Annotated in this window: 37 protein-coding genes and 1 pseudogene (1 of these 38 running past the window's edge); 22 read left to right on the forward strand and 16 right to left on the reverse strand. The window is 62.2% G+C overall.

The window, feature by feature from the left end:
• The 3 genes from HX818_RS27340 to ercA form a co-directional block, all read right to left on the reverse strand.
• On the reverse strand, window positions 1-396 hold the 5' end (the start) of the coding sequence (locus tag HX818_RS27340) for a DASS family sodium-coupled anion symporter (RefSeq protein ID WP_134327016.1). It extends 1,083 nt beyond the left edge of the window; the window shows 396 of its 1,479 coding nt (coding positions 1-396); it begins with the start codon at window positions 394-396; its stop codon lies beyond the left edge, outside the window.
• A gap of 79 nt (window positions 397-475) precedes the next feature.
• Window positions 476-1,846 carry a hybrid sensor histidine kinase/response regulator gene (locus tag HX818_RS27345; RefSeq protein ID WP_003207799.1) on the reverse strand — a complete coding sequence of 457 codons (1,371 nt, stop codon included), beginning with the start codon at window positions 1,844-1,846 and terminating at the stop codon, window positions 476-478.
• Window positions 1,830-2,993 carry an alcohol dehydrogenase-like regulatory protein ErcA gene (ercA, locus tag HX818_RS27350; protein WP_003207798.1) on the reverse strand — a complete coding sequence of 388 codons (1,164 nt, stop codon included), beginning with the start codon at window positions 2,991-2,993 and terminating at the stop codon, window positions 1,830-1,832. Before ercA ends, HX818_RS27345 begins: the two co-directional genes overlap by 17 nt.
• A gap of 237 nt (window positions 2,994-3,230) precedes the next feature.
• Between ercA and HX818_RS27355 the strand changes: the two genes are divergently transcribed.
• The gene (locus HX818_RS27355; RefSeq protein WP_063028558.1) at window positions 3,231-3,896 is read left to right on the forward strand and encodes a response regulator transcription factor; all 666 of its coding nucleotides are present in this window, start codon (window positions 3,231-3,233) and stop codon (window positions 3,894-3,896) included.
• Window positions 3,897-3,926: 30 nt separating this feature from the next.
• On the opposite strand, the gene HX818_RS27360 is transcribed toward HX818_RS27355, so the two are convergent.
• Both HX818_RS27360 and HX818_RS27365 read right to left on the reverse strand, forming a co-directional pair.
• Entirely contained in the window at window positions 3,927-4,742 is an 816-nt protein-coding gene (locus tag HX818_RS27360) for a sulfite exporter TauE/SafE family protein (RefSeq protein WP_003207794.1), read from the reverse strand.
• 9 nt (window positions 4,743-4,751) lie between these two features.
• Complete coding sequence (locus tag HX818_RS27365; protein WP_102606166.1) at window positions 4,752-5,996, reverse strand: FAD/NAD(P)-binding oxidoreductase; 1,245 nt, start codon at window positions 5,994-5,996, stop codon at window positions 4,752-4,754.
• Window positions 5,997-6,175: 179 nt separating this feature from the next.
• On the opposite strand from HX818_RS27365, the gene HX818_RS27370 reads away from it, so the two are divergent.
• Window positions 6,176-7,039 (forward strand): MBL fold metallo-hydrolase, encoded by an 864-nt coding sequence (locus HX818_RS27370; protein ID WP_003207791.1) that lies wholly within the window; start codon window positions 6,176-6,178, stop codon window positions 7,037-7,039.
• A gap of 122 nt (window positions 7,040-7,161) precedes the next feature.
• Here HX818_RS27370 and bkdR read toward each other — a convergent pair whose 3' ends face one another.
• A complete protein-coding gene (gene bkdR, locus HX818_RS27375) occupies window positions 7,162-7,647 on the reverse strand; it encodes a Bkd operon transcriptional regulator BkdR (protein WP_003212855.1) in 486 nt (161 codons plus the stop codon).
• A gap of 195 nt (window positions 7,648-7,842) precedes the next feature.
• On the opposite strand from bkdR, the gene HX818_RS27380 reads away from it, so the two are divergent.
• The 5 genes from HX818_RS27380 (at window position 7,843) to HX818_RS27400 (ending at window position 14,020) form a co-directional block, all read left to right on the forward strand.
• Window positions 7,843-9,078 carry a 3-methyl-2-oxobutanoate dehydrogenase (2-methylpropanoyl-transferring) subunit alpha gene (locus tag HX818_RS27380; protein WP_003212857.1) on the forward strand — a complete coding sequence of 412 codons (1,236 nt, stop codon included), beginning with the start codon at window positions 7,843-7,845 and terminating at the stop codon, window positions 9,076-9,078.
• 1 nt (window position 9,079) lies between these two features.
• The gene (locus HX818_RS27385; protein WP_003212859.1) at window positions 9,080-10,138 is read left to right on the forward strand and encodes an alpha-ketoacid dehydrogenase subunit beta; all 1,059 of its coding nucleotides are present in this window, start codon (window positions 9,080-9,082) and stop codon (window positions 10,136-10,138) included.
• Entirely contained in the window at window positions 10,139-11,422 is a 1,284-nt protein-coding gene (locus HX818_RS27390; RefSeq protein WP_177021067.1) for a dihydrolipoamide acetyltransferase family protein, read from the forward strand.
• Window positions 11,423-11,425: 3 nt separating this feature from the next.
• On the forward strand, window positions 11,426-12,805 hold the full coding sequence (lpdA, locus tag HX818_RS27395) for a dihydrolipoyl dehydrogenase (protein ID WP_177021068.1): 1,380 nt from the start codon (window positions 11,426-11,428) through the stop codon (window positions 12,803-12,805).
• A 195-nt stretch (window positions 12,806-13,000) separates the two neighbouring features.
• Entirely contained in the window at window positions 13,001-14,020 is a 1,020-nt protein-coding gene (locus HX818_RS27400; RefSeq protein ID WP_003212864.1) for a branched-chain amino acid aminotransferase, read from the forward strand.
• A gap of 152 nt (window positions 14,021-14,172) precedes the next feature.
• Here HX818_RS27400 and HX818_RS27405 read toward each other — a convergent pair whose 3' ends face one another.
• Entirely contained in the window at window positions 14,173-15,069 is an 897-nt protein-coding gene (locus HX818_RS27405; protein ID WP_177021069.1) for a GNAT family acetyltransferase, read from the reverse strand.
• Between the two features lie 284 nt (window positions 15,070-15,353).
• On the opposite strand from HX818_RS27405, the gene ctlX reads away from it, so the two are divergent.
• The 7 genes from ctlX to HX818_RS27440 all read left to right on the forward strand — a co-directional run bounded on the left by ctlX (window position 15,354) and on the right by HX818_RS27440 (window position 21,405).
• Complete coding sequence (gene ctlX, locus HX818_RS27410) at window positions 15,354-16,280, forward strand: citrulline utilization hydrolase CtlX (RefSeq protein WP_063028542.1); 927 nt, start codon at window positions 15,354-15,356, stop codon at window positions 16,278-16,280.
• Window positions 16,281-16,291: 11 nt separating this feature from the next.
• The gene (locus tag HX818_RS27415) at window positions 16,292-17,338 is read left to right on the forward strand and encodes an ornithine cyclodeaminase (RefSeq protein ID WP_003212869.1); all 1,047 of its coding nucleotides are present in this window, start codon (window positions 16,292-16,294) and stop codon (window positions 17,336-17,338) included.
• 356 nt (window positions 17,339-17,694) lie between these two features.
• Complete coding sequence (locus tag HX818_RS27420; RefSeq protein ID WP_003212870.1) at window positions 17,695-18,474, forward strand: ABC transporter substrate-binding protein; 780 nt, start codon at window positions 17,695-17,697, stop codon at window positions 18,472-18,474.
• Between the two features lie 160 nt (window positions 18,475-18,634).
• Window positions 18,635-19,336, forward strand: a complete 702-nt coding sequence (locus tag HX818_RS27425; RefSeq protein WP_063028536.1) for an ABC transporter permease — start codon at window positions 18,635-18,637, stop codon at window positions 19,334-19,336.
• Entirely contained in the window at window positions 19,333-20,046 is a 714-nt protein-coding gene (locus HX818_RS27430) for an ABC transporter permease (RefSeq protein WP_003208574.1), read from the forward strand. The genes HX818_RS27425 and HX818_RS27430 overlap by 4 nt, the downstream gene beginning before the upstream one ends.
• 3 nt (window positions 20,047-20,049) lie before the next feature.
• Window positions 20,050-20,895 carry an ABC transporter ATP-binding protein gene (locus tag HX818_RS27435; RefSeq protein WP_256344069.1) on the forward strand — a complete coding sequence of 282 codons (846 nt, stop codon included), beginning with the start codon at window positions 20,050-20,052 and terminating at the stop codon, window positions 20,893-20,895.
• A 12-nt stretch (window positions 20,896-20,907) separates the two neighbouring features.
• On the forward strand, window positions 20,908-21,405 hold the full coding sequence (locus tag HX818_RS27440) for an Lrp/AsnC family transcriptional regulator (protein ID WP_003208571.1): 498 nt from the start codon (window positions 20,908-20,910) through the stop codon (window positions 21,403-21,405).
• A gap of 119 nt (window positions 21,406-21,524) precedes the next feature.
• On the opposite strand, the gene HX818_RS27445 is transcribed toward HX818_RS27440, so the two are convergent.
• The 4 genes from HX818_RS27445 to HX818_RS27460 all read right to left on the reverse strand — a co-directional run bounded on the left by HX818_RS27445 (window position 21,525) and on the right by HX818_RS27460 (window position 25,639).
• A complete protein-coding gene (locus HX818_RS27445) occupies window positions 21,525-22,358 on the reverse strand; it encodes a TIGR03915 family putative DNA repair protein (protein ID WP_003208569.1) in 834 nt (277 codons plus the stop codon).
• On the reverse strand, window positions 22,355-23,575 hold the full coding sequence (locus HX818_RS27450; RefSeq protein WP_177021070.1) for a putative DNA modification/repair radical SAM protein: 1,221 nt from the start codon (window positions 23,573-23,575) through the stop codon (window positions 22,355-22,357). The genes HX818_RS27445 and HX818_RS27450 overlap by 4 nt, the downstream gene beginning before the upstream one ends.
• A 68-nt stretch (window positions 23,576-23,643) precedes the next feature.
• The gene (locus HX818_RS27455; RefSeq protein WP_003208565.1) at window positions 23,644-24,981 is read right to left on the reverse strand and encodes a lysine N(6)-hydroxylase/L-ornithine N(5)-oxygenase family protein; all 1,338 of its coding nucleotides are present in this window, start codon (window positions 24,979-24,981) and stop codon (window positions 23,644-23,646) included.
• Window positions 24,982-25,108: 127 nt separating this feature from the next.
• Complete coding sequence (locus HX818_RS27460) at window positions 25,109-25,639, reverse strand: sigma-70 family RNA polymerase sigma factor (RefSeq protein ID WP_371315631.1); 531 nt, start codon at window positions 25,637-25,639, stop codon at window positions 25,109-25,111.
• A 221-nt stretch (window positions 25,640-25,860) separates the two neighbouring features.
• On the opposite strand from HX818_RS27460, the gene HX818_RS27465 reads away from it, so the two are divergent.
• Genes HX818_RS27465 through HX818_RS27475 form a run of 3 tightly spaced genes read left to right on the forward strand, consistent with a single transcriptional unit; the run spans window position 25,861 to window position 30,421 of the window.
• Window positions 25,861-27,033 (forward strand): efflux RND transporter periplasmic adaptor subunit, encoded by a 1,173-nt coding sequence (locus HX818_RS27465; RefSeq protein WP_177021071.1) that lies wholly within the window; start codon window positions 25,861-25,863, stop codon window positions 27,031-27,033.
• Window positions 27,034-29,004, forward strand: coding sequence for a MacB family efflux pump subunit (locus tag HX818_RS27470; RefSeq protein ID WP_177021072.1), 1,971 nt, complete (start codon window positions 27,034-27,036; stop codon window positions 29,002-29,004).
• Window positions 29,005-29,011: 7 nt separating this feature from the next.
• Entirely contained in the window at window positions 29,012-30,421 is a 1,410-nt protein-coding gene (locus HX818_RS27475; RefSeq protein WP_177021073.1) for an efflux transporter outer membrane subunit, read from the forward strand.
• A gap of 44 nt (window positions 30,422-30,465) precedes the next feature.
• Here the strand turns inward: HX818_RS27475 and HX818_RS27480 are convergent, their stop codons facing one another.
• Window positions 30,466-32,097 carry a PvdJ/PvdD/PvdP-like protein gene (locus HX818_RS27480; RefSeq protein WP_177009568.1) on the reverse strand — a complete coding sequence of 544 codons (1,632 nt, stop codon included), beginning with the start codon at window positions 32,095-32,097 and terminating at the stop codon, window positions 30,466-30,468.
• Window positions 32,098-32,248: 151 nt separating this feature from the next.
• Between HX818_RS27480 and pvdM the strand changes: the two genes are divergently transcribed.
• The 5 genes from pvdM to HX818_RS27505 all read left to right on the forward strand — a co-directional run bounded on the left by pvdM (window position 32,249) and on the right by HX818_RS27505 (window position 40,114).
• Window positions 32,249-33,598, forward strand: a complete 1,350-nt coding sequence (pvdM, locus tag HX818_RS27485) for a pyoverdine-tailoring dipeptidase-like protein PvdM (RefSeq protein ID WP_177021074.1) — start codon at window positions 32,249-32,251, stop codon at window positions 33,596-33,598.
• Between the two features lie 27 nt (window positions 33,599-33,625).
• Complete coding sequence (locus tag HX818_RS27490; protein WP_177021075.1) at window positions 33,626-34,903, forward strand: aminotransferase class V-fold PLP-dependent enzyme; 1,278 nt, start codon at window positions 33,626-33,628, stop codon at window positions 34,901-34,903.
• A 31-nt stretch (window positions 34,904-34,934) separates the two neighbouring features.
• Window positions 34,935-35,825, forward strand: coding sequence for a formylglycine-generating enzyme family protein (locus HX818_RS27495; protein WP_177021076.1), 891 nt, complete (start codon window positions 34,935-34,937; stop codon window positions 35,823-35,825).
• A 119-nt stretch (window positions 35,826-35,944) separates the two neighbouring features.
• Window positions 35,945-37,594 (forward strand): cyclic peptide export ABC transporter, encoded by a 1,650-nt coding sequence (locus HX818_RS27500; protein ID WP_177009572.1) that lies wholly within the window; start codon window positions 35,945-35,947, stop codon window positions 37,592-37,594.
• Window positions 37,595-37,702: 108 nt separating this feature from the next.
• Window positions 37,703-40,114 (forward strand): TonB-dependent siderophore receptor, encoded by a 2,412-nt coding sequence (locus HX818_RS27505; protein ID WP_177021077.1) that lies wholly within the window; start codon window positions 37,703-37,705, stop codon window positions 40,112-40,114.
• Between the two features lie 80 nt (window positions 40,115-40,194).
• Here HX818_RS27505 and HX818_RS27510 read toward each other — a convergent pair whose 3' ends face one another.
• The 4 genes and pseudogenes from HX818_RS27510 to HX818_RS27520 all read right to left on the reverse strand — a co-directional run.
• A complete protein-coding gene (locus tag HX818_RS27510) occupies window positions 40,195-41,151 on the reverse strand; it encodes an alpha/beta hydrolase (protein WP_177021078.1) in 957 nt (318 codons plus the stop codon).
• A gap of 63 nt (window positions 41,152-41,214) precedes the next feature.
• Window positions 41,215-48,363: an amino acid adenylation domain-containing protein gene (locus tag HX818_RS27515; protein WP_371315745.1), complete on the reverse strand. Its 7,149-nt coding sequence runs from the start codon at window positions 48,361-48,363 to the stop codon at window positions 41,215-41,217.
• A 30-nt stretch (window positions 48,364-48,393) separates the two neighbouring features.
• Window positions 48,394-49,683: pseudogene (locus HX818_RS31565) on the reverse strand (condensation domain-containing protein); the annotation flags it as partial.
• A gap of 140 nt (window positions 49,684-49,823) precedes the next feature.
• On the reverse strand, window positions 49,824-53,938 hold a 4,115-nt coding region (locus HX818_RS27520; protein ID WP_177021079.1), incomplete at its 5' end, for a non-ribosomal peptide synthetase.

Below are 53,938 nucleotides of genomic sequence, written 5' to 3' on the forward strand. Positions count from 1 at the left end.
GACCAACGCGATGCGCCGGTCCAGCCCGGTATGGGTCATGGCTGCGGCGATAAACAACGCGCCGGCCACCAGCGCCAGCGCCGGGTTGGAAAACCCCGTCAACGCCATGCTGATGGCCGGGCTGGAACCGATCAGGTGCGTCGGGTCTTGCAGCGACGGCGCAGTGCCGAGCAAAAACGCCATCAACGAGGTGATCATGATCGCGCTGGCCTCGTAGGAGACCGCTTCGGTGATCCATACCACCACCGCAAACGCGAGGATCGCCAGCATCCGGTGCCCGGCCACCGGCAAGTCGGCCGGCAGCGGCAACAGCAGCACGCCGACCATCACCAGTACGCCGACCACCAGGCCCAGGGGCAACTTGAATGAAGCAGCTGTTGTTGCGGGGGCACTCATGGGGTTCTCCGTCGGCCGTGAAATCTGGCCCACAGCATGAGGCAAAGCGTCACGCCCGGTGTTGACGGGTATCAAGTGGCTAGGCCAATAACTGGGTCAACACCGCTCGCAACTTGCCGGGCTTGACCGGCTTGTTCAGCAATGGCACGTCCAGGCGCTGCAATGCACGGCGGCATTGGTCGGTGCGGTCGGCGGTGATAATCACTGCCGGAATCCTGCAGCCAAAATGCTCGCGCAACTGGTGCACGACCTCACAGCCCACCACGCCATGGTCCAGGTGATAGTCCGCGAGAATCAGCTCCGGTGCCCGGCCCTGCAACGCAACCAGTGCGCCGGCCTGATCGGTCGCAGTGACCACTTCGCAGCCCCACTGCCCAAGCAGCGCGCTCATGCTGTCGAGGATGCCGACTTCGTTGTCCAGCACCAGCAGCCGCCTCCCCGGCAACGGGTTGCCGGTGCTCGGTTGCGCGGCCACCACACTGATGGGCAGCGGCATGTCCTCGCTGATGGGGACTTCGATGCTGAACATCGAACCGCGCCCCGGCCACGAACGCACCGCCACCGGATAACCGAGGACCTCGGCGATACGCTCGACAATCGCCAACCCCAGTCCCACGCCCTTGCGGTCGGCGGCGCGGCCCACGTCCAGTTGATTGAACTCCAGGAAGATGGCGTCCAGGCGGTCCGCCGCAATTCCGCGCCCGGTGTCCCACACCTCCAGGCGCAACCGCTCACCCCGGCGGCGGGCGCCCAGCAGGATGGAGCCCGCGCTCGTGTAGCGGCAGGCGTTGCTGAGGAAATTGCGCAGGATCCGCGTCACCAGCCGCAGGTCGGTGTTGATTGCGTAATGGCCTGTACGCGCCCGCAGGTTCAGCCCGGACGCCGCGGCCACCGACTGGAATTCCGAGACCAGCGGTGCGAACAGTTCGTCGAGACGGTACAGGGCGATGTCCGGCTTGACCGCCGCTTGATCGAGTCGGGAAATGTCCAGCAAGTCGGTGAGCAAATCCTCGGCGCCTTCCAGGGCCTGATGGGTGCGCTCCACCAACACGTGTTCGACGCTGGGCAAGTTGCGCTCGCGCAGGGTGGAAATCAGCAAGCGTGCGGCGTTGAGGGGTTGCAGCAGGTCATGACTGGCGGCGGCAAGGTATTTGTCCTTGCTGCGGTTGGCGGCCTGGGCGGCATCCCGGGCATCGCGCAGGTCCTGCTCGATCTTCTCGCGCTGGGCGATTTGCTGTTGCAGGTTGCGGTTGGCTTCCAGCAACTCGTCGGTACGCGCCGCGACCCGCTGTTCCAATTCGTCGTTGAGGCGGATGTAGCGATTGCGCTCGGCTTCCAGCTCGTCGAGGCGCGCGGTCAGTTCGGGGTAATGACTCTTGCGCGCCGAGTGGTTGCCCAGCCCCAGGAGCCCCGCGAGTGCCCGTTGCTGATCGTCAGAGAGCTTCGCCATAGACGACCTCGACGTCACGCTGGCTGGACTCACGCGGGTTGGTAAGGATGCACGGGTCGTGCATGGCGTGCTGCGACAGAAAGGGAATGTCCGCCACTCGAATCCCATGCAGGCCGAGGGTTTCATGGAAGCCGATCGCATGCTTCAACGCGATCAAATGGTCCACCAGCCGGCCGCAGATTTGCCGGTGGTTGAGGCCCCGGCAATCAATGCCGAAGGTCTCGGCAATCACCTTGAAACGCTCCGGTGCCGCACTGTAGTTGAACGCCACCACATGTTCCACCAGCACCGCGTTGCACAAGCCATGGGGCAGGTCGAGAAAGCCGCCAAGGCTGTGGGACATGGCATGCACCGCGCCGAGGATCGCGTTGGAAAACGCCAGCCCGGCCTGCATGCTGCCCAGCATGATTTTCTCCCGAAGGGCGATGTCGCCGGGGTTGGCGATCATCTGCACCAGGTTGCCATTGATCAGGCGCATGGCTTCCAGCGCGTGGGGATCGGTCAGCGGGCCGTGGCCGGTGGACACGAAGGCTTCGATGGCATGCACCAGCGCATCGATGCCGGTACAGGCCGAGAGAAACGGGTCCATGCTCGCCGTGGTTTCCGGGTCGATCAGTGAAACATCGGGCACCACCGCCTTGCTGACGATGGAGAACTTCATGCGCTCCTGCTGGTTGGAAATGATCACGAACTGCGAGACATCCGCCGAGGAGCCCGCGGTAGTCGGGATCAGGATCAGCGGCGGGCTCGGCACGCGGATGGTGTCGACACCTTCGAAGTCGAGGATGCTGCAGCCATGGGCGACCACGATGCCGATGGCCTTGCCGCAGTCCATCGGGCTGCCGCCACCGACGGCGACGATCACGTCGCAATGGTTTTCACGGTAGACCTCGGCGCCGAGCATCACCTCTTCAACCCGGGGGTTGGGCGAAACGGCGGTGTACAGGCAGTAGTCGATGCCGATCGCTTGCAGGCTGGCCTCGACATCGGCCACCCAGCCGACAGCAACCACGCCGGGATCACTCACCACCAACACCTTGCGCGCGCCAAAGGTCTTGGCGTAGTTGCCTACGTTGTGCCGGCAGCCGGCGCCAAAGATGATTTCAGGGGAAACGAATTTACGCAGGAGACTCAGGTTCGGGCTCATTGGTAAGCCTGTTTTTATTATTCTGGAAGATGCGCTCCACACTAACCCATCCGACACTGATTGCAATCAGACCAATGGGGGGCGCTGAAACCGCGACGTACGGCACGATCTACTACTTTGGTACTGATTCCCCTCTCTATCGTCGCATTCCCAAGGCATCGAGACTGGCATGTAATGGGCGCATGACCCTATGGATCGGACCTGCTTGAATAAGCAAAAATAATAAGGCGAACGTCCATGTACAAAATTCTGATAGCCGACGATCACCCACTGTTTCGCGAGGCGATCCACAACGTCATCAGCGACGGGTTCCCGGGCAGCGAAGTGATGGAAACCGGCGACCTGGACAGCGCCCTGGCCCTGAGCCAGGAGCACGACGACCTGGATCTGATCCTGCTGGACCTGAACATGCCGGGCATGCACGGCCTCAATGGCCTGATCAACCTGCGCAACGAGTCGCCGACGATTCCGGTGGTGATCGTGTCTGCCGAGCAGGACAAGCAGGTCGTGCTGCAAGCCATCACCTATGGCGCGGTGGGGTTTATCACCAAGTCCTCGCCCAGGCTGCAGATGACCGAGGCAATCCAACAGATTCTCAACGGCAATGTGTATTTGCCGCCGGAGATTATTCGCAGCCAGAAAATCGGCGGGCAACGGCGCATGAATGATTGCCTGGGGCTTGCGCCGGAGCTGCTGCAGGCCCTGACCCGCAAGCAATTGCTGGTGCTGGAGCGGATGACCAAGGGTGACTCGAACAAGCAAATCGCCTATAGCCTGGAGATTGCCGAGACCACGGTGAAGGCCCATGTCTCGGCGATCCTGCGCAAGTTGAACGTGCACAATCGGGTGCAGGCGATTCTCAGCGCCGGGGACATCGACTTTGGTGCCTACCTGCGGCGCTGATACCCGTAGGGGCGGGATGCTGACCGCATTTCAAGGCACCTGAATGAGGGCCCGAAACAGCATGCCCGCCGCCACCAGCACACACAGGGTGGCAAAACCCACCTGCAAGGTGCGCGCCTTGATCACCGAGCACAGACGCCGCCCCGCCAACATGCCGACAATGCTCGAACCGATAAACACCCAGCCCATCGGCTCGATACTGACCCCGGCATGAAACGCGCCGATCACACCGATCAACGAGATCAGGCTGATCACCATCAGCGAGGTGGCGACGATGCCGCGCATCTGCACATCGGTCAGTTGCTTGAAGGCCGGTACGATCAGGAAGCCGCCGCCCACGCCGAGCAAGCCCGACACCGCACCGGTCACTGCGCCGAGGGCGGCCAGGGTGGCGGTGCATTTGGCGGTCCAGGAAAAGCGCCCGGTCTGCTGGTCGAGCATGCAGTTCTTCTGGCCCCACGACGCGGTGCCGTGGTCGCTCGGCCCGGCCTCAAGCTTCTCCCGTTGCAGCATGCGCCAGGCCACCAGCACCATCAGCGCACTGAACAGACCCATCAGGACTTTCTCCGACATCTGGTGGGCGAAGAACACTCCCAGCGGCGAAAACAGCGCGCCGAGCAGCGCAATCAGCAGCGCCGCACGGTAGCGCACCAGGCCATGGCGCAAACCGTCGACAGCCCCCACGGCAGCGGCCGCGCCCACCGCGAACAACGACACGGGCGCGGCCTGGGTCATGGTCAACCCCAGCCCCAATACCAGGGCCGGGACACCAAGAATGCCGCCTCCGGCACCGGTCAAGCCCATGACCAACCCCATCAACACGCCCAGAAAACTTGCCAGCAGCATAGGGTTGCCTCAATCCACCTTGGCCAGACGGGTCAGCCACTCGCGGCCCTTGAGCATGCCGTTCCAGTAGAACCACGGCAGGAAACTCGCCTTGAGGAACCACGCCGAACGCCGCGCCACAGTCGGGTCGAGGGGAAAGGTCGGCAGCAACTTGCCGCCATAGCCGAACTCGGCCAGCACCACCTTGCCCTTCTCCACGGTCAGCGGGCAGGAGCCATAGCCGTCGTACTTGAGGGGCAACGGTGCCTGTCTGCGCAGGGCCAGCAGGTTTTCCGCCACCACCACGATTTGCTTGCGCACCGCCGCGGCGGTCTTGGCGTTGGTGGTGGAACACACATCGCCCAGGCCGAAGATGTGCGGGTAGCGCAGGTGTTGCAGGCTCTGGGGATTCACTTCGCACCAGCCGGCGGCATCGGCCAGGGGGCTGTGGCGAATGAAGTCCGGCGAGACCTGTGGCGGGACGACGTGCAGCAGGTCGAAGGTTTTCTCTTCGACGCGCACATTGCCTTCGGCGTCCTTGATTTCGAACCAGGCCTTGCGCGCGGGGCCGTCGACCTTGACCAGGTTGGAGTTGAATGCCAGTTGCGCCGAGTACTTTTCAACGTACTTCATCAGCGGCGGCACGAAGGTCGGCACGCCGAACAAGGCGGCACCAGCCAGGTTGAATTCGACCTTGATGTTTTTCAGGTCACCCTGGCGGAGCCAGTGATCGCACGACAGGTACATGGCTTTTTGCGGAGCGCCGGCACATTTGATCGGCATGGCCGGCTGGGTGAACAGCGCCTTGCCATTTTTGAGTTGCCGCACCAGCTGCCAGGTGTAGGCGGCGTGCTCATAGCTGTAGTTGGACGTTACGCCATGCCGGCCGAGGGTCTCTTGCAGGCCTTCGATCTTCTCCCAGGCCAGGCGCAGGCCCGGGCACACGATGAGGTTCTTCCAGCTGACGCGCTGGCCGCTGTCGAGCACCAGGGTTTGCTCGTCGGGCAGTAATTCGCTGACCGCGGCCTGGATCCAGGTGACGCCGTTGGGCAGCACGTCGGCCATGGGGCGCACGGTCCTGGTAACGTCATAAGCCCCACCGCCCACCAGGGTCCAGGCCGGCTGGTAGTAGTGGTGGTCGCTGGGCTCGATCAGGATGATGTTCAGGTGCGGGTCGCGCTTGAGCAGGCTGGCCAGCAGGCCGATGCCTGCCGAGCCGCCACCGATGACAACGATATCGCCACTGATGGTAGGTCCCCAGTGTTGGTCGTTCATGGTCTATGGCCTTTTTCAGTTAATGCACGCAAGGGTCGTTGCCGTATGGCACCACGCCCTAGCTGTTTGCCACCACGATGCCATCCTTTGCCTCGGGTCCTTTAATTCACTTAAGCTCACAAGGTTATGTGGAAACCTAACTGAATGTAAGTCGCCATTAGCTATCTGGGAAACCCGTCATGTCAGCGTTGATTCAATCCTTTCTGGACGAGGCGTCGTCGACCTACACCTACGTCGTCTATGAAACGGACGGTGGCCCATGCGCCATCGTTGATTCGGTGCTCAACTACGACCCGGCCTCCGGACGCACCGGCACCGGCCAGGCGGACAAGGTGATCGCGTTTGTGCGCGAGCATGGCTTGCAGGTGCAGTGGTTGCTGGAAACCCACGCCCATGCGGATCATCTGTCGGCTGCGCCTTATTTGCGTCGCCAGCTGGGGGGCAAGATCGCGATTGGCCAGTCCATCAGCAAGGTGCAGGGAGTGTTCAAGAACCTGTTCAACCTGGAGCCGGAGTTTCGGGTGGATGGGTCGCAGTTCGACCATCTGTTTGCGCCGGATGAGGTGTTTCACATCGGCAACCTGAAGGCCCAGGCGCTGCATGTGCCGGGGCATACGCCGGCGGATATGGCTTACCTGATTGATGACCAGTTGATTCTGGTGGGCGACACGCTGTTCATGCCGGACGTGGGCACGGCGCGCTGCGATTTCCCTGGTGGGGATGCGCGCCAGCTGTATGGGTCGATGCGCAAGTTGTTGGCCTTCGCGCCTGAAACCCGCCTTTATGTGTGCCATGACTATCCGCCCGAAGGACGCGCAGCCAAGTGCCTGACCACGGTGGCTGAACAGCGGGCGGGGAATATTCATGTGCATGACGGGGTGGATGAGGCGGCGTTTGTCGAGATGCGCACCACGCGGGATGCCGGGTTGGGCATGCCGACGCTGTTGTTGCCGGCGATTCAGGTGAATGTGCGGGCCGGGGTGATGCCGCCGGCGGAAGGAAATGGGGTGGTTTATTTGAAGATTCCCCTCAACCAGCTTTGAAATGCACTACAAAATGTGGGAGCGGGCTTGCTCGCGAATGCGGTGTATCAGTCTATATTTTCGGTGACTGACACTCCCCATTCGCGAGCAAGCCCGCTCCCACATTTGTTTTGTGTCGTTCGTTAGCCGAGGTTGATGCCGTTAGCCGGTAGCGGCAGTGCGGTCTTGTAGCGCACTTGCTTGAGGGCAAAGCTGGAGCGGATGTTGGCGACACCCGGGACTTTGGTCAGGAAGTCCATCATGAAACGCTCCAGGGACTGGATGGTGGGCACCAGCACCCGAATCAGATAATCGGGGTCGCCGGCCATCAGGTAGCACTCCATCACTTCGGGGCGATCCGAAATCGCCCCTTCGAATTGCTGCAATGCCAATTCGTTCTGCTTTTCCAGGCTGACGTGGATGAACACATTGACGTGCAGCCCCAGCAGGTCGGCGTCCAGCAGCGTCACCTGGTCGCGAATCAGCCCCAGTTCTTCCATGGCCTTGACCCGGTTGAAACACGGCGTGGGCGACAGGTTGACCGAGCGGGCCAGGTCGGCGTTGGTGATGCGGGCGTTCTCCTGAAGGGCGTTCAGAATGCCGATATCGATACGGTCCAGTTTGCGCATGAGACAAAACCACCTGTTTATTATGTTTATGCAGTTTTTTTATCCCCAAATGATCTCCAACGCAACGAAACAGAGATAAATATTCTCCTGAGCCGAGCCTATGATTGTTGTAGGACAAGATTTCTTCTACCCGAAGAAGGACTGTCAGCTACCGCGCCCACTACAAGAAATTCACAAGATAGAGCGTAGAAAGCCATGACTCAGCAGTACGAACCACTGCGCCTGCACGTTCCCGAACCCTCGGGCCGCCCAGGCTGCAAGACCGACTTTACCTACCTGCGCCTGACTGACGCTGGCCTGGTGCGCAAACCCCCAATCGACGTAGAACCCGCCGACACCGCCGACCTGGCCAAGGGCCTGATTCGCGTGCTCGACGATCAGGGCCAGGCCCTCGGCCCATGGGCTGAAGGCGTGCCAGTCGAGATTCTGCGCAAGGGCATGCGCGCCATGCTAAAGACGCGGATCTTCGACAACCGCATGGTGGTCGCCCAGCGTCAGAAGAAGATGTCGTTCTACATGCAGAGCCTCGGCGAAGAAGCCATCGGCAGCGCCCAGGCCCTGGCCTTGAACATCGACGACATGTGCTTCCCCACCTACCGCCAGCAAAGCATCCTGATGGCCCGGGAAGTGCCGCTGGTAGACCTGATCTGCCAACTGCTGTCCAACGAGCGCGACCCGCTCAAGGGCCGCCAGTTGCCGATCATGTACTCGGTAAAAGATGCCGGCTTCTTCACGATTTCCGGCAACCTCGCCACCCAGTTCGTACAAGGCGTGGGCTGGGGCATGGCCTCGGCCATCAAGGGGGATACCAAGATTGCCTCGGCCTGGATCGGCGACGGCGCCACCGCTGAGTCCGACTTCCACACCGCCCTCACCTTCGCCCACGTGTACCGGGCACCCGTGATTCTTAACGTAGTGAACAACCAGTGGGCGATCTCCACCTTCCAGGCCATTGCCGGCGGTGAAGCCACGACCTTTGCCGGACGCGGCGTGGGTTGCGGCATCGCCTCCCTGCGGGTGGACGGCAACGACTTTGTCGCGGTGTACGCCGCCTCCGCCTGGGCCGCCGAACGTGCCCGCCGCAACCTGGGGCCGACCCTGATCGAATGGGTGACCTACCGTGCCGGCCCGCACTCCACTTCCGATGACCCGTCCAAATACCGTCCCGCCGACGACTGGAGCCACTTCCCGCTGGGCGACCCGATCGCCCGCCTCAAGCAGCACCTGATCAAGATTGGTCAGTGGTCCGAAGAGGAACACGCGGCGGTCAGTGCCGAACTTGAAGCCGAAGTGCTCAAGGCCCAGAAAGAAGCCGAACAGTACGGCACCCTGGCCGGTGGCCAGATTCCAAGCGCCGCGACCATGTTCGAAGACGTTTATAAAGAGATGCCGGAGCACTTGAAGCGCCAGCGTCAAGAGTTGGGGATCTGACATGAACGATCACAACAACAATATCGAGCTGGAAACCGCCATGACCACCACGACCATGACCATGATCCAGGCCTTGCGCTCGGCCATGGATGTGATGCTTGAGCGAGACGACAATGTGGTGGTGTTCGGCCAGGACGTCGGTTACTTTGGCGGTGTGTTCCGCTGCACCGAAGGCCTGCAGAACAAGTACGGCACCTCGCGGGTGTTCGACGCACCGATCTCCGAAAGCGGGATCGTCGGCGTGGCGGTCGGCATGGGCGCCTATGGCCTGCGGCCGGTGGCCGAGATTCAGTTCGCCGACTACGTGTACCCCGCCACCGACCAGATCATTTCCGAAGCCGCCCGCCTGCGTTATCGCTCGGCCGGCCAGTTCACTGCACCGCTGACCATGCGCATGCCCTGCGGCGGCGGCATCTACGGCGGCCAGACCCACAGCCAGAGTATTGAAGCGGTGTTCACCCAGGTCTGCGGCCTGCGCACGGTGATGCCGTCCAATCCGTACGACGCCAAGGGCCTGCTGATCGCCTCCATCGAAAACGATGACCCGGTGATCTTCCTCGAACCCAAGCGCCTGTATAACGGCCCGTTCGACGGCCACCACGACCGCCCGGTAACCCCGTGGTCGAAACACCCGCAAGCGCAGGTGCCGGACGGTTACTACACCGTGCCGCTGGATGTGGCCGCCATCGCCCGCCCGGGCAAGGACGTGACGATCCTCACCTACGGCACCACGGTGTATGTGTCGCAAGTCGCCGCCGAAGAAACCGGCATCGACGCCGAAGTCATCGACCTGCGCAGCCTGTGGCCGCTGGACCTGGAAACCATCGTCAATTCCGTGAAGAAAACCCGTCGCTGCGTGATCGTTCACGAAGCCACCCGTACCTGCGGGTTCGGCGCCGAGCTGGTGGCGCTGGTGCAGGAGCATTGCTTCCACTACCTGGAAGCGCCGATCGAGCGCGTCACCGGTTGGGATACCCCGTATCCCCATGCGCAAGAGTGGGCGTATTTCCCTGGCCCGACCCGTGTGGGCGCGGCTTTGCATCGGGTTATGGAGGTCTGAATGGGCACGCACGTTATCAAGATGCCGGACATTGGTGAAGGCATCGCAGAAGTTGAATTGTCGGTATGGCACGTCAAGGTCGGCGACTTGGTGGTAGAAGACCAGGTGCTGGCGGACGTGATGACCGACAAGGCCATGGTGGACATTCCGTCGCCGGTGCACGGCAAGGTGATTTCCCTCGGCGGCGAGCCGGGGGAAGTCATGGCGGTGGGCAGTGTTTTGATCAGTATCGAAGTGGAAGGCGCGGGCAATACCAGGGAGTCGGCGTTGTCGGCGGTGGTTGAAGAGGTCGCGCTTGCACCGGCTCCTGCACCAAAAGTCGAAGCCAGGGCCGCGCCGGTGGTTGAACCCAAGCCGGCAGCCAAACCTGCGGTGGCGGCTGCGCAAGCGCCCGTGGCCCGCGAGGCCGATGACCGCCCGCTGGCCTCCCCGGCCGTGCGCAAACATGCGCTGGATGCTGGCATCCAGCTACGACTGGTCCAGGGCTCCGGCCCGGCCGGCCGGATTCTGCATGAAGATCTGGACGCTTACTTGCTCCAGGGTCCGGCGAAAAATTCCGGGGCCTCCAACCCGTACGCCGAACGCAACGACGAGCAGCAAATCCCGGTGATCGGCATGCGCCGCAAGATCGCCCAGCGCATGCAGGACGCCACCCGGCGCGCCGCGCATTTCAGCTATGTGGAAGAGATCGACGTCACGGCCCTCGATGAGTTGCGCGTGCACCTCAACGAGAAACACGGCGCTACCCGCGGCAAGCTGACCCTGCTGCCGTTCCTGGTGCGGGCCATGGTCGTCGCATTGCGCGACTATCCGCAGATCAACGCGCGTTATGACGACGAAGCCCAGGTCATCACCCGCCTCGGCGCGGTGCATGTGGGTGTCGCCACCCAGAGCGATGTCGGCCTGATGGTGCCGGTGGTGCGTCACGCCGAAGCCCGCGACCTGTGGGGCACGGCGCAAGAAATCAATCGCTTGGCGAATGCGGCGCGCAATGGCAAGGCCAGTCGCGATGAGCTGTCGGGCTCGAGCATCACCCTGACCAGCCTCGGTGCGTTGGGCGGGATTGTCAGCACCCCGGTGCTGAACCTGCCGGAAGTGGCCATCGTCGGGGTCAACCGCATTGTCGAGCGGCCGATGGTGATCAAGGGCCAGATTGTGATCCGCAAGATGATGAACCTCTCCAGCTCCTTCGATCACCGGGTGGTCGATGGCATGGACGCGGCGCAATTCATCCAGGCCATCCGTGGCCTGCTCGAACAACCCGCCAGCCTGTTCCTGGAGTAACCCATGTCTCAAACATTGCACACCACGCTGCTGATCATCGGCGGTGGGCCTGGCGGTTACGTGGCAGCGATTCGCGCCGGCCAGCTGGGCATCCCGACCATCCTGGTGGAAGGCCAATCGCTGGGCGGCACCTGCCTGAACATCGGCTGCATTCCGTCCAAGGCGCTGATCCATGTCGCCGAACAGTTCCAGCAAACCGTGCACCACAGCCAGGGTTCGCCGTTGGGTATCGAAGTCGATGTGCCGACCCTGGACATCGGCAAAAGCGTTGAATGGAAAGACGGCATCGTCGACCGCCTGACCACCGGCGTAGCCGCGCTGCTGAAAAAACACAAGGTCCAGGTCATCCAGGGCTGGGCCAAGGTCGTGGACGGCAAGACCGTCGATGTCGGCGACCAGCGCATCCAGTGTGAACACCTGTTGCTGGCCACCGGCTCGAAAAGTGTCAACCTGCCGATGCTGCCGATTGGCGGGCCGATCATCTCCTCCACCGAAGCCCTGGCGCCGAAACGCATCCCGAAACGCTTGATCGTGGTGGGCGGCGGCTACATTGGCCTGGAATTGGGGATTGCCTATCGCAAGCTCGGTGCCGAGGTCAGCGTGGTTGAGGCCCAGGACCGGATTTTGCCGGCCTACGACGCCGAACTGACCCAACCGGTGGCCGAATCCCTGAAGCAACTGGGGGTGAAGGTGTTCCTGAAACACAGCGTCAGCGGTTTTGAGCACAACACCCTGCAAGTGCGTGACCCCAGCGGCGAGACGCTGTCGCTGGAAACCGACCAGGTGCTGGTTGCCGTTGGTCGCAAACCCAACACCCAGGGCTGGAACCTCGAAGCCTTGAACCTGGACATGAACGGCTCGGCGATCAAGATCGACAGCCGCTGCCAGACCAGCATGCGCAATGTGTGGGCCATCGGTGACCTCAGCGGTGAACCGATGCTCGCCCACCGGGCCATGGCCCAGGGCGAAATGGTCGCCGAACTGATCAGCGGTAAATCCCGCGAATTCAACCCGGCCGCGATCCCGGCGGTGTGCTTCACCGACCCGGAACTGGTAGTGGTCGGCAAGACCCCGGACGAAGCCAGGGCGGCCGGGCTGGACTGCATCGTGTCGAGCTTCCCGTTCGCCGCCAATGGCCGGGCCATGACCCTGGAGTCGAAAACCGGCTTCGTGCGGGTAGTGGCGCGCCGCGACAATCACCTGATCGTCGGCTGGCAGGCGGTAGGCGTTGGCGTCTCGGAACTGTCCACGGCCTTCGGCCTGAGCCTGGAAATGGGTTCACGCCTGGAAGACGTGGCGGGCACCATCCACGCCCACCCGACCCTCGGCGAAGCGGTACAGGAAGCAGCCCTGCGGGCCCTGGGGCATGCATTGCACCTATAAAATGGCGAAGTTCAAATGTGGGAGCGGGCTTGCTCGCGAAAGCGGTGGATCAGCACCGAATGCATCGAATGACACGCCGCATTCGCGAGCAAGCCCGCTCCCACACAAGCCAAGAATGAAGTATTGTTGCGCCCATCCAGAAATAAACCATAAGCCTGCCTTCGACCAGGCGGTTGACAAAAGATAGAGGGTGTCATGGGTAACGAAAGCATCAATTGGGACAAGCTGGGTTTTGACTACATCAAGACCGACAAGCGTTTCCTCCAGACCTGGAAAGACGGCGAGTGGCAAAAAGGCACCCTGACCGACGACAACGTGCTGCACATCAGCGAGGGCTCCACCGCCCTGCACTACGGCCAGCAATGCTTTGAAGGCCTCAAGGCCTACCGCTGCAAGGACGGTTCGATCAACCTGTTCCGCCCCGACCAGAACGCTGCGCGCATGCAGCGCAGCTGTGGCCGCCTGCTGATGCCACAAGTGCCGACCGACGCCTTCATCGAAGCCTGCAAGGAAGTGGTCCGCGCCAACGAGCGGTTCATCCCGCCGTACGGCACCGGCGGCGCGCTGTACCTGCGCCCGTTCGTGATCGGCACCGGTGACAACATCGGCGTGCGCACCGCGCCGGAATTCATCTTCTCGATCTTCTGCATCCCGGTCGGCGCCTACTTCAAGGGCGGCCTGACCCCGCACAACTTCCTGATCTCCGGCTACGACCGTGCGGCTCCCAACGGCACCGGCGCCGCCAAGGTCGGTGGCAACTACGCCGCCAGCCTGATGCCCGGTTCCCTGGCGAAAAAAGCCAACTTCGCCGACTGCATCTACCTCGACCCGGCCACCCACTCGAAGATCGAAGAAGTCGGCTCGGCCAACTTCTTCGGGATCACCCACGACAACAAGTTCGTCACCCCGAACTCGCCGTCGGTGTTGCCAGGCATCACCCGCCTGTCGCTGATCGAGCTGGCAAAATCCCGCCTGGGCCTGGAAGTGGTTGAAGGCGACGTGCTGATCGACAAGCTGTCGGACTTCAAGGAAGCCGGCGCCTGCGGCACCGCCGCCGTGATCACCCCGATCGGCGGCATCGAGTACAAAGACAAGCTGCACGTGTTCTACAGCGAAAAAGAAGTCGGCCCGGTCACCCAGAAGCTCTACAAAGAGCTGACTGGCGTACAGTCCGGCGACGTCGAAGCGCCTGAGGGCTGGATCGTCAAGGTCTAAGCAACCGGCTGCCAGCAACACCACAAAACCAATGTGGGAGCTGGCTTGCCTGCGATAGCGGAGTATCAGTCGACACGTTTATTGACTGACCCACCGCCATCGCAGGCAAGCCAGCTCCCACATTTGGTTTCCAGCGTTTGGAAAACCGGGCTTCAGGCTTTATCCGTCGGGATGTTTTCCAGGATCTTCTTGCCCATGCTGATCCGCGGCTCCGCGCCATAACCCAGCGCCTCATAAAACCCCATCACCGCGTCATTGCCACTGGTGATCTGCAGGTTGATCTTCATGCAACCCAGCGCCGTCAACGCCTGCTCCGCATGCCGCACCAACGAGGCGCCCAGGCCCTGGCGGCGATAGTCGTTGTGCACCGCCACTGAATACAACCAGCCACGATGCCCGTCGTAGCCGGCTAGGATAGTGCCGATCACCGCCTTCTTGTCGGTGGCCACGAAGAACAACCCATCGTTGACCGCCAGCTTCTTGTCGATCGCCAGGCTCGGCAGGTTATGCGCCGCGTCATAACCAAACGCCGCCTGCCACAACGCCACCACCTGCGCCCGATGGGCCCGATCGCGATAGACGCCGATGGGATGGCGGGATGACAACGCCTTCTCCATCACCAGCGTGCGTTCATTGCCATGGTAGACATCGCGCACCGTGTGGAAACCCAGCTTGGTGTAGAACGGCTCGGCCGTCAGCGAAGACGGCACATGCAACAAGGTCACCCCGGCTTCCCGGGCGCGCAGCTCGATTTCAATCATCAGCAAGCGCCCGATGCCCTGCCCTTGCAGCGCCGGATTGACGAAGACCGAGCGCACCACATTGGCGTCAAGTGCCGCCGTGGCAACGATCACCTCATCCTGAACAGCCACCAGCACCGTTCGACGCGCGAGCAACGCCACGACAGCCTCGGGAGTAAAGTTGCTCGCCACCCGCGCAATCACATCCGCCGGATAATCCCGGGCGTTGCTGTCATGCAGGGCCGCCAGGATGACCTGGCTGATGCCCTCGGCATCGGTAGTTTGGGCGAGACGAACTTCAGTGGGCATGGTTTCTCCATCCAGACAAAAAACCTCAGGCAACACAATACCAATGTGGGAGCGGGCTTGCTCGCGAAGGCGGTGTATCAGCCACCGAATTTATTAACTGACCCACCGCTTTCGCGAGCAAGCCCGCTCCCACATTTTGATCTCCACTCACCTCCACAGCCGATTCGGCTGCCCCACCCCACTTTTCAGCTTTCCCGGCTGAGCCACCCCCTCACTTCAGCCGGGATTCTTCCTTCACACCGCACAAAATAGCCTCACTGCCCAACCCATGGACCCGTGCCCCCATGCAAACCACCAACACTGTCCTGATGATCCGCCCGGCGCACTTCGCCTTCAACCCGGACACCGCGATCAACAACCGCTTCCAGCGCGCGCCGCTCGACCCATTGGCCGCACAACAGAAAGCGCTGGAAGAGTTCGACGGCTACGTCGACACCCTGCGCCACCACGGCGTGGAAGTGCTGGTGGTACAAGACACCCCCGCTCCCCATACCCCGGACTCGATCTTCCCCAACAACTGGTGGAGCAGCCACGCCGATGGCAGCCTGGTGCTGTACCCGATGGAAGGCCAGAACCGACGACTGGAACGCGACAAAGGCGTGCTGCAAGTGCTGGAGCAACGCTTCGCGATCCACAACACCATCGACTTCAGCCACCTCGAACAACAGAACATGTTCCTCGAAGGCACCGGCAGCATGGTCCTCGACCGCCAGCACCGCATCAGCTACGCCTGCCATTCCGGGCGTACCCATCAGGACGCCCTGCGCCAGTTCGCCGAACGCCTCGACTACCAGCTCTGCGTATTCCACGCCGTCGACCGCCACCACGCGCCGATCTACCACAGCAACGTAATGATGAGTGTCGGCCGCGACCTCTCCGTGGTGTGCCTGCAAGCCCTGCCCGATGACCACGAGCGCCAGGCCCTTGAACGCTCCCTGCGCGATACCGGCAAAGACATCGTCGCCCTGGACTTCGACCAGTTGGAAGCCTTCGCCGGCAACATGCTCGAAGTCCATGACCGCGACGGCCAGCCGCTGCTGGTGATGTCGGCCAGCGCCTGGGGCTCCCTCAAGCCCGCCCAGCGCCAGCATGTGGAGCGCCACACCCGGCCGGTGGTGGTGAACATCGACAACATCGAACGCATCGGCGGCGGCAGTGCCCGCTGCATGTTGGCGGAAGTACATCTGCCCGCCCGCCCCTCATTTCAATAAGGAGTCTTCCCATGACCCGCTATATCGACGTCAACGACTTGAGCTACCTGGTTTCGCAAAAAGGCCTGCAAACCTGCATTACCGAGATGGCCGAGTACATCCGCGCCGACTACCTGCGCTGGCAGGACTTTGAAAAATGCGCGCGCCTGGCCAACCACTCGCCCGAGGGCGTGATCGAGCTGATGCCGGTGTCCGACGCCTCGCTGTACGCCTTCAAATACGTGAACGGCCACCCGAAAAACACCCAGAGCGGCATGCTCACCGTCATGGCCTTCGGCGCCCTGGGTGATGTGGACACCGGCAAACCGGTGCTGCTGGCGGAAATGACCCTGACCACTGCGATCCGCACGGCCGCCACCTCGGCCCTGGTGGCGCGCTACCTGGCCCGGGACAACAGCCGCAGCATGGCGCTGATCGGCAACGGCTCCCAGAGCGAGTTCCAGGCCCTGGCCTTCCACGCGATGCTGGGCATCACTGAAATCCGCCTGTTCGACATCGACGCCAAGGCCACCGCCAAACTGGCCGCCAACCTCAAAGCCTTCCCGGCGATCAAGGTGATCCTGGCAGGCAGCGTGGCCGAAGCCGTGAAAGGCGCCGACATCGTCACCACCGTCACCGCCGACAAGGCCTACGCCACCATCCTCACGGACGAGATGATCGAACCGGGCATGCACCTGAATGCCGTCGGTGGCGACTGCCCCGGCAAGACCGAACTGGACCGACGAATCGTCGAACGGGCCCGCGTGATTGTCGAGTACGAGCCACAAAGCCGCATCGAAGGCGAAATCCAGCACATGCCGGAAGATTCGCCGGTCACCGAGCTGTGGCAAGTGATCAACGGCCAGGCGCCAGGCCGCGAAAACGCGCGCCAGGTCACCCTGTTCGACTCGGTAGGTTTTGCCATCGAAGACTACTCCGCCCTGCGTTACGTACTGGACGTGGCCAAGGCGCTGGACGTGGGCAGCGAACTGGAACTGGTGCCGGACCTTGCCGACCCCAAGGACCTGTTTGCCCGCCTGGCCCAAGCACCGGTGGCACAGCAGAAAAAGCGCGCCTGAGACCGCTCTGGCCTGCCGCTTTGCGTGAAAGGCAGGCCGGAAAAACCCGGTCAACAAGCCGATTCAGCGGGTGCCGCAGCCGTTTCCGCTGTGATCCGCGTTTTAACAGCACATTCCGCCCGCCGCGGCAGGGGTAAACGACACAAAAAACGCACCATCTTGAAGCATTCTCTCTGACAACAAACAGCCCAATGTGGCGAGGGAGCTTGCTCCCGCTGGAGTGCGTAGCGCTCCCGGGATTTTGGGGCCGCTGCGCAGCCCAGCGGGAGCAAGCTCCCTCGCCACAAAAAGCCTCTTCACCTTAGCGTCCCGTTTTCTACTGCCCTGACATCAATTACAAAATATAGGGAATACACATGACTCCGCTCCGATCACTTTTCGCTGCGCTGCTCCTGCCATTGGCCGCAACCGCTGCCCAGGCTCAGGAATGGAAAGAAATCCGCTTTGGGGTTTTCCCCGAATACCCACCGTTTGAATCCGTCGCCGCCGACGGCAGCCTGCAAGGTTTCGACATCGACCTGGGCAACGCCATCTGCGCCAAGCTGGAAGTCAAATGCGTGTGGGTCCACAACGAATTCGACGGCATGATCCCGGCCCTGCGCGCCCGCAAGTTCGACGCCATCATGTCCTCCATGGCCGTGACCCCGGCCCGCCAGAAAGTCATCGACTTCAGCGACCGGCTGTTCCTCAGCCCGACCTCGGTGATCACCCGCAAAAGCGCCGACTTCGGCGACACCCCCGAATCCCTGAAAGGCAAACAGGTCGGCGTGCTGCAAGGCTCGCTGCAGGAAGCCTACGCCCGTGCGCACCTGGCCAAGCTCGGCGCGCAGATCAAGGCGTACCAGTCCCAGGAACAGAACTACGCCGACCTGCAAAACGGTCGTCTCGACGCCACCCTGACCGACAAGCTTGAAGCCCAGCTCAACTTCCTGTCCAAACCTGAAGGCGCCGACTTCAAGACCGGCCCGGCCTTCAAGGACCCGACCCTGCCGCTCGACATCGCCATGGGCCTGCGCAAGAACGACAAAGACCTGGTGGAGCTGATCAACAAAGGCATCGCCGCCGTCCAGGCCGATGGCACCTACACACAGATCCAGAAGAAATACTTCGGCGATCAGGATATCTACAACGAGTGACGCCTCATGTGGGAGCGAGCTTGTGTGGGAGCGGGCTTGCTCGCGAAAGCGGTGGGTCAGTCACACATGTATTGACTGAAACGCTGTCTTCGCGAGCAAGCCCGCTCCCACACAAGCTCGCTCCCACAGTAAAACTCTGCGCCCCATCGAGATACTTCCCATGAATGAACTCCTCAACTTGCAAGGCTTCGGCCCGCTGCTGGCCCAGGGTGCCTGGATGACGGTCAAGCTGGCGTTCCTGGCGCTGCTGCTGAGCCTGTCCCTGGGACTGATCGCCGCCGCCGCCAAGCTCTCCAGCGTCAAGCTGCTGCGGGTTCCGGCCACGCTCTACACCACGCTGATTCGCAGCGTGCCGGACCTGGTGCTGATTCTGCTGATTTTCTACAGCCTGCAACTGTGGCTGAACGACCTGAGTGAAATGCTCGGCTGGGCCTACTTCGAAATCGACCCGTTCACCGCCGGTGTCATTACCCTCGGGTTTATCTACGGTGCGTACTTCACCGAAAACTTTCGTGGGGCGATTCTCAGCGTGCCGGCCGGCCAGTTGGAAGCCGCCACCGCCTACGGCCTGAGCCGCTGGCAGCGCTTTCGCCTGGTGCTGTTCCCGCAACTGATGCGCTTTGCCCTGCCGGGCCTGGGCAACAACTGGCTGGTGTTGCTCAAGTCCACCGCGCTGGTGTCGATCATCGGCCTGTCAGACCTGGTCAAGGCCGCACAAAACGCCGGCAAGACCACCAATGACCCGCTGTATTTCCTGATCCTCGCGGGCCTGGTGTACCTGGTGATCACCACCCTCTCCAACCGCATCTTCAAACGCCTGGAACGGCGCTACAACGTGGGCATCAAGGGGATGGCGCGATGATCGAACTGATCCAGCAATACGGCCTGGCCTACCTGTTCACCGACGGTAACGGCTTTTCCGGGGTGGCGATGACCCTGTGGCTGTTCATTATCTCGGTGGTGCTGGGCTTCATCCTGTCGATCCCGCTGGCGATCGCGCGGGTGTCGGAACACTTCTGGATTCGCTGGCCAGTGGAGGTCTACACCTACCTGTTTCGCGGCACACCGCTGTATATCCAGTTGCTGATTTGCTACACCGGCCTCTACGGCCTGGACGTGGTGCAGGACAACGCCCTGCTCAACCAGTTTTTTCGCAATGCACTGAACTGCACGCTGCTGGCGTTTGTACTGAACACGTGCGCCTACACCGTGGAAATCTTTGCCGGGGCGATTCGCAACATCCCCCACGGCGAGATCGAAGCCGCCAAGGCCTACGGCCTGCATGGCTGGCGCCTGAACCTGTTTGTGGTAGTGCCCGCCGCACTGCGTCGCGCACTGCCGGCCTACAGCAATGAAATGATCCTGATGCTGCACGCCACGTCCCTGGCGTTTACCGCCACCATTGCCGACATCCTCAAGGTGGCCCGCGACGCCAACGCCGAGACGTTCCTGACGTTCCAGGCCTTCGGCATCGCTGCCCTGTTGTACATGCTGCTGTCCTTTGCACTGGTGGGCCTGTTTCGACTGGCCGAACGTCGCTGGATGCGTTTTCTTGTTCCTACCCGAGGCTAACCCATGAATCAGTCCGCGCAGGCCCTGGCCGCTTATCCCACCGATGTACGCCCCGCTACCCAGCCGGTCGCCGTGGCCGAAAACGCCAACGTCAAACTCCAGGTCGAAGGCCTGCACAAACGCTATGGCGAGCATGAGGTGCTCAAGGGCGTTTCACTGAACGCGCGCAACGGCGACGTGATCAGCCTGATCGGCGCCAGCGGCTCCGGCAAGAGCACGATGCTGCGATGCATCAACTTCCTCGAACAGCCGGACGCCGGGGTTATCACCCTTGATGGCATCAGCATCGAAATGCAGCAAGGCCGCGCCGGCACGCGCGCGCCGCACCAGGCGCAATTGCAGAACCTGCGCACCCGCCTGGCCATGGTGTTCCAGCACTTCAACCTGTGGAGCCACATGACCGTGCTGGAAAACATCACCATGGCGCCGCGCCGGGTGCTGGGGGTGAGCGCCGCCGAGGCGGAAAAACGCGCACGCCTGTACCTCGACAAGGTCGGCCTGCCGGGCCGGGTGGCGGACCAATACCCGGCATTCCTCTCCGGCGGCCAGCAACAGCGCGTGGCCATCGCCCGGGCCCTGGCGATGGAACCGGAGATCATTCTGTTCGACGAACCCACTTCGGCCCTCGACCCTGAACTTGTAGGAGAAGTGCTCAAAGTCATACAGACGTTGGCGGAGGAAGGTCGTACCATGCTCATGGTCACCCACGAAATGGGCTTTGCCCGCCAGGTGTCCAGCCAAGTGCTGTTCCTGCATCAGGGCCGCGTCGAGGAACAAGGCGCAGCGGATATCCTCGACCAGCCGAACAGCGAACGCTTGCAGCAATTTCTTTCCAACCGATTGAAGTGAACACCACACACCATGGATACCAAGGCCACCGGACCGAACGCCTCACCTGTGCTGGACCGCATCGATGAAGCCATCATCGACGTGTTACGGCACCAGGGACGCATCACCTACGAAAAACTCTCGTCGCTGGTGCACCTGACGCCCAGGCCGTGCCTGGAACGGGTACGCAAGCTGGAACGACGCGGGGTCATCCGGGGTTATGGGGCGATCATCGACGTGCAGATGGTCTCGCCGGGGCTGTCACTGCTGGTGCTGGTGGCCCTCTCCAACCAGAGCGGGCGCTCGGCGCAGAAGGCGTTCGAGGCATGTGTCAAAGCCTGCCCGCAAGTGTTCGAGTGCCAGTTGATCAGCGGGCCGTTCGACTACAGCCTGCGCATGCGCTGCCGGGACATGGAGCACTACCGCGTGCTGACGGAAACCTGGCTGAACAATGATGAATTGCACATCGATAAATTGGTGGCGCATCCCGAGCTGGCGGTCGTAAAAAACACCGCCACCGAACTGGCCTGAACCCGCCCCTACAGGCAATAGAGATCAAATGTGGGAGCGGGCTTGCTCGCGAATGCGGTGTATCAGTCGCTGGATGTGCTGCTGACACACCGCATTCGCGAGCAAGCCCGCTCCCACATTTAACCGTGCCCGCTTGAAATTCGCTTGCCTGGACGCGCCCCAATCATCTTCGCCTGCCCATCCCGCTGCTTGCCCGTACGCGCCTCGCTGATCAGTCCCGGAATCAACTTGCCCTCCGGCAGATTCTTCCAGAACCGGCTCGGCAAATGCCCTTCCATCACCTTCGGATTCAACCGCGCCGGGTTAAAGATATGGCTGTAGTACGTCAACCACATCGCACTGTGGGGATCCTCGACATTCTGCGCCAACGCCTGCCATTCCACCGGGCATTGCCGCTGGTGAATCAACTGCTCCCCGTCGTAATAAACCCCATCCAGGGGCGTGGCGATCATCCAGCGATGACGCCCCATGCGCCCGACAAAATGCTGGCTGGCCACCTTCAAGATATCGTGGGCCGGCTCATGCCACGCCACGTACTCCGGCAACTGCGGCCCCGCCTCTGCCGGCAATGCGATAAACCGCACAAACGCATGCAGGTGATGGGCCTCGCGCTGCACCTGCTTGATCCGCCGCTGCAATTCGCTGCCCAGCTTGTCCCCCGACATCATCGCCGTGCGGTCCCCATGGCTGACGCGCCACAGCACCTCATACAACAGGCTCCAGCGCTGTTCACCGTGATAACACGCGGCAGACTCCAGCAGCTCCAGCAGCGCCTTGGGAATCCGCGCCTGGAACGGCCCGCACTCGGCCGGGTACTGCTCGTCGGTGGCAAACAGGTCCGCCACCTCGGCCACGCCCCAACTCACGTGGCTGGGGTCGATCTGATGGCTGAGCAACCAGCGCGCCTGCTCGCGCCAGGTGCTGAACAGGTTGTCGCATTCCAGGCTGATCATCCCCACAGCCCCATTTGCTGCGGCTGCGGGCGGTCGCGCAGTTGTTCGCGCAGCAGCACGCTGGTGCTTTCCGCTTGCTGCGGGTGGTAGTCGCTGGTGATGAAAAACGGCTTGGCCTTGGTCAGCACACACCGCATGCGCGCCAGGTCTTCGAAGCGGATCTTGCGCTGGCGACGCAGGTCCACCAGCCGCTGGGTGGTGCGCAGGCCAATTCCGGGAATGCGCGCAATAAGCGTCGGCTCGGCCCGGTTCAAGTCCAGCGGGAACACCTCGCGGTGCTCCAGCGCCCAGGCCAGCTTGGGGTCGATATCCAGGGCCAGGTCGCCCGGCCCTTCAAACAGTTCATTGGCGCTGAACCCGTAGCTGCGCAACAGGAAATCCGCCTGGTACAAGCGGTGCTCGCGCATCAGCGGCGGCGCGGCCAGGGGCACGCTTTTCGGGCTGTTGGGGATCGGGCTGAACGCCGAGTAATACACCCGGCGCAGTTTGAAATTGCCGTACAACGCCTCGGCGCTGTGGAGGATGGTGCTGTCGTCGGTGTCATCGGCACCGACGATCATCTGCGTGCTCTGCCCGGCCGGCGCGAAACGCGGCGCGCGGGGTTCGTTGAGCACCGTCTGCTCACCGGTATAGATGGTTTGCATGGCCTGCTTGATCGAGACGATCTGCTTCTCGGGCGCCAGGGTTTGCAGGCTCTTGTCCGTTGGCAACTCGATATTCACGCTGAGGCGATCGGCATACCGCCCCGCCTCGGCAATCAGTGCCGGGTCGGCTTCGGGAATGGTCTTGAGGTGGATGTAGCCGCGAAAGTCATGCTCTTCGCGCAGGAGTTTGGCGACCCGCACCAGCTGCTCCATGGTGTAGTCGGCCGAACGGATGATGCCGGAGCTGAGAAACAGCCCGCTGACGCAGTTGCGCCGGTAAAAGTCGAGGGTCAGGGTCACCACCTCCTCCGGGCTGAAGCGTGCACGGGGCACGTCGCTGGAGCGGCGGTTGACGCAGTATTGGCAATCGTAGAGGCAGAAGTTGGTCAGCAGCACCTTGAGCAACGACACGCAGCGACCGTCGGGCGTGTAGCTGTGGCAGATGCCCATGCCATCGGTGGAGCCCAGCCCCGCCTTGCCTTCCGAGCTGCGCTGGGGCGCGCCGCTGCTGGCGCAGGACGCGTCGTACTTGGCGGCGTCGGCGAGGATGCTGAGTTTTTCGATCAACTGCATGGGGCTTCTACCGATACTGGTTTTTTGTACAGTATCAGCAGCCGCCCCCGCGGTTCAAGTGCAGCCTGTCAGCTGGCGGTGGCCAGCAACACGTCCTGCACCGAACGGCTCTTGCCGCGGCTGCGGTCATGTTCGTACAGCGACGCAGCAATCTCGTCGGCACGGATCGGCAGGATCGACAGCAAGGTATCGCTCAGGCCATGGCTGGCCTGGCTGAAGCCCTGCATGTAGATGCCGGCCTTGCAGCGCTCGTCGGTGACGATGCGGTAGTCGCGGCTGACTTCAAAGTCGCCCATATAGTCGGCCAACGGTGCGAGCAACTGACGATGCATCTGGCGCTCGTAACCGGTGGCCAGTACGACGGCATCGTAATGGTTGAGGCTGGTTTCGCCGGTGGCGTTGTTGCGCAGCGCCAACTCCACACCCAGCGGCCCGGCCGTGGCTTTTTCCACGGTGGTCAGGGTACGGAACGCGTGACGGGCAATGCCGGAGACTTTCTGGCGGTAGAAGATCCCGTAGATGCGCTCGATCAGGTCCAGGTCCACCACCGAATAGTTGGTGTTGTGGTATTCGTTGACCAGGCGCTCGCGCTCGCTGCCGTTCTGCTGGAACACCAGGTCGGTGAACTCCGGCGAGAACACTTCGTTGACGAACGGGCTGTCATCCGCAGGCTTGAGGGCCGAGCCGCGCAGGATCATGTCGACCTGCACCGACGGGAAGCTGTCGTTGAGGTCGATAAACGCCTCGGCTGCGCTCTGGCCACCACCGATGATCGCGATGCGCATCGGCTTGCCGTCGACACACGGTTGCTGGGCCATGCGTTCCAGGTACTGGGAGTGATGGAACACCCGACCGTCATCCTTGAGCGCCTTGAACGACGCCGGAATACGCGGCGTACCACCGGCGCTGACCACCACCGAGCGGGTGGTGCGCACGTGCTGTTCACCCTGGGCGTCCCGGGAAATCACCCGCAGCGCCTCTACCTGCTGCTGATGCAGGATCGGCTCGATGGCCAGCACTTCCTCGCCGTAGCGGCTTTGCGCCTGGAACTGCCCGGAAACCCAGCGCAGGTAGTCGTTGTACTCCATGCGGCACGGATAGAAGGTACCCAGGTTGATGAAATCCACCAGGCGCCCGTGGGCTTTCAAGTAATTGACGAAGGAATAAGGGCTGGTGGGATTGCGCAGGGTCACCAGGTCCTTGAGGAAGGAAATCTGCAATTCACTCTGGGTGACCAGGGTGTTGCCGTGCCAGCGGTAGTCGGCCTGTTTGTCGAGGAACAGCACGTCCAGTTTGCCCTGGGCTTTCTCGCGTTCCTGCAGGGCGATGGCCAGCGCCAGGTTCGAAGGGCCGAACCCGATACCGATCAGGTCGTGAACGGCGGGCGATGCAATTGCCTGTGTCATTCCAGTGTCCTCTGGATAAGCCCCGTGGCAGTGGGGCGGGAAAGCCTCAGAGACCTGAAGGCACAGCAACAGGTCGTGTGTTGATAGGAGACGAGGACAATGAAATAAAATTTAGCTAACGCTGGAATCAGTGCGCATCCCACTCACGCATGCGCGCCCGGCAATGCTTCATGGCATTGACGATGTGTTTTTCCACCAGCGCGCGGGAAATACCCAGGCGCTCGGCGATTTGCAGGTGGGACAGGCCGTCGAGCTTGCGCAACAGGAAACTGTCACGGCAGAGCGCCGGCAGCTCGGCCAGCGCGCGCTCAAGCATTTCCAGGCGCTGGCCGTGGTCCAGGCAGTGATGGGGCGAAGACAGCGAAAAACGCTCCTCGCTGTCGAGTACTTCCAGGGGTTCATCCTGGCGCAGGGCGTTGCGCCGATGACCGTCGATCACCAGGTTCAGCGCCGTGCGATAGAGAAACGCCCGGGGCTGCTCGATCGGGACCTCACTGGCACGCCCCAGCACCCGCACATAAGCGTCATGCACCACATCTTCGGCCACCTGACGGTTGCCCAGCTTGGCGTTGAGGAAACACACCAGCTCGCGATAGTAGTTTTCCAACATGACTCCCGACCGCCTGGAGGCGGCATTAGGTCCTTTGAATACGAAGATAACGGCCGATTCGGTGACGCAGCCCGATGATGGCAGTTTGAAGTACGTGTAATTTATAGTAATTCTCATCTAGTTTTAAACAAGACTTGCAACGCCGGCCAATTATTTTGCCTGACACACCTGTAACGGCATATGTAACGGCCTAAATCCCCGGACAATTTCCTCGTCTACCTGTCAGCTTCCCGCTCCTGCGGGCCGATCTTTCCTGGCTGGAACTGTGCATGAAACGTCCTCGACCTGCCCGACGCGCCCTGCTTGTGGTCGCGTGCCTCATCCCCATCATCGCTTTAGCAGCCTGGCAGGTCCTGCCGTCGGGCCGGGACAAGCTGGCGACCGTCACCGTGACCCGGGGCGATATCGAAAGCAGCGTCACGGCCCTGGGCACCCTGCAACCCCGGCGCTACGTCGACGTGGGCGCCCAAGCGTCCGGACAGATCCAGAAGATTCACGTCGAGGCCGGTGCCCAGGTCAAGGAAGGCCAATTGCTGGTAGAGATCGACCCCTCCACGCAAAAAGCCAAGCTCGACGCCAGCCGCTACGCCATCGAGAACCTGCAGGCCCAGTTGCAGGAGCAACGAGCCCAGCACGAACTGGCTCGCCAGAAGTATCAGCGCCAGCAACGCCTGGAAGCCGGTAACGCCACCCGGGAAGAAGACGTGCAAACTGCCAAGGCCGAGCTGAGCGCCACCCAGGCGCGGGTCGACATGTTCCTGGCGCAGATCCGACAGGCCAAGGCCAGCCTGCGCAGTGACGAGGCAGAGTTGGGCTACACGCGCATTTATGCGCCGATGAGCGGCACCGTGGTCGCGGTGGACGCCCGGGAAGGCCAGACACTCAACGCCCAGCAGCAAACCCCGCTGATCCTGCGGATCGCCAAGCTTTCGCCGATGACCGTATGGGCCGAAGTCTCGGAAGCCGACATCGGCCATGTCAAACCCGGCATGACGGCCTACTTCACCACCCTGAGCGGCGGCAGCCGGCGCTGGACCAGCACCGTACGGCAGATTTTGCCGATCCCGCCCAAGCCGCTCAACGAAACCAGCCAGGGCGGTGGCAGCCCGAGCAGCGCCAGCAAAAGCGGCACCGGGCGAGTGGTGCTTTACACGGTGCTGCTGGACGTCGACAACACCGATAACGCCTTGATGGCGGAAATGACCGCCCAGGTATTCTTCGTCGCCGGCCAGGCCAGGGACACCCTGACCGCGCCGGTCGCCGCCCTGCAAGGCAGCCTCGGCGGCGACAAACAGATCGCCCGCGTGGTGGCGAAAAACGGCAGCATCGAGCAACGCGAAATCCGCCTGGGCCTCAGCGACCGCCTGCGAGTCCAGGTGCTGGAAGGCCTGAACGAAGGCGATCACCTGCTGATCGGCCCGGCCGATGGCAGCGGAGGTTGAATGTCGACCCCACTGATCGAACTCAAGGGCATCCGCAAATCCTACGGCGGCGGCGACACGCCGCAGGTTGATGTGCTCCGCGGCATCGACCTGGCGATCCATGCCGGGGAATTCGTGGCGATTGTCGGCGCCTCCGGCTCCGGCAAATCCACGCTGATGAATATCCTCGGCTGCCTCGACCGCCCCACCGAGGGCGACTACCTGTTCGCCGGGGAAAACGTCGCCCGGCTCGACAGCGACGAACTCGCCTGGCTGCGCCGCGAGGCCTTCGGTTTCGTGTTCCAGGGCTATCACCTGATCCCATCCGGCTCGGCCCAGGAAAACGTCGAGATGCCGGCGATCTATGCCGGTATCAGCGCCGCCGAACGCCATGCCCGCGCCAAGGCCCTGCTCACGCGCCTGGGCCTGGCCGAGCGCACCGGCAACCGCCCGCACCAGCTTTCCGGCGGCCAGCAACAGCGGGTGTCGATTGCCCGGGCGTTGATGAACGGCGGGCATATCATCCTCGCCGACGAACCCACCGGCGCCCTCGACAGCCACAGCGGCGCCGAGGTCATGACCCTGCTGGACGAACTGGCCAGCCAGGGCCACGTGGTCATCCTGATCACCCACGACCGCGAAGTCGCGGCGCGGGCCAATCGCATCATCGAGATCCGCGACGGGCTGATCATCAGCGACTCTGCCGAGACCAGCGAGACGCCCCCCGTGGCCATCTCCGGCGCGTTGCAAGCCGTGGACCTGCGCCAGCGCCTGGCCGACGGCGCCGAGCACAACGGCGCCTGGAAAGCCGAGCTGCTGGATGCCGTGCAAGCCGCGTGGCGGGTGATGTGGATCAACCGTTTTCGCACGGCGCTGACGCTGCTGGGGATCATCATCGGCGTGGCGTCGGTGGTGGTGATGCTGGCGGTGGGCGAAGGCAGCAAGCGCCAGGTGATGGCGCAGATGGGCGCTTTCGGCTCCAATATCCTCTACGTCAGCGGGTCGGCGCCCAACCCGCGCACACCACCCGGCGTGATCACCCTCAACGACGTGGCCGCCCTGGCGGCCCTGCCTCAGGTCAAGCGCATCATGCCGGTGAACGGCGCAGAGGCCGGCGTTCGCTTTGGCAACGTCGACCATATGGCGTATGTCGGGGGCAATGACACCAATTTCCCGGCCATTTTCAACTGGCCAGTGGTCGAGGGGAGTTACTTCACCGAGGCCGACGAGCGCGCCGGAGCCACAGTGGCAGTGATCGGCAAACGGGTACGCGACAAGCTGTTCAAGGATGTGACCGACCCGATCGGGCAATACATCCTGATCGAAAACGTTCCATTCCAGGTGGTCGGTGTGCTCGCCGAAAAAGGCGCCAGCTCCGGCGACAAAGACAGCGACGACCGTATCGCCATCCCCTACTCTGCCGCCAGCGTGCGCTTGTTCGGCAGCTATAACCCCGAATACGTAGTGATTGCCGCCACCGACGCGCGCAACGTGCACGACGCCGAACAGGCTATCAATCAGTTGTTGCTGCGCCTGCACAACGGCAAGCACGACTTTGAACTGACCAACAATGCCGCGATGATCCAGGCCGAGGCACGCACCCAGAACACCTTGTCACTGATGCTCGGCTCGATTGCCGCGATTTCGCTGCTGGTGGGAGGTATCGGGGTGATGAATATCATGCTGATGACCGTACGTGAACGCACCCGGGAAATCGGCATTCGCATGGCCACCGGGGCGCGGCAGCGGGACATCCTGCGCCAGTTCCTCACTGAAGCGGTGATGCTCTCTGTGGTCGGCGGCGTCACCGGCATCGGCCTCGCCCTGCTGGTGGGCGGCGTGCTGATCCTCAGCAACGTGGCCGTCGCGTTCTCGATTCCGGCCGCCGTGGGGGCCTTCTTCTGCGCCCTGGTCACCGGCGTTATCTTCGGTTTCATGCCGGCCCGCAAAGCCGCTCGACTTGACCCGGTCAAGGCCCTTACCAGTGAATGATCGCCCTATGAAAGTGTCCCTGACCCTCCTCGCCGCCAGCCTGCTGCTGGCCGCCTGCAGCAGCCCCGCACCGCGTCCGGGCGCAGGCATGCAAACACCGCCCGCCTGGCACAGCGCAAGCGACGCAACGGCGCTGCGGGCCAACCAACAATGGTGGACAAGTTTCGACAGCCCCCAGCTCAACCAACTGATCGAACAGGCCCGCAGCGGCAGTTACGACCTGGCCAGCGCCATGGCCCGGGTGCGCCAGGCCCAGGCCAGCGCAGTGATAGCCGGCGCACCGTTGCTGCCTGAACTCACCGGCGCGTTCAATGCAAACCGCCAGAAGCTGCTGCGGGGCAAGGGCTACAGCCAGCTGGACGCTACCAGCAGCAACAAGGCCGTGGATTACTTCGATGCGCGCCTGAGCGCCACTTACGAAATTGATTTCTGGGGTGGCAAGCGAGCCGCCCGGGACAGCGCCGTGGAAGAGGTGCGCGCCAGCGAATTCGACCAGGCCACCGTGGAACTGACCCTGCTCAGCGGTGTTGCGACCAGCTATACCCAGTGGCTGTCATTGCGTGAGCAACTGCGCATCGCCCAACTCAACCTGGACAACGCCCAAAACGTGTTGAAGCTGGTGCAGACTCGCCACGATGCAGGCTCCGCCACCGCCCTGGAACTGGCCCAGCAAAAAAGCCTCGTGGCCGCACAACAACGCCAACTGCCGCTGGCACAGCAACAGGCCGACGAGGCCTTGATCAGCCTCGCGGCACTGCTGGGCACACCGGTGCAGGACCTGCACCTGGCCCCGCAACCCTTCGCCCAATTGAACTGGCCGGGCATCGCCGCCGGTGTTCCCAGCCAACTGCTCAGCCGCCGTCCCGACATCGCCAGTGCCGAGGCCCGGCTGGCAGCAGCCCAGGCAGACGTCACCGTGGCCCGGGCAGCCATGCTGCCCACCCTCACCCTCAGTGCCGACCTTGGCTCGGGCGCCGATAAGCTCGGCGACGTATTACGCAGCCCGTTCTACAACCTCACTTCCGGCCTGGTCGCACCGATCTTCAACAACGGCCGCCTGAGCGCCGAGCGGGACAAGGCCCGGGCGCGCCAGGATGAGCTGCTGCAGACGTACCGGGGCGCCATCATCAATGGCTTTGCCGATGTGGAAAAAGCCCTGAGCAGCATTCGCGGGCTGGATGCGCAGCGCCAGTGGCAGAGCGAGGAACTGAGGGAGGCGCAGACTGCCTTCGAGATTGCCCAGAGCCGATACGAGGCCGGAGCGGAGGATCTGCTGACGGTGCTGGAGACGCAGCGTACGTTATACGCGGCGCAGGATTTGAATGTGCAATTGCGCCGATCACGGCTGAACGCAAGCATTGCGCTGTATAAGGCGCTGGGGGGCGGCTGGCAGGTGCCAGCAAGCACAATTAACTGAATGAAAGCCGGGCTTGCCCGGCTCCCACCGTTGAGCGGCGCGCTTTAGAGCACCCGCTCCTTGACCTTCAAATGCCGCGCATACCAGGGACGCTTCGGCACCTTGCGAAACAGCTCGGCCAGCTTGTCCTCATCCGCCCCGAAGGTAATCCGCAGCGCCAGCTTCATGGTTTCCGGGTCCATCTCCATCGACTTGCCCATCTGCAAACCCGGCACAGTACTGCAACCGTGGGTGTCCGGCCCCAACCATGGGTCATCCACCTCCACCCAACGCCCCGGCGCAAACCACGGCACGCCGTTGACCTCCAGCCGGCTCACTTCACCCGGATGAAAACGCTCATGGGCCCGAAACCAATCCTCGACCCGATCATCAATCCACCCATGAAAGTGCCAGAACACCGGGTTCACATGGGATGAAAACGGATCACCGAGAAAGTCGTTCTGCGCCGTGTACCAGCGCGCAGCGAAGTCCGCAGGGTCACGGGCAAACGGTACGGGCGCACCGTTGGACGGGTCCCGCGGCACCGACGCCCAGCGCATGTGCAACCAGTCATGCAGGCCAAGCTCGACTTCTGAACCGAACTGCCCCAGCGTCAACTTGGCCAGGTAGCGCGGGTCGCGGTACTGCGACTCCCAGACTTCGAAGTTGCTGTGGTAGGTCTCGGCCGCCTTGATATCGCTGACCCACTGGGTGTATTCGGCATCATCACTGGCCATCCAGGTCGGCGGCAGTGCGAAGCCGTCCTGGTTGTCGAAGTACCGGATAAACCCCTGCCGGTCACGCTCAAGTGCAGGCTGCGGCTGGGGAAAGTACGGCCATGAAGGCAAGTCCTGCATGGACCGTGCAGTGCCCAGCATGTGCCGGTGCATGAAAAAGAAATCGATACCCGAGCCATTGCGGTCCTTGTGCGGGCCGCGGGCGTCGCGCTCCTTGTCCCGTGGCCCGGGTTGCCAGCCAATCCCGCGCAGGGCGTTGCGCTTCTCTTCGGAGAGTTTGTGCCACTGATCACGGGAGGCGTGCCAGAGCTGGTGAAACAGGCGATGTTCGGGAGCAATCAACCAGGCCAGCAACGTCGGATGCAGGCCGATACGCTCCCGGGCCTCGGGAAACAGCTGCTTGGTGGCGACAAAATGGTTGTCCAGCTCAAGCAACGCCAATGGCCGATCCAGGCGCAGGATTTGCCCGCTGAGGGTTCCACCACCGGCATTCCCGAACTCGCCCCACACTTCATCAAGGATCATGATGAGTTCATGGGTCGGCGCGGCGTCCGGCGCATCACGGTCGATCAACCGCACGTACAGTCGAGCGCCATTGCCAGGCGCCAGGTCACCGATCACCCGGTAGCGTGGTTCTTCGTCCGAGCGCAGTTGTTCGGCGGTGTCCAGATAGCCCCGCAGGCCACGACCACGTGGAGCGACGTCGAGCAGCAGCTCCAGCCCGCTGAGCGGCAAGCCCGCAAGCCCGGCATCCCGCCCCTTGAACCGCAGGCTCCAGACACCCCTCAGGCTGTTCGCCAACTGCTGGCCAGCGGTGTCCGCAAGGTCGACCGTGGCCTCCCCCGGCGTGATCGGAGACTCTTCTTCACGCGTCAACTCACGATGGGCGTAATAGGCCGCGGGCACCACGGCGCCGGTCAGCGCCAAGCCTGCGATGAACCCTCGTCGAGAAATCGTCATTGCTTTACCTGTGTCAGCCATCAAGCAGGCTTTATCCAAGCTAGAACGTTCCCGGCAGGGGGAAATTTACCGTCAGTGGCCACCGCCTAAATTTGTGCAGCCATCACTCGTTCTTCCCTGATAGCAAAGGCCTCAACTGACTGAGATGGCAATGACAAAACCACGTTCGAAAAAGGCGCTGTACCTGGGCCTGCCGCTGGTCCTGGCCATTGGCGCAGGTGCGGGCTTCCTGGTCTGGGATCACTGGTTCAAGGGCAACGCCGGCTACCCGCTGGAGGTCATCAAGCAAGCCGATGAGTTGCAGGACCGCTTGCTGTCGTTCGACAGTCACATCACCGTGATGCTCGACTTCGGCGCCACCGGCAACGAGGCGGACAAGGACGGTGCCGGCCAGTTCGACCTGGCCAAGGCCAGCCGTGGCCGACTGTCCGGTGCTGCACTGACGATTTTCGGCTGGCCGGAAATGTGGAACGGTCCGAATGCCCCGCACAAGCCCACCGAAGGTTTTGTCGAAGAAGCCCGTCACCAACAGGAAGTCCGCTACAAGATCATCACCGGCATGGTCCGCGATTTTCCCAATCAGGTGGGCATTGCCTATACGCCGGATGACTTCCGGCGCCTGCACGGCGAAGGCAAGTTTGCGGTGTTTATCAGCATGCTCAACGCCTACCCGCTGGGCAACGACCTGAACCAACTGGACCTGTGGACCGCACGCGGCATGCGTATGTTCGGCTTCAGCTACATTGGCAATAACGCCTGGGCCGATTCGTCACGCCCACTGCCGTTTTTCAATGATTCGCCCGATGCCCTCGACGGTCTCTCGGACATGGGCAAACAAGCGGTACAGCGCCTCAATGACCTGGGGGTGATCATCGATGTTTCGCAAATGTCGACCAAGGCCCTGGAGCAAGTCGCCCAACTGAGTCGCACGCCGATGGTTGCCTCGCACTCGGCACCGCGCGCCTCGGTGGACATCCCGCGCAACCTCAGCGACAAGGAAATGCAACTTATCAAAAACAGCGGCGGCGTGGTCCAGGTCGTCGGTTTCTCGGCTTACCTGCGCCCGCTCAGCCAGCCCACCCAAGACAAGCTCAACGCCCTGCGGGCACGCTTTGATCTACCCCCGCTACCCAACCTGGCCATGGCCCTGATGCCAGGCGATCCGATCATCTCGGCCTGGTCCGAGCAAAAATTCGGCCAGTACGCCAGCGCGCTGTACGCGATTCTCGACGAGGAACCCAAGGCCACGCTCAAGGACCTGGGCGACGCCATCGACTACACCGTGCGCAAGATCGGCATCGATCACGTCGGCATCGCTTCAGACTTCAACGAAGGCGGCGGCGTCCAGGGCTGGGAGAACGTCGGCGAGGTGCGCAATGTCACCGCCGAACTGATCCAGCGCGGCTACTCCGAAGCCGATATCGCCAAACTGTGGGGCGGTAACTTCCTGCGGGTCTGGGACCAGGTACAAAAAGCTGCCAAGCCCTTGGCCAATCGCTGAACCACCCCCAATGAATGAAGTGAATTCATGACCGACCGCCGTACGTTTCTCAAGCAGGCCGGGCTTCTCGCCGCGAGCCTGCCGCTGGGCACCGCCATCATTCCCCAGGCCCTGGCAGGCAATGCGGCGCCACCCGGCGACTCATGGGCAGGCTTTCGCCAGTTGTTCACCCAGGACCCGGACTACCTGCATTTTTCCAACTTCCTGGTGACCTCGCACCCCAAGCCGGTGCGCGATGCGATTGACCGCTACCGCGCGCAGATCGACCGCAACCCGGGCCTGGCCATGGATTGGGACCTGCAGGAAACCTGGAAGCGTGAAGGCCAGGTGCGCGAATGGGCCGGCCGCTACCTGAACGCGAAACCTGGCCAGATCGCACTGACCGGCAGCACATCCGAAGGCCTGGCGATGATCTATGGCGGAATCCAGGTGCGCCCTGACCAGGAGATCCTCACCACCGTCCACGAACATTACGCCACCGAATACAGCCTCGATTTCAGGGTGCGCAAACAAGGCACCCAGGTGCGCAAGATCAAGCTGTTCGAGGACGCCAACCGCGTGTCGGTCGACGAGGTGCTCGGTTCGATCAAGCGCAATATCCGCCCCAACACCCGTGTACTTGGCATGACGTGGGTGCAGTCCGGCAGCGGCGTCAAATTGCCGATTGGCGAGATCGGCAAACTGGTGGATGAACACAACCGCAACCGTGACGACAAGGATCGCATCCTCTACGTGGTCGACGGTGTGCACGGTTTCGGCGTGGAAAACCTCGACTTCCCCGACATGCATTGTGATTTCTTTATTGCCGGCACCCACAAATGGATGTTCGGCCCCCGCGGTACCGGGCTGATCTGCGCCCGTTCCGAGCAAAACACCTACGTGACGCCGATGGTGCCGACGTTCTCCCAGGACAATAACTTCGCGACCACCATGACCCCCGGCGGCTATCACGCCTTCGAACATCGCTGGGCGCTAGACGAGGCCTTCAAGCTGCACTTGCAACTGGGCAAGGCACAGGTGCAGGCGCGCATTCACCAACTCAACGACGAACTCAAAGGCCAGTTGCTGGCCCACCCGCAAATCGAACTGGTGACGCCGCGCAGCCCCGCGCTGTCGGCAGGCTTTACGTTCTTCCGGGTCAAGGGCCAGGACAGCGGCGAGGTTGCGGCGCACATGATGAAGAACCGCGTGGTGATCGATGCCGTGGAGCGCGACGTGGGCCCCGTGGTACGCACCTCTCCCGGCCTGCTCAACACATCAACCGAGATCCAGCGCTTCATGACCTTGCTCAGCCAACGGTTTTGACGCCCCTTTTTCCTTTTGATCGAGATGCCCCATGAACAGTGACACTCCCGCTCCGTCCCGCCTCAAACCCCTGGCCGCCCTGGCCCTGACGATGCTGTGCGGCGCCTTGCTGCCAGGCCTCGCCCAGGCAGCCGCCGCGCCACAGCCGGGCAAGGTGTTCAAGGACTGCAAGGACTGCCCCGAAATGGTCGTGCTGCCCGCCGGCACCTTCACCATGGGCACGCCGGAAGATGAAGTCGGCCGCGAGCCCGACGAAGGCCCGATGCACGATGTCACCTTTGCCAAACCCTTTGCCATGAGCCGCTTCCAGGTCACCGCCGGTGAGTGGGACAGCTACGTGCGCCAGACCGGGGTCAAGATCGCCAACGGCGATGAACGCCCGGGCCGCGAATGCATCGCCAGCAAGCCGCGCTACCCCCAGGGCCCGCGCCAGCCTGCGGCGTGCATGGACTTTGACGACGTGAAGAACTACGTCGCCTGGCTGTCGAAAAAAACCGGCCACACCTACCAGATGGTCAGCGAAGCCCAACGCGAATACGCTGCCCGCGCCGGCTCCACCGGGCCATTCCCGTTCCCGTTTGATGCGGGCAAGGGCTACAGCATCGCCGAGCACGCCAACACGTACGGCCCGGCAGATGGTTATAGCTATTCGTCGCCGGTGGGCAGTTACCCACCCAACGCCTTTGGCATGTACGACATGCACGGCAACGTCTACGAGTGGCTGGCCGACTGCGAACACACCAACTATGTCGGGGCGCCGACCGATGGCAGCGCCTGGGTGGAACCGGGCTGTGAGTCCCGCCAGATTCGTGGCAATGACTGGGGCGAAGCACCGGTGTTTTCCCGCTCGGGCAACCGCAACAACATCTACCCGCAAACCCGCGGCGACTGGATCGGATTTCGGGTTGTGCGCGATCTCTGAGGCCTGCCGCAACCTCCCGCTCCAGCGAGGTCGCCGTCAATCGGCGACCGTCTAAATTAAGCGCGTGACCAGACGTTCTAAAGGGTATCTGCCTATTCCACCCAAGGAACCGTCCCCTCATGACCCAGCCAACGCGCGGCGCCATTCATGAATTGTTTACCCTGCTCAAACCCTTCAGGTTAATCGTCGCCCTTTCCATCCTGCTGGGCATGATCGGCGGCTTGAGCGTGACGGTATTGCTGGCGACCATCAACAATGCCCTGCACGCCGACAGCAGCCCCACCGGCAGTGTGGTGGCCCTGTTTGCCGGCCTGTGCCTGCTGGCCCTGCTCAGCTCGATTTTTTCCGACATCGGCACCAACTTCGTCGGCCAGAACATCATCGCCACGTTGCGCAAGACCCTGGGGGAGAAGGTTCTCGCCGCGCCCATCGATCAGATCGAGCGCTATCGCAGCCACCGACTGATCCCGGTACTGACCCACGACGTCGACACCATCAGCGACTTCGCCTTCGCCTTTGCGCCCCTGGCCATTTCGATGACCGTAACGCTGGGCTGCCTGGGCTATCTGGCGCTGCTGTCATGGCCGATGTTCCTGTTGATGCTGGTGGCCATCGCCATCGGTACCGGCGCCCAGTTCATCGCGCAGTCCAGCGGGGTCAAGGGCTTCGAGGCTGCGCGGGAAGCCGAGGACGATTTGCAACGTCATTACAACGCAATTGCCGATGGCGCCAAGGAACTGCGCATCCATCGCCCACGCCGCCACCGCATGTTTGTGCACGGGATCCAGGCGACCGCCGACTTTATCTGCAAGACGCAGATCCGCTCGATCAACACATTCGTGATCGCCAAGACCTTCGGTTCCATGTTGTTTTTCATCGTGATCGGCTTGGCGCTGGTGCTGCAAACCGTGTGGCCCAGCCATGACAAGGCAGTAATGAGCGGCTTCGTACTGGTGTTGCTGTACATGAAAGGCCCACTGGAACATCTGGTAGGCACGTTGCCGATTGTCAGCCGCGCGAAGATCGCCTTTCGCCGCATCTCGGAACTGTCGGATCAGTTCTCCTCGCCCGAGCCGCACCTGTTGCTCAGTGATACCGAACAGCAAAAGCGCAGTATCCAAAGCATCGAACTGCGGGATGTGTCGTATGCATTCCCTCCGGTTGAAGGCGCGGACCCTTTCCGCCTTGGCCCGGTCAACCTGCAGATCAAGCAAGGCGACATCGTGTTTATCGTGGGTGAAAACGGCTGCGGCAAAACCACACTGATCAAGCTGCTGCTGGGCCTGTATGCTCCGCAACAAGGTGACGTCAGCCTCAATGGGCAAGCGGTAACCGCCCAGGGCCGCGATGAGTATCGCCAGTTGTTCACCACCATTTTTGCCGATTACTACTTGTTCGATGACGTCGTCCAGGGTGACAGCCACTTGCCACAAGACGCGCAAAAATACCTGCAACGCCTGGAAATCGCCCACAAGGTCAGCGTGCGTGACGGCAAGTTCACCACCACCGACCTGTCGACCGGCCAGCGCAAGCGACTGGCCCTGGTCAACGCCTGGCTGGAGGAGCGTCCAGTACTGGTGTTCGACGAATGGGCCGCCGACCAGGACCCGACCTTCCGACGGATTTTCTACACCGAGTTGCTGCCGGACCTGAAGCGCCTGGGCAAGACCATCATCGTCATCTCCCACGACGACCGCTACTTCGATGTCGCCGATCAACTGGTACGGCTGGAAGCTGGAAAAGTCGCAATCGAACAGGTTCCGGCCTGATACCTGAAATTAACCGGAAGATTTTTTCCGGTTCTGGTGTGTTGCTGCGTCTCACTTTCATTAATAACAATCATTACCATTAGCATCGCCACCATAAGAGCCCAGCCAATGCCCGCGCCGACAACGTTGACACCCCTTTCAAAAGCCATCTGGATGCGCCACCTGCTCAAGCCCCGACTGGCACCCAGCCTGCTCGGGCTGATGGCTGCGCTACCGCTGGCGTGCCAGGTCCAAGCCCAGGAAATCAGCTTCCAGATTCCCGCCCAGTCCTTGACCAGCGCACTTCAAGCCTTTGGCCAACAAAGCAAATTGCAGGTGCTGTATTCGCCTGACCAGCTCAAGGGCCTGAAAAGCATCGCCGTGCGCGGCTCCATGGAGCCCACCGTGGCGCTGCAGAAGCTGCTGGGGAGCAGTGGCGTGGCGTACGGCATTTCCGGCAACACCGTCACTATCACCGGCCGCAGCGAAGGCGGCGCCCTGGAGCTGGGGGCCACCAGCGTTACCGGCCAACAATTGGGCGAGACCACCGAAGGCACCGGCTCCTACACCACCGGTTCCATGAGCACCGCGACCAAACTGGCGACCTCCATGCGCGAGACGCCGCAGTCGGTCACGGTGATCACCCGCCAGCGCATGGATGACCAGAACATGCAGTCCCTGGAGGATATTTCGACTTATACCCCAGGCCTGACCATGCGCAAGACCGGCGGTGAACGCCCGGAGTTCTACTCCCGCGGCTCCGCCATCGACAACATCATGATTGACGGCCTGCCCGTCGCGTATGACAGCGACACCCTCGGCACCTCGACACTGGCGATGTTCGACCGGGTGGAAGTGGTACGCGGTGCATCGGGCCTGATGATCGGTGCCGGCAACCCTTCCGGCACCCTCAACCTGATCCGCAAGCGCCCCACCGTCGAGCCGCAAGTGTCTGTCACCGTGGGTGCCGGCTCGTGGGACAACTACCGCACCGAAATCGATGCCAGCAGCGCCCTCAATTCCAGCGGTTCGATCAGGGGCCGCGTGGTCGGTGCCTTCCAGGACAAAGACAGCTTTACCGATGGCTACAGCAGCAAGCGCCAGTTGTTGTACGGCATCACCGAGTTTGACCTGAGCGAAGCCACTACCCTGACCCTCGGCGCGTATTACAACCGTGAGGACAACCCGGGTGCCGACTGGTCGGGCATTCCGACCCGTGCCGATGGCACGTTCCTGCCGATATCCCGTTCGACGCGCATGAGCCCGAACTGGACCTACTGGAACAAGAAAAACACCAGCGCATTTGCCGAAATTGAGCACCGCTTCGACAACGACTGGAAACTGCGCCTGAATACCACGTGGCTGCGAGGCGACCTGGACATGCTGGGCACCAGTTTCTATCGACTGGACCCCAGTGCAGACCAGCTGAACCTGAACGTGGGCCGCTACACCTACCAGCACACGCAAAAAAGCGTCGACGGCTACGTTTCCGGCCCCTTCACCCTGTTTGGTGCGACCCACGAACTGGTGCTCGGTGGCAGTTATCGCAATGATAAAACCGACGATGGCCCCGGCGGTGGTTTCCTCAACGACCCGAACATCGTCCTCGACCCATCAAACTTCGACTATCACGGCATAGAGAAACCGGCCATCAACTACAACTGGTCGCGCAAGGGCAAGGTCGATCAATACAGCACCTACGCCACCGTGCGCTTCCATCTGCGCGACGACCTGAAACTGATCCTCGGTTCACGCCTGGACTGGTACGAATACGAACAGAACACTATTTCCGGCGCTTACACATTCGGCGCCGACTACAAGGCGACTCGGGAGTACACCCCTTATGCCGGCCTGATCTACGACATCAACGACACCTACTCGGTGTACACCAGCTGGACCAGAATCTTCCAGCCGCAAGCCAACGTGGACTTCCAGGGCAGCCTGCTGCCGCCAGTCACCGGTACCAACCGTGAAGTCGGGATCAAGGGCGAGTACTTTGACGGCGCGTTGAACGCCAGCCTGGCCTATTTCCAGTTGAACCAGGAAAACCTCGCCCAAGGGCTTGATGCCTGTGCACCGGGTGTTGCTTCCTGCTCCGTGGCCTCCGGCGAAGTTGAAACCAAAGGCGTCGACCTTGAACTGCAAGGCATGCTTGCCCGCGGCTGGCAGGCCTCGGCCGGCTACACCTATGCCGGTGCCAAAAACGTCAAGGGCGGCAGCGGTCGCTTCGACAGTGACACGCCCTACAACCTGCTCAAGCTGTCCACCACTTATCAATTGCCGGGCGATCTCGAAAAATGGTCGATCGGCGGTTCATTCCGTAGCCAGAGCAGCACATACACAACCTACGGCGTGTCTCAGGGCGGCTACAGTATCGTCGACCTGATGACCGGCTATAACGTGAACAAAAACCTCAAGGTGCAAGCCAACCTGAACAACGTGTTCGACAAGCACTACTACCAGAGCATCAGTAACCCGGCCGGCGCAAACATCTTCGGCGACCCGCGTAACGTGGCCGTGACCATGAAGTGGAGCATGTAAAACACATCCCCTGAAACAACAACACCCTGCCACGGCAGGGTGTTGTCAACGCAGCAAGGCAGCAACCGGGACGCAAGGTCTCAGCGACTGGCCAACCACCGGCCCACCTCAAGGTAAATCCCCTCAACCTCCGCCACCAGGCCCTGCATACGCAGGAAGTCGTGGGTCAGCCCCGGCTGGATGACTGCGGTCACCGGTGTGCCGCTCGCCTCAAGACGCGCAATCCACTCACGCCCCTCATCCAGCAACGGATCAAATTCGGCCAGCATCACGCAGGCCGGCGCCAGTGCGGGCAACGTCGTACTCTGCAGCGGCGAAGCGCGCCAGTCATGGCGGTTACCGGCAGCGCCCATGTAGTGCTGGTAGAACCACTCCAGTGTCCTGGTTTCCAGCAGGTAACCCTCTGCATAAGCGCGGTGGGAATCGCGCAGCCGCGTGATATCGGTGACCGGATAAAACAGCAATTGCGCCGCAGGCCGCAAGGCCAGCCGCTGGGGGTCCTGCACGGCGGTCATGGCGACAATCATCGCCAGCGTGGCGCCGACACTGTCACCGCTGACGACCACTTGGCCGGCATCGAGTTGCAACTGAGGTGCCTGTTCGACCAACCAGTTGGCTGCCGCCAGTGCATCATCCACCGCCGCCGGGAACGGCGCCTCGGGCGCCAGGCGGTAGGCCGGGGCCAGCACCGCATAGTCACTGGTACCTGCCAGGCGTCGGCACACCGAATCGTGTGAATCCAGGCTACCGACCACATAGCCGCCGCCGTGGAAGTACAAAATCACCGGCTGCGCTGCGTGGCCGCGTCCAGGCTTGCGATACAGGCGGGCCGGCAGCGGATTGCCGTCGGCGCCGGTAAAGGTCAACGGCTGCACTTCAATAGCGTCAGGTGGGCTGGGATCGAGGATCAGCGAGGTATTTTCGAATTCGCTACGGGCCTGCGCCACGGATAATTCATGCAGGGGTTGGCTTTTTCCGCTCCAACGGCCCATTTCCACAAGCTCCAGAAACGCAGCCAGGTCGGGGTGCAAGGGCATCATGTTTTCCTTGGAAAGTAGTGAGGTACGACGCCGGCCCCGTCCCCGGGGCCGGCGCCAGGGTCAATCGGCAATCAGCTCGGCGCTGTGCAGCAGGCCCGCCAGGCGCTGCAACAACAGAGGGTTACGCAGCAGGTCGTAGTGGCCGGCATCGATCTGCTCGGCGCCGGTGAGTTGTGGCAGCAGCCGCTCGAAGGCTTGGCGCTCCAGCGTGCCTACGCCGTTACCCCACCAGCAGCACGTGTCGACTGCCACCCACGGCAAGACGCTGAACGCCTGCGCCAGGGCCTTGAGTTGCATGCCGACCATAAACGCCTGTGCCAGGTCGGTCGCCTCCAGTTGGCCATAACGCCCCCCCGCCCGTTGACCGGCTTGCAAGCTATTGATGATCACTTCCACGGCCGCTGGCTGCAGGGTGACCGGCAATGCCTGCGGCCAGGTCTGGCCCAGGGTGGCGGTGAGGAAATCCTGCAGGTCATCGCGCCAATCCGAGGTAGCGGGCGTCGAGGTGGGCATGTAGCTGTCTACCAGCCCGACAAATTCCACCGCCTCGCCTTGCTCCTGAAGCTCTTTGGCCACCAGCAGCGCCAAGGGTCCACCGAGTGACCATCCCAGTAAACGATACGGCCCGTAGGCCTGCTTCTGGCGAATGTACTGAGCGTAATCGATCGCCATCGCCGGCAATGATTCATCCTGCCATTGGCGGTCCAGCAGCATGCGGCACTGCACCCCATAGACGCTGCACTCGCCTTCCAGCAGGCGTGCCAGTGGCTCATAGTCAAATACGGTGCCGAAACCGGCATGCAGGCAGAACAGTGGACGGCGGTTCGCCACGTTACTGTTGAGCAGCAACAGCGGATCAAGCGGAGCTTCGACCTCTTCATGGCCACTGAGCTGGGCGATGGTCGGCTTGCTCATCATGTCGCGCAATTTCAGGTCCAATCCAAGCTGCGTGTTGCCGCGCACCTTGCCCAGCACCTTGAGCACGCGCAGCGAATCGCCGCCCAGCTCGAAGAAATTGTCGGTGACACCCACCTGCTCGACCTCCAGGACCTCCTGCCAGATCGCGGCCAGCGCCTGTTCGACCGGGGTGCGTGGCGCAACGTAATGGCGCCCCTTGAATTCGGGGTCTGGCAATGCCTTGCGATCCAGCTTGCCATTGGGGCTGACGGGAAACGCTGGCACCACCAGAATCTGCGACGGCACCATGTAGTCGGGCAGTTGCGCCTGCAAGTCCTGGCGCAAACGCTCGGCAAGCGCCGGATGCTCATCGGCAACCACGTACCCGATCAACTGCTTGCCGGCGCTGGTGTCACGTGCGACCACGACCGCATCACGCACCTCGGCCATGTCACGCAGCCTTGATTCGATTTCGCCAAGTTCAATGCGGAAGCCACGGATCTTCACTTGATGATCCAGGCGTCCGAGGTAATCGAACACCCCGTCCGCCCGCTGACGCACCAGGTCGCCAGTGCGGTAGAGCCGCCCGCCGTCCGTGGAAAACGGGTCCGCGACAAAACGCTCGGCAGTCATTCCCGGACGCTGGCGATACCCGCGTGCCAGCCCCTCACCACCGATGTACAACTCACCGGCAACACCCTGCGGTACGGGGTTGAGGCATGCATCCAACACATAGAGGCTGCGTTCGCCCACTCGACTTCCGATCGGCGCATACACCGCGTCACAGGTTTCGCTTGCGGCGGCTTTCCACAACAGGGGCGTGACCACCGTTTCCGTTGGGCCATAACCGTTGGTCAAATAGCGCGGCTTGAGGGTGCGCTTGACCAGTTCGAAACTGGCCTGCGCCACGGCATCGCCACCAAAGCAGTAGACCTGCACCGGCGGGGCTTCCCGGCCTTCGGCATACTCCGCCAGTTGCTGCAGATACGCCGGCGGGAAACAGGCAATACTGATGCGCTGCTCGTGCAGCGCCTGCCAGGTTTCCTGCGGGGTCCACAGGTTATTGTCGCGAATCACCAGGCACCCGCCACTGCGCAGGGTCGACAGCCAGCGCTCCTGGGCGCCGTCGAAGGCGAACGACATGAACAACAGTTCGCGCGTCGCCCCATCCATTTCGTAGCGTTCGGCAATCGCGGCGCAGTGCATGCCAATGGGACCGTGACTCACCGCCACGCCCTTGGGTTGCCCCGTGGACCCTGAGGTATAGATCAGGTAGGCGAGGTTATCCGGTTGCAGGCGCGATGGCGGGCATGCATCCGGGAAACTGTCCAGAGACACGCGGTCCAGCAACACCCGGGTGGTCGCATCCAACGCCCCAAAGCCTTCGCTGATGCCACTGTGGGTCAACAACACCGAGACATTCGCATCCTTGACGATCCAGTCCAGGCGCTCCCGAGGGTAATCGATGTCCAGCGCCACGTAGGCTCCACCCGCCTTCATGACCGCGTAGAACGCGACAATCACCTCGACGCTGCGCTGCAGGGCGACTCCGACGCACACCTCCGGGCCCACGCCCAGGCCGATCAGGTAATGGGCCAGGCGATTGGCACGTTGCTCCAATTGCCCATAGGTCAGTTGCACGCCGTCACACACCAGCGCCACCGCCTCGGTTCGCGCCTGGGCCTGTTGCCGGATCAATTGCGGCAACAAGGGTTGCGTGGCCGGCACCTGGCGCAGCGGGTTCGCGGCGAGCAAGCCGGCGTATTCGTCGCACGCCAGAGTCGGCAAGCTGCCCACCCGGGCCTGAGGCGAATCGAGCATGGCCAACAACAGCGTCTCGAAACTGCGTCGAACCTGGTCGCACGCCTGTTCGGTGAACGCGTTGCGCAAATACAGGAACTCGATCTTCAGGGTCTGGCCCAGGTTGATCGCCAGGTCCATCGCGTAGTTGGTCACATCCCGGGTACTGACCTGGCCAAACTGCAGTTGTTGATTGCCGACCTCGGCCAGGCGCTCATCCACCGGGTAGTTTTCGAACACAATAATGCTGTCAAACAACGGCGTGCCGCCCTGCCCCGACCAGCGCTGGATATCGGCCAATGCTGCGTGTTCGTAGTCGCGCACTTCCAGGTTGAGCGCCTGCAATTCAAGCAGCCACTGGCACAGCGCCTTGGCCGGATCCGGTTGCTGGACGATCGGCAATGTATTGATGAACAACCCGAGCATTTCGTCGGCACCCGGCAGGCTGGCCGGACGTCCGGCCACAGTGGCGCCGAAGCACACACTGGCTTGCCCGGTATAGCGCTGCAACAGCAACAACCACACCGCCTGGATCAAGGTATTCGGGGTGATACGCCAGTGCTGGGCAAATTCGCGCAGGCGCCGGGTCTGGCTGACATCCCAGTTCAGGTACAGCGCCGCGTGCCCTTCCAAGCCAGGCTCGGGCTGGGGATGAATACTCGCCGCCAGGCTGGTGGGGCCTTCAAGGGCTTGCAGTTGCGGCTTCCAGAACAGCGACGCCGTGTCCGGGGACTGCTGGCGCAGCCAGGCGATGTAATCGCGGTAATGCCCTTTGCGCGCAGGCAAGGCGCGGCCGGCGTACACCTCGAAGACTTCACCCATCAAGCGCGAGTTGCTCCAGCCATCCATCAGGATATGGTGGCTGGTCCAGATCAGTTGGTGGCGGTGTTCATCCAGGTGCACCAGGGTCAGGCGCGTCAGAGGGGCCGCCAACATGTCAAAGCCCTTGGCGCAATCGTCCTGCGCCAAGGCTTGCAAGGCGTCAGCATCAACCTGGCGATCGCGCCAATCGACGATTTGCACCGAGACCTGGGCGGTCTTGTACACCACCTGCAGCGGTTCGCGCAGGTCGCTGGACGACCAGAAGCCGGTGCGCAGAATCTCATGGCGAGCGACCACCTGATCCCAGGCGGCGATAAACGCCGGTACGTCCAGCCCCTCGACAGGCACACAAGTCTGGTTGATATAAAGGTGCGCCGCCGACGGGTCCAGCGTATGGAACAGCATGCCTTGCTGCGTCGGTGCCAACGGATAGAGGTCTTCGACCTGCTCCAACGGCACGGGCAGGCTGTCCAGTTGTTGCTGGGTCAAGGTGCAGAGGGCAAAGTCCGAGGGCGTCGCGCCCAGGTTTTGCGACTGGCTGCAATGTTCGACCAGCGCCTGGAGTTCGGCGATGTACGCCTGTGCCAGATGCTCGATCGTCGCCTCATTGAACATCTCCCGACTGAACACCCAGTTCAGGCTCAATTGACCGCCGTACACCTGACCATTGATGGTCAACCAGTTGCCCAGCGGCGCTTGCGGGCTTTGTTCCAGGCCGATGGATTCGCCGGAAGGCACAAACAGCGCACCGGCATCCACATCAAAACTGCCGTCAAACTGCCCCAGGTAGTTGAAGGTCACACGCGGCGCGGGCAACTGCCCCAGTACCTTGCGGTGCACGGGGCTGCCCATGTAGCGCAGCACCCCAAAGCCGATGCCCCGCTGGGGAACGCCTCGCAGTTGTTCCTTGACCTGCTTGATTGACTCACCAATACCCGCTGCCGGCGTGAGTTTCACCGCAAACAGGCTGGTGAACCAACCGACCGTGCGGGTCAGGTCGATGCTGGCAAACAGATCTTCACGGCCATGCCCTTCAAGTTGAATCAGCGCCTGGTCGTGGCCGGTCCAGCGCACCATGACTCGGGCCAGCGCAGTCAGCAACAGGTCATTGACCTGCGTCCGATAAGCCGCGGGCGCTTCCTGCAGCAGCAACTGCGTCAGTTCCTTGCTCAACTGCGAATGGACCGTGAGGCCATGTTTGTTTTGCAGGCCACCCCCTGGATGATCCACCGGCAAGTCCGGGCGGGCATCCTGCAACTGCTGCTGCCAGTACTGCACTTCGGCTTGCGCCTCGGGGCGCTGCGCATAAGCCTGCAGGTGCTCGGCCCAGGCCCGCACAGAATGAGTCTTGGGCGCCAGCTTGAGCGCCTGCCCGCTCGCCACCTGGCGATAGGCAAGTTGCAAGTCGTCAAACAGAATGCGCCAGGAAACACCGTCCACCACCAGATGGTGAAGCACCAGCAACACCCGCTGCGAACCATCCGCCAACGCGACCAGCGCCACCCGCAGCAGCGGCCCGTTCAGCAGGTCGAGACTCTGCTGGAGTTGCTCGCCAAACGCCTGCAACGCTTGCGTATCGCGCAGCTGAACCTCCTGCAACACGTTCCGGCCCTGCAACAGGGCCTCGACACTGCGATAAGTTGCGGCCCAGCCCTCTTCGCCCTGGCTGAACACCAGGCGCAGCGAATCGTGATGCACCAGCAGCGCACGCAACGCCTGCTCCAGCAGTGCAGCCTCGATAACCTGAGTCGGCTTGAGCAGCACCGACTGGTTCCAGTGATGACGCTCGGCGATGGGTTCTTCAAAGAATCCCTGATGAATCGGCAACAATGGCAGGTTGCCCGTTACTGCGCCTTGCTCGACTTCAAGCCCGGCGGCATCGATGCGCGCGACGCCAGCCAGCCCCTGTACGGTCTGGTGCTGGAACAGCTCCTTGGGTGTGAAGAAAATCCCGGCCTGGCGGGCACGCCCCACCACCTGGATCGAAATGATCGAGTCGCCACCCAGCTCGAAAAAGTTATCCGACAAACCGACCCGCTCAAGCTTGAGCACGTCTTGCCAGATCGCGGCAATCTGCTGCTCCAGCGGGCTTTGCGGCGCAATGAAGTTTTGTTGAGCCTGGCGTACATCCGGCTTCGGCAACGCCTTGCGCTCCAGTTTGCCGTTGGGGCTCAGGGGCAGTTGCTCGAGGAACAACAGGTGCACCGGCACCATGTAGTCCGGCAGCACTTCGCGCAAACGGGCCTTGAGCATTTCGCGCAGCGACGCTTCGGCCACATCGCCTTGGGCAGGTACCACATAGCCCACCAGTTGCAGGCCGCTCGCGCCGTCAACCGCCAGCACTACCGCTTCGCGCACCGCGTCCTGCTCCATCAGGCGTGCTTCGATTTCCCCCAACTCGATCCGCAGGCCGCGGATCTTCACTTGATGGTCAATACGCCCGACGTATTCGATCACGCCGTCTGCCCGGTAACGCGCCAGGTCGCCAGTGCGGTACAGCCTCTGGCCGCCGCCAAACGGGCTGGCGACAAAACGTTCGGCGGTCAGCGCCGGGCGACGGTGATAACCCCGCGCCAGTCCTTCACCGCCGAGGTACAACTCACCCACCACCCCGACAGCTACCGGCCCCAGGCCCGCATCAAGAATGTAGGTCCCCAGGTTGGCAATGGGCTGGCCGATGGGCACGCTGTCGCGCCCCTCTTCACGGCAGGTCCAGTGGGTGACATCGATAGCAGCCTCGGTCGGGCCGTACAGGTTGTAAAGCCGGGCTTGAGGCAGCTTGGCGAACACTTGCTGCTGCGCGTCCACCGGCAAGGCCTCGCCGCTGCAGATAATGCGCTGCAAGCCGGTGCAACTGTTGACCGCTACATCGGCGACAAACGCTTGCAGCATCGACGGTACAAAATGCAGGGTGGTAACGTGCTCACGGTTGATCAGTTCAATCAGCTTTGCCGGCTCGCGGTGAATGCCGGGTGCTGCAACCACCAGGCGCGCCCCCGTCATCAACGGCCAGAAGAACTCCCACACCGACACGTCGAAGCTGAAGGGGGTTTTCTGCAACACCGTGTCCACTTCACTCAAGCCATATGCCTGCTGCATCCAGCACAGGCGGTTGGTCAGCGCCGAGTGACGATTGCCGGCGCCCTTGGGCTTGCCGGTGGAACCGGAGGTGTAAATCACATACGCCAGGTTTTCCGGCTGCACACTGATCGGCGGGCAGGTCGAAGCGTACCCGGCCAGCGGTTGATCCAGCAGCAGGCAAACCACCTGCGCCGGGATCGGCAAGCGCTCCCGCAGCGCCTGCTGGGTCAGCAGCAAACCAATGCCACTGTCCTCGATCATGTAGGCCAGGCGCTCCTCGGGATAGTCCGGGTCCAGCGGAACATAAGCACCGCCGGCCTTGAGCACCGCCAGCAACCCGACCACCATCTCGATACTGCGCTCGACCGCCACACCCACCAGCACGTCCGGGCCGACACCGGCTTCGATCAACCTGTGCGCCCATTGGTTGGCCAGCGTATCCAACTGGCGATAGGTCAGTTGCCGGCCGGCAAACACCAGGGCGATGGCCTGCGGCGTAGCGTCCACCTGGGCCTGAATCAGCGCCTGTACGCTTTGGTCCAACGGGTAAGCGGCTTTGGTGGCATTCCAGTCCTGTAGCAGCGTGCGCAACTGCACCGTGTCGAGCATCTGCAACTCGGCAATCGCCCGGGAAGGCTGGGCGACAATCCCTTGCAACAGAGCCTGCCAGTGCCCCGCCATGCGCTCGACTGTGGCCGGCTCGAACAGGTCAGTGGCATAGGTCAATTGCGCCGACAGGCCCTCGCTGTGTTCAACCGTATTGAGGGTCAGGTCGAACTGCGAGGTATGGGTTTCCCAGCTCAGGCGTTCGATCTCCAGGCGCGAGGCCTGGCCTGTCACCTCGACCCGCCCGCGAGTGTCTTCACTTTGGTGGTTGAACATCACCTGGAACAAAGGGTTATGGCTCAACGTCCGCTCGGGCCGCAGGGCTTCCACCAGTTGTTCGAACGGCAGGTCCTGATGCGCCTGCGCGCCCACGGCATTTTGCTTGACCTGTTGCAGGAACTCGCGGAAGGACGTGCGCCCGTCGACGTCGGCCTTGTGAATCTGCGTGTTGACGAAGAATCCGATCAACCGTTCGGTTTCGGCACGGTTCCGGTTGGCCACCGGCACCCCGACCCGAATATCGCCCTGGCCGCTGTAGCGGTACAACAGCACCTGGAACGAGGCCAGCAACAACATGAACGGGGTGACGTTTTCGCGCTGGGCCAGCCGCTTGAGGCCGGCAACCAGTTCCGCGCCCAGGTTGAGGGTGTGGGTGTTGCCGCGAAAGCTCTGCTCGGCGGGACGCGGATGATCGAACGGCAATTCCAGTACCGGCTGCTCGCCACCGAGGCGTTCGGTCCAGTAGCCCAACTGGCGCTCCAGTTCTCCCGCCTCCATCCACTGGCGCTGCCACAGCCCATAGTCGGCGTACTGCACCGGCAACGGCGCCAACTCGACCGAACGTCCCTCGCTGTAGGCGGCATAGCACTGCACCAGCTCGTCGACCATCACCTGCATCGACCAGCCATCGGAAACAATATGGTGCTGAGTGAGCACCAATACATGCTCATCGGCACTGACTCGCAGCAGCTTGACCCGCAATAACGGGCCTTGCTGCAAATCGAACAACTGTCGGGTTTCATCCTCCACGAACGCCTTGATCTGAGCGTCACGCTGTTGCGCGTGCGCCGATGCCAGGGTGTGCAAGTCGATGCTGGCGCCCGCTGCCGGGCTGATGACCTGCAGCCGCTGTGAACCGTCCTGGACAAAATGGGTACGCAGCGATTCATGACGCTCGATCAGCGTCGAAAAGCTGCGCTCCAGGGCTGCCACGTCCAGCGCGCCACGCAAACTCAGGGCACTGGAGATGTGGTAAGCCGTACTGTGCGGATCCATCTGCCACAAGAACCACTGCCGCTCCTGAGCGTAGGACAGCAACAACGGTTCACTGGCGTTTCTCTTGAAAACAGGCGCGACACTGAAGAGATTGATGCCCTTGTGTTTAAGCAGCACCGCCAAGGCTTTGCGTTCCTTTGGCGAAAGCTCGCCCACTGCTCCGATCAACTCTTTCACACCTATCCCCTTCACTCTGAAATTAGCTTTTCAAGCTCATCCCCTGTTAAACGTTTGAGGGCCTCCAAAGATTTAGCCAATTCATCCATCAGCGGTTCACTGGCCGATCCCAACTGCGCCACTTCGGCACTGAAGGTGCGCAAGGTGCTGGCAGCGAACAGCGTCTTGAGCTGCACTTGCAGGTCCATTCGCTCACGGATACGCACGATGAGTTGGGTGGCCAGCAACGAATGCCCGCCCAAGGCAAAGAAGTCATCCTCCAGGCCGACCCGCTCGACGTTAAGTACCTCACTCCAGATTTGCGCCAATTGCTGCTCGGTGTCGGTCTGCGGTGGTGTGTACTGGTCGCGACGCTGTACCGCGCCAGGGGCCGGCAAGGCCTTGCGATCAAGCTTGCCGTTGGGGGTCAGCGGCAGGTATTCAAGCACCAGCAACTGCGCCGGCACCATGTAGGCAGGCAACACTTCATGCAGGCGGCGCTTGAGGTCGTCTTGCAAGTCTGCTTGCGCGTCGGCGTCGATAAGGCCTGGCTGGTCGGGCACTACATAACCCACCAGTTGCAAGCCACTCACACCTTCCACCGCCAGCACCACGGCCTCGCGTACCGAGCCATGGGCCATCAATTGAGCTTCGATTTCGCCCATTTCAATCCGGAAACCGCGGATTTTCACTTGATGGTCGATGCGCCCGACGTACTCGATCACCCCCTCCGGGCGATAACGGGTCAGGTCACCAGTGCGGTACAAGCGCTCGCCGGTGGTCGAGAACGGGTTCGGCACAAACTTCTCGGCGGTCAGCCCCGGACGCAGTAGATAGCCACGAGTGATGCCCTCACCGGCCAGGTAAAGCTCCGCCGCCACGCCGACGGGCACCGAGTGCAACTCGGCGTCGAGCAGGTAGCTGGCGGTGTTGGCCAACGGCCTGCCGATATTGGCCTGGCCGCCGGCTTCGCGGCGGGTCCAGGTGGAGTAAGTGGTGTCTTCCGACGGGCCATACAGGTCGTAGACATGCTGCACATGCCCACGGCCATACAGCGCATCCACCAACGACTGCTTCAGCGGTTCGCCCGCCAGATTGATGATGCGCACGCTTTGCGGGATTTGCCCGGCACGCTGCAAGGCTCCCATCGCCGAAGGCACGCTGTTGATCAGGCGTACCCGGTCTCGGGCCGCCAGCTCCGGCAGCTCCAGGGCATTGCGGGCACCGACGATAAAGCCGCCGCCAGCCAGGGTCACAAACAGCTCCCACACCGACAAGTCGAAGCAGATCGACGTGGAGGCCAACACCCCTTGAATGTCTTCAGGGCTGTAAACCTGCTGCGACCACTGGGTCAGCGCCGCCACGTTGCGGTGAGTAATAGCCACGCCCTTGGGCAGGCCGGTGGAGCCGGAGGTGTAGATCACATAGGCCAGGTTATTCGCACTGACCACAACGGCCGGGTCCTGATCATCGGTGTCCTGAGTCTCAGCCAGCAGTACTTCGATGGATGCAGTCACCTCCACCGCCGCCAGCACATCAGATTGCGTCAGCAACACTCGAGCCTGGCTGTCCTTGAGCATGTACGCCACGCGCTCGGCCGGGTAATCCGGGTCCAGCGGCACATACGCGCCGCCCGCTTTGAGTACCGCGAGCAATGCCACGACCATCTGCGCACTGCGCGGCATGGCCACGCCAACCCGCACTTCAGGGCCAACACCCAGCGCCACCAGCTTGCGCGCCAGGGCATTCGCCCGGCCGTTCAACTGGCGGTAGGTGAGTTGCTCATCACCCCAGATAACCGCCAGGGCGTCGGGCGTACGCTGCACCTGGTCCTGAATCTGTTGATGGATGCACCGCTCACGCGGGAAGTCCAGGCCATTGGCGTTCCAGGTCTGTTCAATCAGTTGACGTTCGTCGCCACCGAGCATCACCACATCAGCCAGTACCCGCTCACTTGAAGTCGTCAACTCGACCAGCAACCGGTTGAGGTGACCAGCGATACCTGCCATCGCCTCTGCACCAAACACGCTGCAGTCATAGTGATAGTGCAGGGCCAACGTCTGCCCGGCATTGACCAACAATGTCAGCGGATAATTGCTCTGCTCATGGGCTGCAACGGCGCCAAACACCAGGCCATTGTCGCTGCCCTGGGCCAGCGCTTCGGCGATCGGGAAGTTCTCGAACACCAACAGTGTGTCAAACAACGACTCGGAACCGTGTTCGGCCCAGCGCTGAATCTCGAACAGCGGCGTGTGTTCATGCTCACGCAGCCCCAGGTTTTGCGCCTGGACCGCCTGCAACCAATGACTGACGCTCTGCCCGGCGAGCGGGCTGGCAACCACTGGCAAGGTATTGATGAACAACCCGATCTGCTGCTCGACCCCCTTCAGATCGGCCGGACGCCCAGCCACGGTGGCACCAAAGCACACCGTCGACTGCCCGGTATAACGCTGCAAAAGCAGGAGCCAGGCGGCTTGCAGCAAGGTATTGAGGGTGACTTTCTGCTGGCGGGCAAACTCGTTCAGAAGGCGCGCCTGAGTCGCATCCAGTACCTCGAAGTGGCTGGCATAGCCTGTACCCAGGACACGTGGCGCAACGACCGCCTGGGCCAGGCGCGTCGGTGTTTGCAGCGAGGCCAGCTGCTGCTTCCAGAACGCTTCCCGGAGCGTTTGGTCCTGACCTTGCAGCCAGGCAATGTAATCACGATAACGCCCGGTCGATACCGGCGGGTTATGACCACTGTAGCGTTGCAGCACCTCACCGAGCATCTGCGAGTGGCTCCACCCATCCATCAGGATATGGTGATGAGTCAGGATCAGGTGATGGTGACGATCATCCAGCGCCACCAGGGTCAACCTGAGCAACGGTGCCTCTTGAAGCTCGAAGCCCCTGGCTTGTTCGGCCTCGGCCAGTTGGCGCAAGGCCTGCGCCTGCCCGGTACGCCCGCGCCAGTCGTGCAGCGCGTAAGGCAGGGTCACTTGCTTGCGCACGATCTGCAACGGCTGATCCTGTTCAGCCAACCACACGAAGCCGGTGCGCAGGATGTCATGGGCATCCAGGGTGGCTTGCCAGGCCTGGCGGAACTTGTCCGGGTCCAGTCCTTCGACGTCCAGGCACATCTGGTTGATGTAATCGCCAGAGGCCTGTTCATATAGCGTGTGGAACAGCATGCCTTGCTGCATCGGTGACAACGGGTAAATGTCTTCGATGCTGTGTGCCGTCATGGGCAAGCCGTCCAGCGCGGATTGGCTCAGGGTCGCCAGCGGGAAGTCCGACGGCGTCACCGCTCCGGCGCCCGGCAGGCAGCAATGCTCGACCAGGCCAGCCAACTCACGGGCGTAGTCATCGGCCAGATGCTGGATGGTCGACTCGTCGAAACGTTGGGCACTGAAGGCCCAACCCAGGCTGAGCTCGCCGGCGAACACCTGGCCATTGAGGATCAGGCCGTTGGCCAACGGCGCCTCTGCGTTTTGCTCCGGCCCACGGGCTTCGTCGCAAGGTGCCCAGAGCGGTACATCGCCATCGTCAAAACTGCTGTCGAACTGGCCCAGGTAATTGAAGGTGATCTGCGGTGCAGGCAACTGCGCCATCGCCTCCCGCGTCTCTGTCTCGGCAAAGGTAGACAACACACCAAAACCCAGGCCTTTATCGGGGATTGCGCGCAGTTGCTCCTTGATGTTTTTCAGCGAACCCGCCGGGTCACCGGCCGGGGTCAGCTTGACCGGGAAAGCACTGGTGAACCAGCCGACGCTGCGGGTCAGGTCAACTTCATCAAACAGGTCCTCACGGCCATGGCCTTCCAATTGGATCAAGGTGCTCGCCTGGCCGGTCCAGCGGCAAATCACCCGCGCCAGTGCCGTCAGCAGCAAGTCGTTGATTTGCGTGCGATAGGCCGCCGGGGCGTCCTGCAACAGGCGGCGGGTCTGCACCGAGTCCAGACGGCTGTACACCGTGAGGCCGTCCTGGTTGGTTTGCCGACCACCGGAATGGTCCGAGGGCAATTGGGCTTGAACATCGTGCAACTGCATTTGCCAGTAAGGCAATTGCTCCAGCGCCTCCTCCCGGGCAAAGCGAGCCAGCCGCTCGCCCCAGGCCTTGACCGACGAAGTCTTGGCCGGCAGTGCCACGACACGCCCCTGCTGCAGTT

The organism is Pseudomonas sp. F9001 (assembly GCF_013385435.1).
Lineage (GTDB): Bacteria > Pseudomonadota > Gammaproteobacteria > Pseudomonadales > Pseudomonadaceae > Aquipseudomonas.

Bases quoted from the DNA above. Each gene is read 5' to 3' on its own strand.
- HX818_RS27515 (WP_371315745.1), bottom strand. From the start codon at position 48,363: ATGCTCGACACGGTGCAGTTGCGCACGCTGCTACAGGACTGGAATGCC.
- HX818_RS27470 (WP_177021072.1), top strand. From the start codon at position 27,034: ATGTCGACCCCACTGATCGAACTCAAGGGCATCCGCAAATCCTACGGC.
- bkdR (WP_003212855.1), bottom strand. From the start codon at position 7,647: ATGCGCAAACTGGACCGTATCGATATCGGCATTCTGAACGCCCTTCAG.
- HX818_RS27490 (WP_177021075.1), top strand. From the start codon at position 33,626: ATGACCGACCGCCGTACGTTTCTCAAGCAGGCCGGGCTTCTCGCCGCG.
- HX818_RS27360 (WP_003207794.1), bottom strand. From the start codon at position 4,742: ATGCTGCTGGCAAGTTTTCTGGGCGTGTTGATGGGGTTGGTCATGGGC.
- HX818_RS27425 (WP_063028536.1), top strand. From the start codon at position 18,635: ATGAATGAACTCCTCAACTTGCAAGGCTTCGGCCCGCTGCTGGCCCAG.
- HX818_RS27415 (WP_003212869.1), top strand. From the start codon at position 16,292: ATGACCCGCTATATCGACGTCAACGACTTGAGCTACCTGGTTTCGCAA.
- HX818_RS27385 (WP_003212859.1), top strand. From the start codon at position 9,080: ATGAACGATCACAACAACAATATCGAGCTGGAAACCGCCATGACCACC.
- HX818_RS27495 (WP_177021076.1), top strand. From the start codon at position 34,935: ATGAACAGTGACACTCCCGCTCCGTCCCGCCTCAAACCCCTGGCCGCC.
- HX818_RS27365 (WP_102606166.1), bottom strand. From the start codon at position 5,996: ATGAACGACCAACACTGGGGACCTACCATCAGTGGCGATATCGTTGTC.
- HX818_RS27345 (WP_003207799.1), bottom strand. From the start codon at position 1,846: ATGGCGAAGCTCTCTGACGATCAGCAACGGGCACTCGCGGGGCTCCTG.
- HX818_RS27430 (WP_003208574.1), top strand. From the start codon at position 19,333: ATGATCGAACTGATCCAGCAATACGGCCTGGCCTACCTGTTCACCGAC.
- HX818_RS27480 (WP_177009568.1), bottom strand. From the start codon at position 32,097: ATGACGATTTCTCGACGAGGGTTCATCGCAGGCTTGGCGCTGACCGGC.
- HX818_RS27455 (WP_003208565.1), bottom strand. From the start codon at position 24,981: ATGACACAGGCAATTGCATCGCCCGCCGTTCACGACCTGATCGGTATC.
- HX818_RS27370 (WP_003207791.1), top strand. From the start codon at position 6,176: ATGTCAGCGTTGATTCAATCCTTTCTGGACGAGGCGTCGTCGACCTAC.
- HX818_RS27405 (WP_177021069.1), bottom strand. From the start codon at position 15,069: ATGCCCACTGAAGTTCGTCTCGCCCAAACTACCGATGCCGAGGGCATC.
- HX818_RS27500 (WP_177009572.1), top strand. From the start codon at position 35,945: ATGACCCAGCCAACGCGCGGCGCCATTCATGAATTGTTTACCCTGCTC.
- HX818_RS27475 (WP_177021073.1), top strand. From the start codon at position 29,012: ATGAAAGTGTCCCTGACCCTCCTCGCCGCCAGCCTGCTGCTGGCCGCC.
- HX818_RS27400 (WP_003212864.1), top strand. From the start codon at position 13,001: ATGGGTAACGAAAGCATCAATTGGGACAAGCTGGGTTTTGACTACATC.
- pvdM (WP_177021074.1), top strand. From the start codon at position 32,249: ATGACAAAACCACGTTCGAAAAAGGCGCTGTACCTGGGCCTGCCGCTG.
- HX818_RS27505 (WP_177021077.1), top strand. From the start codon at position 37,703: ATGCCCGCGCCGACAACGTTGACACCCCTTTCAAAAGCCATCTGGATG.
- HX818_RS27465 (WP_177021071.1), top strand. From the start codon at position 25,861: ATGAAACGTCCTCGACCTGCCCGACGCGCCCTGCTTGTGGTCGCGTGC.
- HX818_RS27450 (WP_177021070.1), bottom strand. From the start codon at position 23,575: ATGCAGTTGATCGAAAAACTCAGCATCCTCGCCGACGCCGCCAAGTAC.
- HX818_RS27445 (WP_003208569.1), bottom strand. From the start codon at position 22,358: ATGATCAGCCTGGAATGCGACAACCTGTTCAGCACCTGGCGCGAGCAG.
- HX818_RS27510 (WP_177021078.1), bottom strand. From the start codon at position 41,151: ATGCCCTTGCACCCCGACCTGGCTGCGTTTCTGGAGCTTGTGGAAATG.
- HX818_RS27435 (WP_256344069.1), top strand. From the start codon at position 20,050: ATGAATCAGTCCGCGCAGGCCCTGGCCGCTTATCCCACCGATGTACGC.
- lpdA (WP_177021068.1), top strand. From the start codon at position 11,426: ATGTCTCAAACATTGCACACCACGCTGCTGATCATCGGCGGTGGGCCT.
- ercA (WP_003207798.1), bottom strand. From the start codon at position 2,993: ATGAGCCCGAACCTGAGTCTCCTGCGTAAATTCGTTTCCCCTGAAATC.
- HX818_RS27420 (WP_003212870.1), top strand. From the start codon at position 17,695: ATGACTCCGCTCCGATCACTTTTCGCTGCGCTGCTCCTGCCATTGGCC.
- ctlX (WP_063028542.1), top strand. From the start codon at position 15,354: ATGCAAACCACCAACACTGTCCTGATGATCCGCCCGGCGCACTTCGCC.
- HX818_RS27380 (WP_003212857.1), top strand. From the start codon at position 7,843: ATGACTCAGCAGTACGAACCACTGCGCCTGCACGTTCCCGAACCCTCG.
- HX818_RS27440 (WP_003208571.1), top strand. From the start codon at position 20,908: ATGGATACCAAGGCCACCGGACCGAACGCCTCACCTGTGCTGGACCGC.
- HX818_RS27355 (WP_063028558.1), top strand. From the start codon at position 3,231: ATGTACAAAATTCTGATAGCCGACGATCACCCACTGTTTCGCGAGGCG.
- HX818_RS27390 (WP_177021067.1), top strand. From the start codon at position 10,139: ATGGGCACGCACGTTATCAAGATGCCGGACATTGGTGAAGGCATCGCA.